This window comes from Aeromonas caviae (assembly GCF_000819785.1).
Classification (GTDB): domain Bacteria; phylum Pseudomonadota; class Gammaproteobacteria; order Enterobacterales; family Aeromonadaceae; genus Aeromonas; species Aeromonas caviae.
On the sequence record NZ_CDBK01000003.1, the window covers coordinates 1 to 57,154 of the forward strand.

Below are 57,154 nucleotides of genomic sequence, written 5' to 3' on the forward strand. Positions count from 1 at the left end.
CGCCCCCGCGCCGGCGCGCGACGCCGCCCCTCGCCCCGCCCTCGTGGCAGGCGCCCATGCCCCCTTCCTGGCCCTGCTGGGCAGCGGCCGTCATCTGCTGGAGGCCGGTTGCGGGGCAGGAGAGGATCTGCGCCTCTTTCGCCAGCAAGGCCTCACCGTGACAGCCTTCGATGCGAGCCGAGCGCAGGCCGCCGCCGCCTCGCGCCTGTGCGGCCAGCCGGTGCGAGTCTGCCGCTTCGAGCAGATGCGAAGCGTCGTTCCCTATGACGGCATCTGGGCCAGCGGCTCCCTCCCCTGTCTGCCCGAACACGAGATAGCCCCGGCGCTCGGTCATCTGGCCACCCTCCTCAAGGCCGGGGGCCCTCTCTACGCCTCCTTCCCCCACGGGATGGGCGAACCGCAGCCACGGTCGGGGGAATATCCCCTGCAGACCCGGCTCGACGAGGCGGGGCTGCGACGCCTGATCGCTCCCCTCCCCTTCACCCTGCACCATGGCTGGGTGGGGGAAGATGAAGTGAACGGCCCCTGGCTGCACGCCTTGCTGGTGCGGCGCTGATCCGCGACCCCCCCCGAGGTCAGTGACACCTCACGGCATTCAGCCCATTAACAATATTTAACCCTGAGTTAACCACCATAAAGCAGACAAGATGCGGTGTTTGTGTTAAAAAGCGGCATTAAAATCAAAATTAAATAACAAATCAGACACCAACACCTGGATTCCCCCATGAAACTCGTTCTCAATCTGGTTGCCGGTATCCTCGCCGGCCTGCTGCTCGGTCTCTATGCCCCCGAATGGGTCGCCCGCGTGCTGTTCACCGCCAAGACGGTGATAGGCCAGCTCATCACCTTCACCATCCCGCTCATCATCCTCTTCTTCATCATGAGCGGCATCGCCAGCCTGCCGAAGAACTCCGGCAAGCTGCTGGGCAAGACGGTGGGGCTCTCCTACTGCTCCACCATACTGGCGGGCCTGTTCGCCTTCACCGTGGCGAGCCACCTGATCCCGCACCTGACCACGGCCGCCGAGCCCACCGCCGAGGCTGCCACCAAGCTCGCTTCCTACATCAATCTCGAGATCCCGCCCCTGTTCGGGGTGATGTCGGCCCTGGCCGCCGCCTTCGTGTTCGGCATCGGCATCAGCGCCACCCAGGCCACCGACCTGCGCCGGGTCGCCGATCAGGGCCGTGACATCATCGACCGCCTGCTGGCACGCGTGATCATTCCCCTGCTCCCCTTCTACATCGCCGGCGTCTTCGTCGAGATGACGGTGGAAGGCACCGTCTTCGCCACCCTCAAGACCTTCGGGGTAGTGCTGGTGATGGCCATCGTCATGCACTGGATCTGGCTCTGCGTCCTGTTCGTCGGCACCGGCCTCGCCCAAGGGCGCTCCCCCGTCATGCTCATCAAGAACATGCTGCCCGCCTACTTCACCGCCCTTGGCACCATGTCCAGCGCCGCCACCATTCCGGTGGCCCTGCAAGCCAGCAAGCGCAACGGCGTGAGCGACGGCATCGCCAACTTCACCGTGCCCCTGTGCGCCACCATCCACCTGTGCGGCTCCACCATCACCCTGGTGACCTGCGCCACGGCGGTGATGTTCCTCTCCGAACACCTGGCCATTCCGGGCTACGGCACCATGGTGCCCTTCATCATGATGCTGGGCGTCATCATGATTGCCGCGCCGGGCGCACCGGGTGGCGGTGTCATGTCCGCGCTCGGCCTGCTCACTTCCATGCTCGGCTTCGGTGAGGCCTCCATCGCCCTGATGATCGCCCTCTACCTGGCCCAGGACAGCTTCGGCACCGCCTGCAACGTCACCGGTGACGGCGTCATCGCCCTGTGGGCCGACCGCTTCGCCCGGGGCGAGCCAGCACTCAGCACCGAGCAGGACGCAGCCTGATAGCGCAGGCAATAAAAAACGGGAGCCATCGGCTCCCGTTTTTTATTGGTGCAAGAGGGCGTCTCAGCCCCGGCGACGGATCACCCCTTCCTGCATGGTGCTCGCCACCAATACCCCATCCCGGGTGAAGAACTGGCCGCGCACCAGACCCCGACCGCCGCTGGCGCTCGGGCTGTCCACCACGTAGAGCAGCCAGTCGTCCAGCCGGAACTCCCGGTGGAACCACATGGAGTGATCGATGGTGGCCACCTGCATGTCCGGCTCCCAGTAGGAGACCCCGTGGGGCTGCAGGGCGGCGAACAGGAAGTGGAAGTCGGAGGCATAGGCCAGCAGGTAGTTGTGGACCCGCTGATCATCCGGCACCGGGCCATTGGCCTTGAACCAGGTGTAGCGAAGGGGCTCGTGAACATCCGGGCGGATGGGGTCCACCAGGGTCACGGGGCGAATTTCGATGGGCTTCTCGCACAGGATCTTGTCCCGCAGGGCCGCCGGGATCATCTGCTCGTAGGGACGCACCAGCTCCAGCTCGCTCTTGAGCTGCTCCGGGGGCGTGATGCCGGCCGGCATCTTCGCCTGGTGCTCGAAGCCCTCGGCCTCCACCTGGAAGGAGGCGTTGAGGTAGAAGATGGGCTTGCCATTCTGGATGGCCTTTACCCGGCGGGTGGAGACGGTCTGGCCGTCGCGGATGTTCTCCACGTCGTAGACGATGGGCTTGTTGGCATCCCCGGGGCGCAGGAAGTAGGAGTGGAAACTGTGGACCTGGCGGTCGCTTGCCACCGTCTGCTTGGCGGCTGACAAGGCCTGCCCCATCACCTGTCCGCCAAACACGGATCGCAACCCGAGATCCTGGCTCTGGCCCCGAAACAGGCCCTCCTCGATCTTTTCGAGCGCCAGCAACGCCAGCAGCTCATCCAGTACCTTGCTCATTGGTTTCTCCTGTCTTTGTGCGCGAAAGGCTAACAAGCCCGTCCCGGCAGGGCAACAGCTCCCTCGGCAGGGTCGAAAAAAAAGAAAGAGAAATTGATGAAAACAAAAATGCATTAGTAAAAGGAATGAAAAGCCCCCTGCGCCGCCCTCTTTGTCGTACCAGGCCGGGAACATGTCCGGAACACAAAAAAGCCCGCACCTTGGGGTGCGGGCTTGTGGCGTGTCCGGGGCGAGCTACCCGTGGCGGCGGCTTACTTGCTGCCGGTGCCGGAATTGCGGGTGGAGGAGGTCGGCTTGCGACGGGCGGTGGTGGCACGGGCGCGCGGCTCCTTGCCCTGCATCTCCTTGTGGCGCTTCACGGCGCGACGGATCTGGGCGGCCTGCTTGTGGCGGGTGCTCTTGCCATCCTGCTGCAGATCGACCTTGGACTCGGTCTCGTTGGGCAGATTGACCAGGCCGCGCAGGTAGTTCACCTCGGGGAGTTTCAGCTCCTGCCAGCCGCCGCGGGGGATGCCGCGATCCAGCTTGACGTCGCCGTAGCGGATACGCATCAGGCGGCTCACCTGCACTTCCTGGGACTCCCACAGGCGGCGCACTTCCCGGTTGCGGCCCTCGGTCAGGGTGACGTTGAACCACTGGTTCAGCCCTTCACCGCCGGCGGGCTTGATCTTGTTGAACTTGGCCATGCCGTCTTCCAGCTGCACGCCCTTGCGCAGGCGCTGCAGCATGGCTTCGGTGATCTCGCCAAAGACCCGCACCGCGTATTCCCGCTCCACTTCGTGGCTCGGGTGCATCAGGCGGTTCGCCAGCTCACCGTCGGTGGTGAACAGCAAGAGACCGGAGGTGTTGACGTCGAGACGACCCACCGCAATCCAGCGGGCACCATCCATCTTGGGCAGACGATCAAACACGGTGGGACGTCCTTCCGGATCGTGGCGGGTGCACATCTCCCCTTCGGGCTTGTGGTAGGCCAACACGCGGCAGATCACTTCCTCTGCGGCGCGGGTCTTGACCTGGTGGCCATCCACCCGGATCACGGCGTTCACTTCGACGCGATCCCCCAGCGTGGCGACCTTGCCATCCACGCTGACCCGACCTGCGGTGATCAGGGCCTCCATCTCACGACGGGAGCCTTGACCCGCGCGGGCCAATACTTTTTGCAGTTTTTCACTCATCGGGTTTACCTGATTGTTGATCGCTGCCCGCCGACATCGCGGACAACCTTGGCTCTTGTGGGAAGGCCCCGTTGGCCTCCCCACCATGTTCATGCTCAGCACGGCCTGCCAGAGGCTGACCGTCACCGCCCTCGCCCGGCATGAGCGACAAGGGGGCCTGCAGCTCGGGATCCAGCTCGGGGAGCTGCTCCAGACTCTGCAGGTTGAAATAGTCCAGAAATTCACGGGTGGTGGCGAGCAGCTCGGGGCGACCCGCCACCTCCTTGTGGCCGATGCTGCGCACCCAGCCACGCTCCTTGAGGGTGTTGACGATCTGGCTCGACACCGCCACCCCGCGGATGGCTTCTATCTCCGCCCGGGTGATGGGCTGACGATAGGCAATCAGCGTCAGCGTCTCCATCACGGCGCGGGAATAACGGGGAGCCCGCTCGCTCCACAGGCGCGACAGCTCCTCGGCGTACTCCTGGCGGGCCTGGAAACGCCAGCCGGAGGCCACCTCTTTGAGCTCGACCCCCCGCTCGCTGTAATCCTGTCTGAGCTCTGCCAGCAGCAGCTGGACATAGCGGCCGGTGACCGGGTAGTCCGAGAGCACGCTGCCCTTGATTTCGCTCACCGTGAGGGGACGCCCCGCCACGAAGATCGCCGCCTCGATCAGGGTCTTCAATCGTTCAGCAGGCAGCGCCACGGTGGACCTCCCGGGTCCGCGCCCCTGGCGCCGCCCCTCGCTCAGTGTAGATGCTCATGCTCCTCCCCCTTCCCCTGACTCGCCAGGGCAAAATGGATGGGGCCCAGGGGCTCCGCCTGCAAGATCCAGATCAATTGCTCCTTGCACAGCTCCAGCAGGGCCAGGAAGGTCACCAGCACCCCCATGCGCCCCTCCTCGGCCCGCAGCACCTGCTCCAGGCGCAGGGTCTGGCCCAGGGAGAGCATGGCGAGGATCTCCGCCATCCGTACCCGGGTCGGGATCTGCTCGCGGCGGATCTGGTGATGTTCAAAATGAGTCGCGCGTTTTACCACACTTTGCATGTAAAGGGCGAGTTCAACCAGAGAAACATCGGGCGCCAATGGCTTCAAGGCACCAAAATCCGGCGCCATGGCGGCGGCGACGAAGATCTCCCGCTCCACCCTCGGCAGGGCATTGACCCGCTCCGCCCCCAGCTTGTAGCGCTCGTACTCCTGCAGGCGACGAATGAGGGTGACGCGAGGGTCTTCTCCCTCCTCCTCGTCTTCCAGCTCCGGGGCCTTGGGCAGCAGCAGGCGGGACTTTATCTCCGCGAGCCAGGCCGCCATCAGCAGGTATTCCGCCGCCAGCTCGAGGTTGAGCCCCTGCATCAGATCCACGTACTCCATGTACTGGGCGGTGATCTGCAGGATGGGCAGGTTGAGGATGTCGAGCTGCTGGCGCCGGATGAGGTAGAGCAAGAGATCCAGCGGCCCCTCGAAGGTGTCGAGAAACACCTCCAGCGCATCGGGGGGGATGAACAAGTCCTGGGGCAGCTCATGGTAGGGCTGCCCCAGCACGGTGGCGATGGGCGGGGGAAGGGAAGCCTCCCCCGTCGTGCCCGCGGGGGTTGTCAGCGCGGGCACGGGGTCGGCAAGATCACTCAAACGGCGTCGGATCCCCGGCACCGCGGCGACGCAGCACGGGCTCGTCGTCGGAGAAGTCCACCACAGTGGTGGGCTGCTCGCCCAGATACCCGCCGTTGACCACCAGATCCAGCTGCTTGCCGAGCTTGTCGGCAATCTCCTCGGGGTCGAACTCCGCCATCTCGGAGCCCGGCAGGATCAGAGTGGTGGAGAGCAGCGGCTCACCGAGGGCCTCGAGCAAGGCCAGCGCGATGTTGTTGGCCGGGACCCGGATGCCGATGGTCTTCTTCTTCTCGTTCATGAGGCGACGCGGCACCTCCTTGGTGGCCTTGAAGATGAAGGTGTAGGGTCCGGGGGTGTTGTTCTTGACCAGCCGGAAGGCGGTGTTGTCCACCTTGGCATAGGTGGAGATCTCCGAGAGATCCCGGCACACCAGGGTGAAGTCGTGGTTTGGCTCGATGCGACGGATGCGGCAGATGCGCTCCAGGGCATCCTTGTTGCCCATCTGGCAGCCCAGGGCGTAGCCGGAGTCGGTGGGATAGACGATGACGCCGCCGTTTTGCAGGATCTGCACCGCCTGGCTGATGAGGCGAACCTGGGGATTGTCGGGATGTACGTAAAAATGCTGACTCATATGCTCTTCTCGCGATAGGGGGCACGCTCGTTGCCCGCTTCATGGTCAAGGGCCCCTTGGCCCATGACACTACCTTAACCTGTTTGACGCAGACTCGCCTGCATCAAAGATGCCGGCCCGGGGCGCTCAGCGGCTGGCCAGCAGACCCGCATGCTCCTCGGGGGTGAGCCCGAAATGACCGGGGTGACCCAGCCACAGCGGCATCCCCTCCTTGGGGAGCCAGAGGTGGCGGCCAAGCTCGGTCCAGTTGGAGGGGAAGTGAAAATCGGACCCCACCGAAATATAGAGATCGTGCTCCCTGGCCCACTGGCCGAGATTCGCCCGCTCCTGTGGGCTCTGCTGGGGCAGGGAGACCTCCATGGCATCCCCCCCGACGGCCTTGAAGGCCACCAGCAGCCGTTTGATCCACTTGGCGGTGAGATTGTAGCGGCTCGGGTGAGCCAGCACCGCCAGCCCGCCTGCGGCGTGGATGGCCTCGATAGCCTCTCCCATCCCGGGCCACTCGGCGGGCACATAGCCCTTGTTGCCCCGGCTCAGGTACTTCTTGAACACCTTCTGCATATTGTCGGCCACCCCGCGCGCCACCAGCACCCGGGCAAAGTGGGCCCGGGTCACGGCGGCGTCACCGGCGAGCTGCTTGGCCTCTTCATAGGTGCCCGGGATGAGGCACTTCTCCAGACGACGCCCGATCTCCTCGGCGCGCGCCTCCCGGCGAGCCCGCTGCCCTGCCAGAAAGGCGAGCAACTGGGGATTTTTCTCGTCCACCCCGAGGGCCACGATGTGGATCTCGTGATGCTCCCACCCGGTGGAGATCTCCACCCCGCTCACCAGGCGCAGTGGCAACTGGTCGGCCGAGATGGTCTGGCGCACTTCTTCAAGCCCGTCGAGGGTATCGTGGTCAGTGACCGCTAACACCTCCACCCCTTTTTCGGCGGCGCGGCGCACCAGGTCGGCGGGGCTCAGCACCCCGTCCGAGGCGGTGGTGTGGCAATGAAGATCGAATCTCATCGGCGTGTTTCGCTCTTGTTTGGGACCTGCCTGGAAAAGGCCGGCAAAAAAGCGACTTGACTTGGCCGCGGCTTTATCGTTTTCTGTAGGCACTTCATTGCAAACATCTTTTTACAGGACTCAATCTCATGCAAGCGACTTCCATCCTGACCATCTGGTGGTGGCACACTCCCTGACATGCGGGCGTGTGGTCGTTGCTGTACCTGTAATCTGACAGCAAGTTAAGAACCCAAAGAAAAAGCCCGCTGACCCCAGCGGGCTTTTTTATTATCCGGCAAATGGACCTGTGATGAAACCGACAATTCAGAGAAGCACACTGACATGGCGATGGCGAACTCGCTGACGTGACCCGAACCCGACCCATTTTCAAGAGAGACAGCGCCATGACCATCGGTGACACACAACACATGCAAGGGAAGGCATTATGACAGGCAACAAGACCCGTTTGCCCCTGGGCGAATTCGATACCATCCGGCTCAATGCCCCCTATGTGACAGACCCCCTGGCACTCTATACCCGACTCTGCCAGGACAGACCCAACAACCTGCTGCTCGAATCGGTGGAGATCGACTCCAAGGCCGGTACCCAGAGCCTGCTGCTGGTGGACGCCTGCCTGCGCATCGAGTGCCGCGGCCGCGCCGTGCAGGTGCGCCCCCTCGGCGACAACGGCGCCGCCCTGCAGCGCCTGCTGGAGCAGCGCCTGCCCGCCGTCATCACCCAGACCCGAGTGGCGGACGAGCTGCACCTCGACTTCCCGGCGTCCGATCGGGAGCTTGACGAAGACAGCCGCCTCAAGGGCAGCAGCGTGCTGGACGTGCTGCGCACCCTGCAGCGGGAGCTGCAATGCCAGCAGGGCAAAGAGGCCCTCTTCATGGCGGGCAGCTTCGCCTACGACCTCATCGCCTCCTTTGAAGACTTACCCGAGGTGCCAGAGGGGAGCAACGACTGCCCTGACTACTGCTTCTATGTGGCCGAGACCCTGATCACCATCGACCACATCAAGCAGAGTACCCAGTTGCTGGCCTGCCTGTTCGGCGGCGAAGAGGATGAGCAGCTGGACGCGCGCTACGCCCGCCTGACCGCTCGCCTCGAGTCCTTCAAACAGGCCTGTCAGCAGCCGCTGCCTGCGCCGCAGGGCACGGCGCCGCTGACCGGCGCCCTGGCCGTCGACAAGGGGGACAAGCAGTTCTGTGCCGAGGTCGAGAAGCTCAAGGGCTTCATCCGCCGTGGTGACATCTTCCAGGTGGTGCCGTCCCGCAGCTTCTCCCTCCCCTGCCCGGATCCCGTCGCCGCCTATCGCCGCCTCAAGCAGACCAACCCCAGCCCCTACATGTTCTACGTGCAGGACGAGGGCTTCACCCTGTTTGGCGCCTCCCCCGAGAGCGCGGTCAAGTTCTGCGCCAACAGCCGCCAAGTGGAGATGTACCCCATCGCCGGCACCCGCCGCCGCGGCCTCAACCCGGACGGTAGCATCAACCTGGATCTGGACGGCCGCATCGAGCTGGAGCTGCGCCAGGACGAGAAAGAGGTGGCCGAGCACCTGATGCTGGTGGATCTGGGTCGCAACGACATCGCCCGCATCTCCGCCCCCGGCACCCGCTACGTCAAGGATCTGCTGAAAGTGGATCGCTACAGCCACGTCATGCACCTGGTCTCCCGGGTGGTGGGCACCCTTCGCGCCGACCTTGACGCCCTGCACGCCTATCAGGCCTGCATGAACATGGGCACCCTGACCGGTGCCCCCAAGCTGCGCGCCAGCGAGCTTATCCGCATGGTGGAAGGCAAGCGCCGCGGCAGCTACGGCGGCGCCGTGGGTTACCTCAACGGTGCTGGTGAGATGGACACCTGCATCGTCATCCGCTCCGCCTTCGTGAAAGAGGGGGTCGCCCATGTCCAGGCCGGCGCCGGGGTGGTCTATGACTCCAAACCCCAGGCCGAGGCGGACGAGACCCGCGCCAAGGCGGCGGCCGTGCTGGCCGCCATCGCTGCCAGCCATGGCACCTCCCTGCAGGCCCTCAGCGCCCAGCAGGAACAACACAAGGACGTGAGCCATGACTAACATCTTCCTGTTCGACAACGTCGATTCGTTCACTTACAACGCTTTGACCGACCAGTTCCGCACTTCGAAGGAGCAGTCCCATGACTAACATCTTCCTGCTCGACAACTTCGACTCGTTTACCTACAACCTCGTCGACCAGTTCCGCACCCTGGGCTACCCGGTGCGCATCTACCGCAACAGCCTGCCGGCGAGCCGCATCATGCAGGAGATCGACGCCTGCGAAGGGGACGCCGTGCTGGTGCTCTCCCCGGGGCCGGGCGCCCCCCATGAGGCGGGCTGCCTCATCGATCTCATCAAGCTGGCCCGGGGCCGGGTGCCCATCCTTGGCATCTGCCTCGGTCATCAGGCCCTGTGCGAAGCCTACGGCGGCACCGTCGGGGCGGCGGGGGAAATCGTCCACGGCAAGCGCTCCCTCATCGAGCACAACGGCCATGGTGCCTTCGCGGGGCTGCCGAGCCCCTTGCCGGTGGCCCGCTACCACTCCCTGGTGGCCACCTATGTGCCACAAGAGTTGCAGGTGATTGCCCACTATCAGGGCATGCCCATGGCCATCGAGCAGCGTGACGAGCGGGTGCTGGGCTTCCAGTTCCACCCGGAATCCATCATGACCAGCGAAGGGGCCCGCCTGCTCACCCAGGCCCTCGCCCATGTCACCCGTCCAGAAAGCCACGTGCGGTAAGGAAGAGACCATGCATCAACATCTCAACACCCTCTATCAGGGTCAGTCTCTCACCCGCGACGCCGCCCGCGACGCCTTCGGCCAGGTGGTTCGTGGTGAAGTGGATCCCATCGTGCTCGCGAGCCTTTTGACCGCCCTCAAGATCAAGGGGGAGACCCCGGAGGAGATCGCCGGCGCCGCCGAGGCGCTCTTGGCCGAAGCCCGGGACTTCCCGCGCCCGGACTATGCCTTCTGCGACATCGTCGGCACCGGAGGGGACGGCCTCAACACCATCAACGTCTCCACCACCTCGGCCCTGGTGGCCGCCGCCTGCGGCCTGAAAGTGGCCAAGCACGGCAACCGCTCGGTCTCGAGCAAGTCGGGGTCGAGCGATCTGCTCGATAAAATGGGGATCAAGCTCGACATGAGCCCGGCCCAGGCCCGCCGCTGCCTGGACGAGCTCGGGGTCTGCTTCCTGTTCGCCCCCCAGTACCACGCCGGGGTGCGCCACGCCATGCCGGTGCGCCAGGCCCTCAAGACCCGCACCCTGTTCAACGTGCTGGGGCCGCTCATCAACCCCGCGCGCCCCAGCTTCCAGCTGATGGGGGTCTATGCCCCCGAGCTGGTGCGCCCCATCGCCGAAACCCTGCTGGCACTCGGCCTGAAAACCGGTATGGTGGTGCACGGCGCCGGTCTCGACGAGATTGCCATCCACGGCCCGACCCAGGTGGCGGAGATCCGCGACGGCGAAATTCGCGAGTACTTGCTCACCCCGGCGGACTTTGGCCTCGACACCTACCCGGTCAGCGCCATCCAGGGCGGTGAGCCCGAGGAGAACCGCGCCATCACCGCCGCCATCCTGGAAGGGCGCGGCAGCCCGGCCCACAACGCCGCCATCGCCGCCAACGTGGCGCCGCTCCTGGTGATGGCGGGCGAGGCCCCGGACTTTAGGCAGGCCGCCGCCCGGGTGCTGGCGGTGCTGGCAAGCGGCCAGGCCGCCCTCCTCGCCCGGGATCTCGCCACCCTGAGCCATCAGGAGGCATGATGTCAGCCACCACCACAGCGTGCCCCAGGGGCACTCACCCAGAACGCCCGACGGGCAACAGCCAGCTTCGCAAGGATAACGAGATGTCAGATGTCATTGCTCCCCACGCCTTTCTGAACATGGCCTCCATCAGCCAGACCATTCTCGGCAAGATCGTGGCGGCCAAGCAGGAGTGGGTCGCCGCCCGCAAGGAGAGCCAGCCCCTGGCGAGCTTCCAGGACGCGCTGACCCCGAGCGATCGGGACTTCGAGGGGGATCTGCGCCAAGGCTCCACCCGCTTCATTCTGGAGTGCAAGAAGGCCTCCCCCTCCAAGGGCTTGATCCGCAACGACTTCAGCCCGGAGGCCATCGCCGACATCTATGGCCACTACGCCACCGCCATCTCGGTGCTGACGGACGAGAAGTTCTTCCAGGGGGATTTCGCCTTCCTGCCCCGGGTACGGGGCCGCGTCCAGCAGCCGGTGCTCTGCAAGGACTTCATGATTGACCCCTATCAGGTCTATCTGGCCCGCCACTATCAGGCGGACGCCATCCTCCTGATGCTCTCCGTGCTCACCGACGAGGGGTATCGCGCCCTGTTCAACGTGGCGAAAGAGTTGGGCCTCGGGGTGCTCACCGAGGTGAGCAACGAGGAGGAGCTGACCCGCGCCATCGACCTCGGTGCCCCGGTGATTGGCATCAACAACCGGGATCTGCGGGATTTGAGCGTCGATCTTGCCCGCACCCGGCAACTGGCGGCCAGGATCCCGGGGGATCGGGTGGTGATCAGCGAATCCGGCATCAACCACCGCGCCCAGGTGGCGGCCCTGCGCCACCACGCCAAGGGCTTCCTGGTGGGCTCTTCCCTCATGGCGGAGCCGGATCTGGAAGCCGCGGTGCGCAAGCTCGTGCTCGGCCAGAACAAGGTGTGCGGCCTGACCCGTCCCGAGGACGCCACCGCCGCCCATCAGGCGGGGGCCGTGTTCGGCGGCCTCATTTTTGTGGCGAAAAGCCCGCGCTACGTGGACATTCCCGCCGCCCGCGCCGTGATGGCGGGTGCGCCGCTCTCCTACGTCGGGGTGTTTCGCAATGCCCAGCCCGCCACCATCGCCAAGACGGTGGATGCGCTGGGGCTCGCCGCCGTGCAACTGCACGGGGACGAAGACGCCGCCTATATCGAGACCCTGCGCCCCCTGCTGCCGGCAGGCTGCCAGATCTGGAAAGCGGTTGGAGTCACAAGTGGCGAGCCCCTGCCCGCCCTCGACTACCCGGCGGATCGCCTGCTGCTTGATACCAAAGTTGGCAGCCAGAGCGGCGGCACCGGTCAGGCGTTCGACTGGACTCTGCTGGCCGGGCTCGACAAGAGCAAACTGATGCTGGCAGGGGGGCTCAACCCCGACAACGCCCTCGAGGCCGCGCAAGTGGGCTGTGTGGGCCTTGATTTCAACTCCGGGGTGGAGAGTGCCCCGGGCAGGAAGGATGCCCACAAGCTGACGGCCGCCTTTGGCGCCCTGCGCCAACTGTGAGCGCCCCCGTGACTCATTCAACGAATTAATGAACTGCGTTTGCCCATAAGCACAAGGAATAATGTATGACCCTGCTCAACCCGTTGTTTGGTGAATTTCGTCGATGACATGTATGTGCCCCAGCCATACGCCTCAGCCCGACAAGGCTCATACCTGATCTCAATTGCAGAATGTAAAGGAAGATAACCATGACCCTGCTCAATCCGTTTTTCGGTGAATTTGGCGGTATGTATGTGCCCCAGATCCTCATCCCCGCCCTGCTCCAGCTGGAGAAGGCTTTTGTCGATGCCAAGGATGATCCGGCTTTCGTCGCCGAGTTTCAGGCGCTCCTGACCGAGTACGCCGGTCGCCCGACGCCGCTCACCCTCACCCGCAATTTGACCAAGGGCACCAAGACCCGCCTCTACCTCAAGCGTGAGGACCTGCTGCACGGCGGCGCCCACAAGACCAACCAGGTGCTGGGTCAGGCCCTGCTTGCCAAGCGCATGGGCAAGCACGAGATCATCGCCGAGACCGGCGCCGGTCAGCACGGTGTGGCAACGGCGCTGGCCTGCGCCCTGCTCGGCCTCAAGTGCCGGGTCTACATGGGGGCCAAGGATTGCGAGCGCCAGAAGCCGAACGTGTTTCGCATGAAGCTGATGGGCGCCACCGTGATCCCGGTGCACTCCGGCTCCAGCACCCTCAAAGATGCCTGCAACGAGGCGCTGCGGGACTGGGCTGCCAACTATGAAACCGCCCACTACCTGCTCGGCACCGCCGCCGGCCCCCACCCCTTCCCCACTATCGTGCGGGAGTTCCAGAAGATGATCGGGGAAGAGGCCAAGGCCCAGTGCTTCGAAAAAGAAGAGCGCCTGCCCGATGCGGTGATCGCCTGCGTCGGCGGCGGTTCCAATGCCATCGGCATGTTTGCCGACTTTATCGATGAGCCTTCCGTGCGCCTTATCGGGGTCGAACCCGGTGGTCACGGCATCGAGAGCGGCGAGCACGGCGCGCCGCTGGGTCACGGCAGCAAGGGGGTCTTCTTTGGCATGCACTCCTTCCTGATGCAGGACAACCAGGGCCAGATCCAGGAATCCTACTCCGTCTCGGCGGGGCTGGACTTCCCCTCTGTCGGCCCCCAGCACGCCCACCTGGCCGCCATCGGCCGCGCCGAGTACCCCTCGGTGACCGACAAGGAGGCGCTGGACGCCTTCCAGGAACTGGCCAAATCCGAAGGCATCATCCCGGCGCTGGAGTCCTCCCACGCCCTGGCCCACGCCCTCAAGATGGCCCGCAGTGAACCGGAAAAAGAGCAGGTGCTCATCGTCAACCTCTCCGGCCGTGGCGACAAAGACATCTTCACCGTTGCCGACATCTTTGAAAAAGAAGGAACCTTGTCATGAACCGTTACGCACAACTCTTTTCCCGTCTGGACAAGGCCAATCAGGGCGCCTTCGTGCCCTTCGTGATGCTGGGTGACCCCACCCCCGAATTGTCCCTGGCCATCGTCGATGCCCTGGTCGAAGGGGGCGCCGACGCCCTCGAACTCGGCATTCCCTTCTCCGATCCGGTGGCGGACGGCCCCACCATTCAGGGCGCCGCCCTGCGCGCCTTTGCCAGCCACACCACCCCGGACGACTGCTTCGGCCTGCTCGCCCGCATCCGCGCCAAGTACCCACAGCTGCCCATTGGCCTCCTGGTCTACGCAAACCTGGTCTATGTGCGCCACATCGACGGCTTCTACGAGAAGTGCCAGCAGGCAGGGGTGGACTCCGTGCTGGTGGCGGACGTGCCGGTGCAGATGTGCGAACCCTACAAGGCGGCCGCCGACAAGTTCGGCATCGACAGCATCTTTATCGCCCCGCCCAACGGCGATGCCGAGACGCTCAAGGCCGTTGCCGAGCTCGGCTCCGGTTACACCTATCTGGTGAGCCGCGCTGGCGTCACCGGTGCCGAGACCAAGGCCGGCATGCCGGTGGAGGGCCTCATCAACTCCCTGCGCGAGTTCAACGCCCCCCCCGCCCTGCTCGGCTTTGGCATCAGCGAACCGGCTCAGGTACGTGAAGCGATCAAGGCTGGCGCCGCCGGTGCCATCTCCGGATCCGCCGTGGTGAAGATCATCGAGACCCACCACCAGAACCCGGAGCATATGCTCACCCGTCTGAAGGAGTTTGTGGAAGGGATGAAGGCCGCGACCAATCGCTAAGGTTGGGTATGGGGTCAACTATCTGTGACCCTGCTCTGCCAGTTCACATAACCACGCCATAACCATGAGAAAGGGAGCCTGACCGGCTCCCTTTCTTTTTATCTCGCTCTCGCTCGCACCCGCTTGCAGCTCCCAACTGTTTGCCCCCTCTCCCTCCGGGAGAGGGCTGGGGTGAGGGGGAATTGTGCATTTCCAGCCAAGCAAATCTCTCACCTCAAATGCCACTAATGACTAATTTGTTGATCAAACACAGATTCCCGCCAAAACACGCTTCTCAACGCTCTACCCTCCCCCTTAAGATACCCGAATGACAATCAACCTCTCGGAAAAACACCATGACAGCGATTGTTGCTATCTCGCAAGGTAAAGGCAGCGGACTGGGGGCTGAAACTCAGGGGCGCTAGCTTTACCGGGACCAAATAACATCGTTCGGTATTGTTGATAATATCCAACTTATTGACTGTGTTTTTCTATCGTAAACGAGGCACATTATTTTTAGTAAAAACAGGTAATTGCCAGAACCAAAATGTGGATGTCCCTTTCTTATTTCATCTAGCATATCTTCAGTAAAAAATCGTTTAGTGGATTTATATTTTTGGCCTAGAAATCAACTTTATTCTATCCAAAATAAATTAGAGGTGGATTTATGAGCGTGCACTCTATCACATCCAATGGATTTAATGATTTCATTAAGGAAACCTTAACGAGCTGGCATATTAAAGCTCTTACTGACATTCAAAAACGTGCAGTGGAATCGGGCGTGCTACTTGGGGAGAGTCTTATTGTTAGCGCCCCAACATCTTCAGGAAAAACTCTCGTCGGTGAACTTGCAGCACTGGCTGGAATTCAGAATGGCAAACGAATTATTTATCTCGTATCCCATAAAGCCCTAGCTGATCAAAAATATCTAGATTTTTGCCAACGCTTTGGTGATAACGCACCAAGACCATTGACTTCAATTGGATTAAGTACTGGTGATCGTGAAGAGGGATATGTAGATGCGCAATTCATTGTTGCGACTTACGAGAAAGCTTTAGGTTTGCTCTTGGCAGGACAACTTCGACCAAGAGAGGCTGTAATTATCGCAGATGAACTTCAGATTCTACGTGAGGAAGGTAGAGGCCCTGAAATTGAAACTTTGTGTTCAGCCCTTCGGCAACGAGGTATTGGCCAATTCATTGCCCTTACAGCAACTGTAGAAAATGCAGAAGATCTAGCGGGATGGATGAAATGCAAGTTGGTTTCGAGCAACCACCGTGATATACCACTTCATCAAGAAATCTGGTTCAACGGTCAATCTTATAGAACTACGTTTGGGCAAGAACAAGGCCAACTAGTTGATATCGGTGGTAATGCCCCTTCTAATGTGGAAGACGTAGTATCAAAATTATTAGAACTTGAACGCGGACCAGTATTAGTTTTCACTGAGTCGAGACGTGAAGCAACACAGCTTGCCGAATCATTCTCAAGACGTCGTCCCAAGCAGAGTCGTGGAATTGCACTCTCTAATCAACTTGAACTTTTCTCAGAACCAACAGAATCATCAAATAGCCTTCGGGAACATGCGGAACGACATGTAACCTTTCACACTGCGGATCTTTCTCCTCAAGAGCGGCAAGTAATCGAATGCGGTATTCGTGAAGGTGACATTGATGTGTGCTTTGCGACAACAACTCTCGCTGCGGGAGTCAATTTTCCATTCCGCTCCATTGTATTCTGGAAGCTGACATACCAATGGGGGGATAGAGCGGGCAGTCGAATCGCCAGATGGGATTATAGAAACATGTCTGGACGAGCAGGTCGCTTGGGTATGCACTCCGAAGGTTTTTCTATCATTATCCCTAGAAATCCAGTTGAGCTGGAACACGCGAATCAACTTGTCCTTCCTCAAAATGATCAACTTGAATCTCGCTACTTTTCTGTAGGACTGAGAAAAACGGTGTTAGCAATTATCTCGGCAGGTCTTGCCTCTAATCATGAGTCTGTTATGGGTTTTTTCAAAAATACTCTTTACTGGTATCAAACCCTTGAGACCAACCCTGTCAAACTTCAAGCCCTCGAAGCTAGGACTCATGAATCTATTGAGTGGTTGTTGAGTTACAACTTGATTATTACTGAAGGGAACGAGCTTTCAGTAACGCCATTCGGGGCAGTCACAGCATCAACAGGCTTACTGCCATCTACAGCAGTACAATTTGCACAACTTCTCACCAGTAATAGTGAAACATTAGAAAATAGATTTGAAGAAATAATCCCTGGAGTCATTCATGCAGTTGTAATGAGTGATGAATTTAGTGGCGAGCGACCAACAAGATACTTAACATTTCAGCCAGTAGAGTACGAGTCGGTTTCTTTTCTTCGGGGACAAAACCTGCTAATGCCATTAAATTCAATCAATGTTCAATCTGCTCAATGTTCACATGCAGTCTTTCTATTTTCACAAGGAGAGCAAGAAAGAAAAATCGCATTCAGAACAAAAGTATCTTCAGGACAGATACATCGTCTGTCAAACGACATTGCATGGGTATTGGATGGATTACAAAAATTATCTTGTGTGCCCCAATTTAACTGTTCACAAAATGTAGCAAATAATCTTGGTATGTTATCCCGCATGGTAAGGTGGGGAGCGCCTGCTGAAGCTTTAGACGTACTTCGTGTTGCTCAAAAATATCAAGTTCCTGGGGTCGGGCGGCAGAGAGCTATGGCTTTGGTATCACAAGGGATTACAACATTAAAAGACGTACTGATGAGTAGCATAGATAAATTAGCATCTATCCTTCGTAATCCAATGCGAGCCGAAGCACTTGTTGAAGCTGTTGAATCGGTATCTGGTGTTTCAGAAGATAGGCTAACTAATGCTCATACGCGAATTGCTCAAACAGCAGGCATCGACAATCTAATAAATAATTGCAATATTAAATTCGATACAGAATATGAAACTGCTATTATAGAATTATTACGAGAGGAGGTTTCTTGGATAGTTACCGAGGTAGATGATGGCAAGCGTCAAAATGTACCAGACTTGATGCTAGAGTTGGGTGATAAAACAATCCTCATAGAATGTAAAACCACTCATAAAAAGAATCCTTTAATAGGAAAGGAAGAGGCTTGGGCTATTCTTCAAAAAGCTGCTGACTTTGATCCAAACTACAAGCGCGTAACATTAGGAAAGCCACATTTCGATGAGACCTGCAAAAAGAAAGTAGCCGGTGCACATGATATTACCTTAATAGAACACACAGTTTTTATTGAGGCCTTCTTGCGGGTTGTATTGGGTTCTATATCTGCAGAGGATTTTGTTGAATGGTTAGGACAGCCCGGTTTGAGCGACTTAAATCGCCTCGGTGGCAAACCAACCTACCAAGAATAAGAGCATCTCGTCTACTGTATTTCACTAAATCAGCACCAACTTACAGGCTGTGTAAGTTGGTGCATAACACTGTTAAGCCAAACATTTTTCAAATAACGATATACCACCACTACCTTCCCCTTCCCCATACCCGCCACCCCATCAATACCAGCATCAATACAACCACCGGCAGCCAGACCCAGTAGAGCTCGGAGAGGATCACCGCCTCACCTCGGGCGGTGAGATAGGCCTCCAGCTTGAAGGGGGCAACCCGGATCACCTGCCAGGGGGCAAAGAAACGCTCGTCACGCCACGGCCAGAGCCAGCCCACCCCCTTGCCGCCGGTGGTGAGGGAATCGAGCAGGCTGTGGGAGAGCAGAGAGACCAGCAGAAACGACCAGACGGTGGCGGCGCTGGCCCGAAATTGGCGGTGAAACAGCATGGCCAATGTGGGCAGGGCAAAGGCGAACAGTAGTGAGTGGGTAAAGCCGCGATGGCCAAAGACATGGCCGTAGGCAACCCCCAGTTTAAAGGCGAGCACATCGGCATCGGGCAGCATGGCGATGGCAATCCCTGCCAGCAGCAGGCGTGGCGGGATAATCCGGCAACCAAGCCCTAGTCCAAGGCAGAGAGGGACGGCGGCGTGAGTGACGATAGTGGGCATAGAATAAAGCTCCAACTGAAAACGTGAGCCTACCTTATCCCCGCTCGGTGAAGTGAAGGTGAAGTTGCGTGCCACCAGCCTTGAGCCCATGACGGGCATTGCCTACAATGACCCACTTTTTATCACACTCAGGTAAATAAAATGAGCGACAACAAACCGGCCCTGCCCGACCGTCTGGCGGCCAACCCGCGCAGCCCGCACCATGTGGCGGAGTGCTTCGAGCACGAGATCGGCATTCGCGTGAACGGCAAGGAGCGCACCAATGTCGAGGAGTACTGCATCAGCGAAGGTTGGGTGAAGATCCCCTCCCCCAAGGCCAAGGATCGCTACGGCAACCCCATGCTGATCACCGTCAAGGGCACCGTCGAGGCTTTCTACGCCTAAGCGGCCCTGACCGCGTGCCCCGCCGGGCCCGCCGCCATGCTGTTCAGAACACCGGCCTTGCGCCGGTGTTCTGCTGTTGAGGGCGGCCCAGGGTGACAGGCGCCTCTCTTTCATTGCTCTCTGTTGCCTTCCTGTTTCTTCCTTTCCCTCCCTTTCTTTCGCCTTTTCCTTTTCATCTGGGCCCTGATCCGGCTGGCGAGCCGCCTTTTGCATCCAGGCAGGGCGACGCTCTTGCCATCCCTGCCGGTTTACCCAGGCCATCGCCACTCACCCTCGGGAGCGCGACTTGCCGCCCTGCCAGCGTTGCAGCGCAGCCCCCGCCAGCACCAGCAGGATGCCGAGCAGATCGCTCGCGGCCAGCCGTCCGGCCAGGGCATCGAGCAGGGCGCCCCCCGCCAGCTGGCCCGTGACGATGAGCAGGGCGCAGGCCAGGGCGCCGACCCGGCCGATGGCCCAGCTGCTGATGGCGACGAAGAGCGCTCCCAGCACGCCGCCGAGCAGCAGCCAGGGATCGAGCCCGGCGAGCCGCTCCCAGGGTGCCCCTTTGAGGATGAGCAGGGCGCCGAGCAGCCCGAAGCCGAGCAGGTGGTTGGCCAGCGACGCCGTCATGGCGCCCCGAGCGCTGGCGAGACGGCCATTGAGGGTGCGCGACAGGCTCACCGCCACGCCGTTCAGCAGTCCCAGCAGGATCAAGAGGGTCATGGTGTCTCTCCTAATGCAGCACGATAAGCAGGGCGCCGGCCATCACCAGCAAGGCGGCGAGCGCGTCCTTTCCCGAGGGGCGGCGGCGGGTCAGCCCGAGCCAGCCGAGGCCATCGCACAGGGCCCCAAACAGCAGCTGGCCGAGCAGCAGCAGGGCCAGGGTGCCCGCCATGCCGAGGGGCGAGTTGAGGCACAGGGCCGCCAGCACCACGGTGAGCGCCCCCGGCAGACCACCGAGCCAGGCCCAGGGCGGGGCCGCCTCCGGCGTCGGGGGCCTTGGGGAGAGCCACCACAAGAGCCCGGCCACCAGGGTGCCGACCCCGTGGGCCAGCCAACTCGCGAGCCAGGGGTCGGTGGCGCGGGACAGGGCGCCGTTCTGGGCGATCATCAGCGCCAGCAGCAGGCCGGCGGCGAAGGCGGCCAGGGCACCCAGGGTCTGGCCAAATGTCTGGCCGAGGGCGGGGCGGCCGGGGCCGCGGTCAACAAGCGGGGGGATCATGGGGTTGCTCCTTGGTTGAACTGACGAGCAGGGTAAATTGTTTTTGATTTGGGGATAATCTACCCTAACGGAACAACATTGTTTCCATATCGAGAACAACATGAACCAGGAAGCCTTCGCCCTGCTCCCGGCCTTCGTCGCCGTGGTGGAGTCGGGCACCTTCTCCGGCGCCGCCCGTCAGCTCGGCCTCAGCAAGTCGGTGCTGAGCAAGAAGGTGAGCCAGCTCGAGCAGGCCCTCGGCTGCCAGCTCCTCTATCGCACCACCCGCTCCCTCACCCTCACCGAGGCGGGGGAGCGCTACTTCGAGACGGTGCGCCATGCAGTGCGCCTGGCCAGCGACGGGGAAGATGCCATCGGCGCCCTGCAATCGGCCCCCCGCGGCCTGCTGCGGGTGACGGTGCCCATGGTCTATGGCCGGCGCCACATCGCCCCCCTTGTCCCCGAGTTTCTCGCCCTCCACCCCGAGGTGCAGTTGCAGCTGGAGATGAGCGACGCCCGGCAGGATCTGGTGGCCGAGGGGTTCGACGTGGCGGTGCGCATCGGCGAGCTGGAGGATTCGAGCCTGGTCGCCCGCCGCCTCGCCCCCTGTCTCAGCACCCTGTGCGCCGCCCCCGCCTACCTGGCGCAGGCCGGCACGCCCCGCACCCCGGCGGATCTCGAGCGCCACAACTGCCTCTTCTACTCCCTGTTTCGCGGCGGCACCCAGTGGCGGCTGCACGGGCCCGAAGGAGAGGTGGCCATCACCCCGCGGGGCAATTTCGAGGTCAACAACAGCGATGCCATCCACACCGCGCTGCTGGCGGGGCTTGGCATCGGCAACATGCCGGACTTCATCGTGGCGCGGGATCTCGCCATCGGGCGGCTGGTGCCCGTCCTGCCAGACCATGCCCTGCCCGAGCACGGCATCTGGTGCGTCTATCCCAAGCGCCGCCACCTGCCCGCCAAGGTGGAGGCCTGGCTGGCCTTCCTGCAGGAACGTCTGGGGCTGCGCTGAGGGGGGCATCGGGATAACCGGAACGGTTCACGTTTTTTTCATCGGGAAGGGAGTAGAGTAGGCAGCAAACCAAGCATCTGTTTTTATTGGAAAAGCATTCAGGGGACGAGCCACGACATCGCGCCCCGCACCCCACAGGGAGCCCCATGATGAAGAAAACCGCGATTGCCCTGACCCTCACCAGCCTGCTGACGCTGCCGCTCGTTGTCTCATCCGATGCCTGGGCCGCCCCGGTGCGCTCCCTGCAAAAGGAGCAGAATTACGAGCAGTTCATCAGCAAGCGCCAGGTGGTGGATCAGCTGCTGGCAGACGCCGCCCGCATCTTCCACTCCCCCGCCCGGGTCTCCGATGCGGGCTTCACCGCCAAGATGCCGAGCAACATGGAGCAGGTGACCACTCTGCTGCTGGAGGCCCACCAGCTCGAGCCCTATCGCACCGATCTGCTCATCTCGGCGGCCAACGCCCAGATCTACAACGGCAACGTGGACAGGGCCATCGCCCTGTTCGAGCAGGCCCTCACCGCCGCCCCGGACGATCTGGACATCAACACCTATCTGGCCACCTGGCAGCGCTTCAAGGGCAACCAGGCCAAATCCGATGGCTACCTCAAGCGGGTCGGCGAGCTCAATGCCGGTCGCGCCGCCGACTTGCAGCGACTGTTCGCCACCGTGGACAGGGTGGTCGCCACCCCCCTCAAGGAGCGTCAGGGACGGGGCGAGAAGAAGGGGCGCCGCGCCATCGTCACCCTGGGCTATGCCCTCAATCCCGACGGCTCCATGCACGACATCCTGCTGGGACGCCTCGAGACCACCCGCGCCCTGGCCCAGGCCGATCCGGCGGCCCTCGTCATCCTCACCGGCGGCGTGCCCCAGAACCGCCAGACCGAGGGCAAGCTGATGGCGGACTGGCTGGCGAAAAAGGGCATCGACCGCTCCCGCATCATCGAGGAGAACTACGCCACCAGCACGGTGGAGAACGCCCTCTACAGCGGCTATGCCCTCGCCCGCCACGAGATTGAGTTCGCCACCCTGGTGAGCTCGGCGAGCCATGTGCGCCGGGGCCAGACCCTGCTGGAAATCGCCTGCTGGCAGAGCGGCCCGGCGAACATCCGCATCGATAGCGTCGCCTACCCGGACAAGCCCCTCTCGGCCCTGGCCAAGGCAAGCCCGGAGGAGCTGCTTGGCATCTACCGGGACGCCCTGCGCACCTATGGCCTGTGGAGCTACCGCTCGGCCCCGCTGGTGGAGCGCTGATCCCCCGGCCCCGCCACCCTGGCGGGGCCTTTTCCTCTCTTCTCCCTGTCAGTCACTGCCCTCCCTGTTGGCCAGCCCCTGCACGCACCTGCTGGCCCCTGGTGGCCGGCCCTTGGCCCCTTGCGCCAGCCACCCGATAGATGGCGGGTGAGCAAGCTATCCACTTTCTGGCATATCTCAATCAGATCATTGATTTACCGTTCTTTTTCTAAGAACCAAACGGCATGAGAACACCCTTCTCGTTCCTTCGCCCCCGGGGATGTTCAGATAAAGATGTGGCTTCCAACACCCCCAACAAGGAAGTGCATCATGACAGCAAAAGGCATCTCTCTGTGGCTCGCGGCCTCCATGCTGCTCGGCCAGTCCGCCCAGGCCCTCGACGTCACCGTGGCCTACCAGACCTCCGCCGAACCCGCCAAGGTGGCCCAGGCCGACAACAGCTTCGCCAGGGAGAGCGGCGCCACCGTGGATTGGCGCAAGTTTGACAGCGGCGCCAGCGTGGTACGGGCGCTCGCCTCCGGCGACGTGCAGATAGGCAACATCGGCTCCAGCCCCCTGGCGGTGGCGGCGAGCCAGAATCTACCCATCGAGGTGTTCCTGCTCGCCTCCAAGCTCGGGGAGTCCGAGGCCCTGGTGGTGAAGCAGGGGCTCGCAAAACCCGAGGATCTCGCGGGCAAGCGCATCGCCGTGCCCTATACCTCCACCACTCACTACAGCCTGCTGGCGGCCCTCAAGCACTGGAACGTCGACCCCGCGACGCTGCAGATCGTCAACCTGCAACCACCGGCCATCATCGCCGCCTGGCAGCGGGGCGACATCGACGGCGCCTATGTCTGGGCCCCCGCCCTCAACCAGCTCACCAAGGAGGGCAAGGTGCTGACCGACTCCGCCCAGGTGGGTGACTGGGGGGCGCCGACCCTGGACGTCTGGGTGGTGCGCAAGGACTTTGCCAAGGCCCACCCCGAAGTGGTGCAGGCCTTCGTGAACAGCACCCTGGCCGCCCAGCGCGACTACCTGGCCAACCCCGACGGCTGGCTCACCAAGCCGGACAACCTCGCCAAGCTGGCCAAGCTGAGCGGCGTTCCCGAGGCGGACGTTCCCGCGCTGGTGAAGGGCAACACCTACCTCGATGCGAAGGCCCAGAGCGCCGAGCTCGGGCGCCTCGTCAACCAGACCATCATCGACACCGCCCGCTTCCTCGAGAGCCAGGGCAAGGTCGCGAACGCCGCCTCGGACTACCGCCAGTTCGTGACCGATCGCTTCGTGAAAGCCGTGGCCCAGTAAATCCAAGGAGACGACCATGCTGCAGCTCTCTCATGTGTCCGCCGAGTACGCCGGCAGGCGGGTGCTCGACAACATCAACCTCTCCCTGTCCGAGGGGGAGCTGATGGTGGTGCTGGGGCCCTCGGGCTCGGGCAAGACGACCCTCCTCAACCTGGTGGCGGGCTTCGAGCCTTGCCACCACGGCCAGATAAGCCTTGAGGGCAAGCCGGTCACCGGCCCCGGCGCCGAGCGCGGCGTGGTGTTCCAGAGCGAGGGGCTGCTGCCCTGGCGCAACGTGCGAGACAACGTGGCCCTCGGCCTGCAGCTGGCGGGCGTGCCCAGTGCCGAACGCACCGAACAGGCCCAGGCACTGCTGCGTCAGGTGGGGCTGGAGGGGGCCGGCGATCGCGCCATCTGGCAGCTCTCCGGCGGCCAACGCCAGCGGGTCGGCATCGCCCGGGCCTTGGCCACCCAGCCCCGCCTGCTCCTGCTGGACGAGCCCTTCGGCGCCCTGGACGCCTTCACCCGGGAGCAGATGCAGACTCTGCTGCTGCGCCTGTGGCACGAGCACCGGCGTCAGGTGCTGCTCATCACCCACGATATCGAGGAGGCCATCTTCATGGCCACCGATCTGGTGCTGCTCTCCCCCTCCCCCGGGCGGGTGACGGAGCGGCTGACCCTGGATTTCGGTCGCCGCTTCGCCGCCGGGGAGCCCTGCCGCAGCATCAAGTCCGATCCGGCCTTCATCGAGCGCCGTGAATACGTGCTGGAACGGGTGTTCGCAGAGCGGGAGGCCTTCGCATGACCCTCGCCCTCACCCGGCAACGGGATCTCACCCACGCACGGGCAGCGGGCTGGCCCCTGTCCCGCCGCCTGACCCTGAGCCTCGCCACCCTGCTCGTGCTGCTGGCCCTGTGGTGGCTGGTGGCCCACTTCGGCTGGGTCGATCCCCTGTTCCTGCCGCCCCCACAGCGGGTGCTGGCACAGCTCATCACCATCGCAGGCCCTATGGGCTTTATGGATGCCACCCTGTGGCAACACCTGGGGGCCAGCCTGGGGCGCATCCTGGTGGCGCTCGCTGCCGCGGCGTTCTTTGGCATCACGGTGGGCATCGCCATGGGGCTCTCCCCCACGGTGCGCGGCGTGCTGGATCCCCTCATCGAGCTCTACCGCCCGGTGCCGCCGCTCGCCTACCTGCCACTCATGGTGATCTGGTTTGGCATCGGTGAAACATCGAAGGTACTGCTCATCTATCTGGCCATCTTCGCGCCCGTGGCCCTGGCGACCCTGGCGGGGGTGCAGAGCGCCAACGCGGTGCGAGTGCGGGCGGCCCAGGCGCTGGGCGCATCCCAGTCCCAGGTGCTCTGGCACGTGATCCTGCCCGGCGCCCTGCCGGACATCCTGACCGGGCTGCGTATCGGGCTCGGGGTGGGCTGGTCCACCCTGGTGGCGGCCGAGCTTATCGCCGCCACCCGGGGGGTGGGCTTCATGGTGCAATCCGCCGGCGAGTTTCTCGCCACCGACGTGGTGCTGGCGGGCATCCTGGTGATCGCCCTGATCGCCTTCGTACTGGAACTGGGCCTGCGCGCATTGCAACGCAAACTGACCCCCTGGCATGGAGAAGGACAATGAGCCACAGGCTGACCGCGATCCTTCGCCCTCCTTTCCTATTGGCATCGGGCCTTCACGCCCCCAGACATGGAGCAAGACCATGACCGACAAGTTGACCATTACCCCCCTCGGCCCCCACATCGGCGCCGTCATCGCCGGCGTCAATCTGGCAGAGCCCCTGAGCCAGGGGCAGTTCGAGCAGCTCCATCGCGCCCTGCTCAAATACCAGGTGCTGTTCTTTCGCAACCAGCCCATCACCCCGCGAGCCCAGCGGGCGCTGGCGAACCGCTTCGGGGATCTGCACATCCACCCCGTCTACCCCCACACGGAGGAGGCCGAGGAGATCATCGTGCTCGATACCCACGACGACAATCCGCCGGACAACGACAACTGGCACACCGATGTGACCTTTATCGAGACGCCCCCGGCACTGGCCATTCTGGCCGCCAAGCAGTTGCCCCCCACCGGGGGGGACACCCTCTGGGCCAGCGGCATCGCGGCGCTGGCGGCCCTCTCGCCGCCCCTGCAAACCCTGCTGGCAGGGCTGGAAGCCGAGCATGACTTCACCAAGTCCTTCCCGGCCCATCGCCATGATGACTGCGAGGAGGCGCGCCAGCGCTGGCAGGCGGCCGTGGCCCGTCACCCGCCCCTGCGCCACCCGGTGATCCGCACCCATCCGGTGAGCGGCCGTCAGGCCCTGTTCGTCAACGAGGGGTTCACCACCCGGCTGCCCGGGCTGCCCCCCAAAGAGAGCGAGGCCCTGCTCGGCTTTCTGTTCGAGCACATCACCCGCCCCGAGTTTCAGGTGCGCTGGCGCTGGCAGGAGAACGACATCGCCATCTGGGACAACAGGGTGACCCAGCACTATGCCAATGCCGACTACCTGCCGGCACGCCGGGTGATGCACAGGGCCACCATTCTCGGGGACAAGCCCTTCTGGCGCCCGGGCTGAACGTCCCCCATGGAGAGCGACCATGAGATAACGCCCAGCAAAAAGCCCGCCGGCTGGCGGGCTTTTTCATCATCTGACGGGCCTGGGTGTTGCTATCGGCCCTTGCGCTCCGGCCACCAGGGTGAAGCCCCGATGGCCGGTCTCAGCCCTTGAGCTCCAGCACGGTGGTGAAGCCTCCGAAGATCATGCGGGCGCCATCAAACGGCATGGTCTGGTGCAGGGGATTGGCGGGGTCCATCCTGGGGTCCTGCATCATCTTGCCCATGGCGTCGTCCCGCACCGCCTTGCTCGGCCACTCCACCCAGGAGAAGACCACGGTTTCATCCTCCCTGGCCGCCACCGCCCGGTAAAAGTCGGTCTGCTTGCCGTGAGGCACGTCGTCCCCCCAGCACTCCAGCACCCGGGTGGCGCCGTATTCGAGGAAGATGGGGTCAAACTGCCCCGCATGATCGATCAGGGCCTGCTTGTTGGCCGTCGGCACGGCGAGCACGAATCCGTCCACGTATGACATCAGAGGTTCCTCCTGTGAGTGAGGATCTCAGCATAGCAGCCGCCCATCAGCCCGCGCTCTGCGCCGCCCCGCGCAGCCAGCCATCACAAAGAGACCAACCGCTCCAGATCGCTGCGGGTCAGGCGCTTGCTGTCCACCTTCACGTAGAGGGAGTGCTCCTCGCGCACCAGCAGCACGTCGCTTACCCCCTCGCAGGCGCGGATCCGCTGCTCCAGGGCCGGGGTGGCCTCGACCCCTTCCGGCAACACGATGCGCAGGCTGCTCACATAGAGGGGCTCGGCCATGGTGAGGCTCACCCCGAGCCAGGCAAGGGCCAGGGCGGCACAACCGCCAAACACCAGGGGGCCGCCCCCCAGGCTGTAGAGCAGGCCGCCGAGACTGCCGCCGATGGCAACCCCGAGGAACTGACTGGTGGAGTAGACCCCCATGGCGGTGCCCTTGTAGCCCGGCGGGGACTCCTTGCTGATGAGGGACGGCAGCAGCGCCTCCATCACGTTGAAGCCGATGAAGAAGAGCTGCAACCCGGCGAGCAGACCCCACAGCTGCTGGCCGCTCTGCCAGAGCACCAGCTCGGCGGCCAGCATCACCACCACGCACCCGATGAAGACCCGCTTCATCTGACGGTGCTTCTCGGCATAGATGATGAAGGGCACCACGCTCACGAAGGCGATCAGCATGGTGGCCAGATAGGCCTGCCACTGGCTGTCACGGGGCAGCCCGGCACGCTCCAGCAGGGGCGGCAGGGCCACGAAGCTCGACATCAGCAGGGTGTGAACGCAGAGGATGCCGAGGTTGAGCTTGAGCAGGCGAGGGTTGGTGAGCACGGTACGAAAGCTGCCTCTCACCATGGCGGACTCGCGATTTTGCAGGTGGGCCGCCGGGGTCGGCACCACCCAGAGCACCATGGCGATGGCGGCCAGGGCCAGCAGGGCGATGAGCCAGAAGAGGCCGGACAAGCCCAGGGCATGGGTGATGAGGGGGCCGGTCACCATGGCGATGGCGAAGGTGATGCCAAAGCTCACCCCGATGAAGGCCATGGCCTTGGTGCGGTTCTGCTCCCGGGTGAGATCCGACAGGAGCGCCATGACGGCGGCGGAGATGGCGCCGCTCCCTTGCAGGGCGCGCCCGACGATGACCCCCCAGATGGCGTCGCTCAGGGCGGCGATGACGCTGCCAAGAGCAAACATCAGCAGGCCGCCGACGATGAGGGGCTTGCGCCCCACCTTGTCGGAGAGCAGGCCGAAGGGGATCTGGAACAGGGCCTGGGTCATGCCGTAGATGCCGATGGCAAGCCCGATGAGCGCCTCGGAGGCGCCCGCCAGGGACATGCCGTAGGTGGTCAGCACCGGCAGCACCATAAACATGCCGAGCATGCGCAGCGAGAAGACGGAGCCGAGCGCCCAGGTCGCGCGTCGCTCGCCCCTCGTCATGGTGAAATCATTCATGAGGGCCTCGATGAGTCAAAAAGAAGAGAGAAAGAAAGGGGTGACAGGCGCCCGGCCGCCCCGAAAAATCGGCGATGCCCCTCGCAGGGCGGCGCCCATAATAGCAGAGCCGGGAAGATTCCCGGCTCTGGATTTCATGCATTTCAGGGGTGCAGTTCACACTATCAGGGCAGCATGCTCACCAGCATCGGCGCTGCGTCCGGCTGGAAGCCCACCGACATCATCACGCTCAGGCAGGTGAAGATGATGACGACGATGGAGAACATGTCAGCTCCAGCGTCAGGGCAGCATGCTCACCAATACAGGCGCTGCGTCCGGCTGGAAGTCCACCGACATCATCACGCTCAGGCAAGTAATGGTGACGATGGAGAACATGAACAGCTTGCGCGCCCAGAGGGAGTCGTCCACCGCCGCCTTGTAGCCCGACAGCGCCATCCCCAGCCACCAGACGCTCACCGCGGTGGCCACCACCAGATACTTGTACCCGGCGTAGCCGCCGAGGAACAGCATCAGGGTCGGCACCATGAACGCCAGGATGTAGAGGGTGATGTGGAGCTTGGCCACCGGGATCCCCTTCACCACCGGCAGCACCGGGATGTTGGCGGCCTGGTAGTCCTTGAAGCGGAAGATGGCGATCGCATAGGAGTGCGGCATCTGCCACAGGCTGAAGATCGCCAGCAGGATCAGGGCCCCCGAGTCGAACTGCCCGCTCACCGCGCAGTAGCCGATGACCGGCGGCGCGGCGCCGGAGAGGCTGCCGACCAGGGTGCCATAGACCGAGTGGCGCTTCATGTAGAGGCTGTAGACCCCCACATAAACCAGGAAGCCCAGCACCGCCAGCAAGGCGGCCAACGGATTGGCCGCAAAGTAGAGCAGTGCAATGCCCGCAACGCCCAGCGCCGTCGCATACCAGAGGGAGACACCGGGGGCGATGAGCCCCCGCACCAGGGCGCGGTTCTTGGTGCGCTCCATGATGCAGTCGATGTCCCGGTCGATGTAGTTGTTGAACACGCAACCGGAGGCCACCACCAGTGACACCCCCACCATGGTCAGGATGAACAGGGGCACATCCAGGCTCCCCTTCGAGGCCAGCAGGAATCCCCCGATAACCGAGATGAGGTTGCCGAAGATGATGCCCGGCTTGGTCACTTGCAGGTATTGCTTCATCATCATCAACCCGCTCAGTGAACCATCATGTTGATGTTGAGGTTGTACATGATCCACAGGGAACCCACGACCACGATGGCGATGATGAGCACGGTAAAGACCAGTGCCACCAGGTTCCAGCGCTCCTCGGAGGAGGTGTTCATGTGCAGGAAGTAGACCAGGTGTACGAAGATCTGCACCACCGCCATGGCCACCACGGTGCCGAGCACCACGGCGTGGGAGGCGGAGCCGTCCATCACCATCCAGAACGGCACGGCGGTCAGGATGAGTGACAGCACGAAGCCGATCATGTAGGACTTGACGCTGCCGTGGCTGGCGCCGTGATTGTCAACGGAATGACTCATTTACATGACCCCCATCAGATAGACCACGGTGAAGACGCAGATCCATACCACGTCGAGGAAGTGCCAGAACAGGCTCAGGCACATCAGGCGAGTGCGGTTGCGCTCGGTCAGCCCCTTCTTGGTGATCGACACCATCATCACGATGATCCAGACCAGGCCGCTGGTCACGTGGATACCGTGGGTCCCCACCAGGGTGAAGAAGGCAGAGAGGAAGCCGCTGCGATCCGGGCCCGCCTCGTGCACGATCAGGTGATGGAACTCGTAGATTTCCATCGCGATGAAGCCGGCACCCAGCAGGAAGGTGACGAACAGCCAGGTGTTGACCGCCGCGACCTTGTTCTTGTTCATGGCCAGCATGCCGAACCCGAAGGTGATGGAGCTCAGCAGCAGCAGCATGGTTTCGGCGAACACGAACGGCAGTTCGAAGATGTCCTTGCCGGTGGGGCCGCCGGCAGTGCCGTTGACCAGGACCGCATAGGTCGCGAACAGGGTCGCGAACAGGATGCAGTCACTCATCAGGTAGATCCAGAAACCGAATACCTTGGTGGCACCGGCATCGTGGTGCCCATCCTCATGGGCACCGTGAGAGTGATGTAGTACGTCAGTCGCCATGGAATTAAGCCACCTTGTTGATGTTGTCGAAATGCTGACCTTCGATGCGCTCGATCTCGTCAACCTGTACGTAGTAGTCCACATCGTCGTTGAAGCTGTGGATGATCCAGGTGGCGATCATGCCGATGAAGCCGGCGATGGCCATCCACCAGATGTGCCAGATCATGGCAAAGCCGAACACCACGCTGAAGGCGGCGATGATGACACCGGCACCGGAGTTCTTCGGCATGTGGATGGGGGCATACTGGGCAGGCTTCTTGTAAGCGCTGCCGTCAGCCTTGGCTTCCCAGAAGGCGTCCAGACCGGTGACCTTCGGCTCGATGGCGAAGTTGTAGAACGGCGGCGGAGAGGACGTCGCCCACTCCAGGGTACGGCCACCCCAGGGATCGCCGGTCAGGTCGCGGTTCTTCTCGCGGTCGCGGATGCTGACCACGATCTGGATGACCTGGCACAGCACGCCCAGGGCAATCAGACCGGCGCCGCAGGCGGCGACCACCAGCCAGCCGTGGAACTCGGGATCGATGTTCTGGCTGACACGACGGGTCATGCCCATGAAGCCCAGCACGTAGAGCGGCATGAAGGCCACGAAGAAGCCGGTGATCCAGCACCAGAAGGCACGCTTGCCCCAGACGTCATCCAGCTTGAAGCCGAACGCTTTCGGGAACCAGTAGGTGATACCGGCGAAGCAGCCGAACACCACGCCGCCGATGATGACGTTGTGGAAGTGGGCGATGAGGAACAGGCTGTTGTGCAGCACGAAGTTGGCGGCCGGCACGGAGAGCAGTACCCCGGTCATGCCACCCACGGTGAAGGTGATGATGAAGCCGACGGTCCACAGCATGGGGGAGGTGAACTCGATGCGACCGCGGTACATGGTGAACAGCCAGTTGAAGATCTTCACCCCGGTCGGGATGGAGATGATCATGGTGGTGATGCCGAAGAAGGCATTCACGTTGGCGCCGGACCCCATGGTGAAGAAGTGGTGCAGCCAGACGATGAACGACAGCACGGTGATCGCCACGGTAGCCCACACCAGGGAGGTGTAACCGAACAGCTTCTTCTTGCAGAAGGTCGCCACCACTTCGGAGAAGATCCCGAACACCGGCAGCACCAGGATGTACACCTCGGGGTGACCCCAGGCCCAGATCAGGTTGATGTACATCATCATGTTGCCACCCATGTCATTGGTAAAGAAATGGGTACCCAGGTAGCGGTCTGCGGTGAGCAGGGCGATGGTGACGGTCAGGATCGGGAAGGAGGCGATGATCAGGATGTTGGCACACAGGGCGGTCCAGGTGAAGACCGGCAGGCGCATCATGGTCATGCCAGGGGCACGCATGCGGATGATGGTGGCGAAGAAGTTCACGCCGGTCAGCAGGGTCCCCAGACCCGAAATCTGCAGACTCCATATCCAGTAATCGACCCCGACCCCGGGACTGAACTCCAGCCCCGACAAGGGCGGATAGGCCAGCCAGCCGGTCTGGGCGAATTCACCGACCCCGAGGGAGACGTTGATCAGCACCACGGCCGCGGCGGTGAACCAGAAGCTCAGGTTGTTCAGGAAGGGGAAGGCCACGTCACGGGCACCGATTTGCAGCGGCACCACGATGTTCATCAGACCGATCACCAGCGGCATGGCCACGAAGAAGATCATGATGACGCCGTGGGCGGTGAAAATCTGGTCGTAGTGATGGGCATTCAGGTAGCCTTCGCCACCCCCGGAGGCGATGACCTGCTGGCCACGCATCAGCACGGCGTCGGCAAAGCCACGCAGCAGCATGACCATGCCCAGAATGAGATACATGATACCGAGGCGTTTGTGGTCGACCGAGGTCAGCCACTCTTTCCACAGATATTGCCACTTGCCGTAGTAAGTGATGAGACCGGCGATGGCCAGGCCCCCCAGAATGATACCGGCTATCGTGACCATGATGATGGGTTCATGGTACGGAATAGCCTCGAGTGTCAATTTTCCAAACATCGATTATTCCTCGGATCCTGCTTTCACACTCTTGTCGGCCGACATGGCCATGTGTCCGGCATGGGCGTCATGGTTCATGGCCTGGTTCTCCATGGCGTCCTCTTGCGAGGCCTCATGGTTCATCCCTTCGTGGTCCATGGCACCCGCTTTCGGGGCGGCGTCATGGTTCATGGCCTCGTGGTTCATGCCCTCGTGATCCGCGGAGCCCGCAGCCGGGGTGGCGTGACCACCATGGGACATGCCGCCCATGAACTTGTTGATGATGTTGACGAACAGCTTGGGATCGGCGCTGGCGAAGTACTCCACCGGGTGGTTTTCGCTCTTCTTGGCCAGGGCATTGAACTCATCCATGGTGCTCAGGGCCTTGGAAGAGGCCTTCACCTTGGCTACCCAGGCGTCGAAACCTGCTTGGTCCTGGGTCGCGATGGCCTTGAACTTCATGCCGGAGAAACCGGCACCGCTGTAACCGCCGGAGATGCCCTTGTACTCACCCGCTTCGTTGGCAATCAGGTGCAGCTTGGTCTGCATGCCGGCCATGGCGTAGATCTGGCCGCCCAGTTGCGGGATGAAGAAGGAGTTCATCACGGTGTCGGAGGTCACCCGGAAGTTGACCGGGGTGTTGACCGGGAAGGCCAGCTCGTTGACCGACGCAATGCCCAGCTCCGGATAGACGAACAACCACTTCCAGTCCAGGGAAATGACATCCACCTGAACCGGTTTGACGTCCGATTCCAGCGGCTTGTAGGGGTCGAGGGAGTGGGAAGTTTTCCAGGTGATCACCGCCAGGATGACGATGATGATGACGGGTACAGTCCAGACGACTGCCTCAATCTTGTTGGAGTGGGCCCAGTCCGGCGCATAGGTGGCACTGGTGTTGGACGCCCGGTATTTGTAGGCGAACGCCACCGCCATGACAATCACGGGCACCACCACGATCAGCATCAAGCCGAGTGCGGTGAGTATCAGTGACTTCTGCTCCATACCGACCTGCCCCTTGGGGCTCATCAGTGCCATGTCGCAGCCACTCAGCAAGCTGGCGGTCGCGAGCAGCAGCAAAGCGCCCAAGCCCCTCTTCACATCAAAGAGTCTCATGCAATGTCCTCATCTTTTGAAGGCTTATTGGTATAAAAAAATGCAGCATTTTATTGCATCAGACCGGCATGTGAACAACATGAAAAATTAATCCCAAAAATGTTCAAAAGGTGATGGAAAGCGGTATCAGATGTTAATCCCTTGACAATGACCAATTTATTCAAGTTACACCGCGGCAATTCATCTTCCGTTAATCTCTCGCGCCACCAAAAGTGACCACCAATTAACCAAAAAGATCCATCTGGTCTGTTTTTAACCCGCCATTGCGATCAAAAAAGAGCCATACAGCCCCTTTTCGACTCACAGGTCATTTTTCCACACCTTGATCTGGATGGGTGTTTTTCGGGGAAGATTAAAAAAATAATTAATCAAACGAATGTATGATTAACTTCCCGCCCCCCGACAACGGTCGCAACCCCTGACGCCAGAAGGCACACTTCGTAACAAAACGGGCCCTTGTGCGGGCCCGTTGACAATCGTTTTCTCTCCCTCCCTCGGAGTCGGAGTCAGGAGTCAGGAGTCAGGAGTCAGGAGTGATTGTGTTCCATCCGGGTCGCCACGGCGATCCGGTTCCAGGCGTTGATGGTGACCACCTGCACCAGACACTGGGCCAGCAGGGTTTCCCCCAGTTGGGCCAGCGCCGCCTCATAGGTCTGCGCCGTGAGCCCCTTGTCGGCGATCAGGGTCACCTCGTCGGTCAGGGCCAGCACCGCCCGCTCCCGGGCGTCGAACAGCGGCGACTCCTGCCAGGCGGCCAGCGCCAGCAGACGCTGGGCGCTCTCCCCGTGCTTCATCGCCACGTCGGCATGCATCTCGATGCAGTAGGCGCAGCCGTTGATCATGGAGGCGCGCAACTTGATGAGCTCCTTGAGCGACAGGGGAATGTCGGTGCCCCCGAGGTAGGACTCGAGGCCCATCATGGCCGAGACGGCGGCGGGCACCTGGTTGGCGAGCTGGATACGGTGTGACATGGCAAGACTCCTGTGATGGACCCCGGATGGGGCGGTGAGCTGATTGTTCACTTTTTCATTGTTGATTAGAATATCGTCATAACCTGCAACAGTTTTGCGTTTATCGCAAAGGTGAATCCATGCTGGATCGCATCCGCATCCTGGCCCAGGTGGTGGAATCGGGCAGTTTCTCCCGTGCCGCCCGCGCCCTCAACCAGGCCCCCTCCTCCGTGACCCGTGCCATCGACGCCCTGGAGCAGCAGCTCGGGATCCCGCTCTTCAAGCGCAGCACCCGCCAACTGGTGCTGACCGAGCAGGGCGCCTATTTTCTCGCCCGCTCCCTGCCCCTGCTGGAGGAGGCGGATCAGTTGGTGCAATCCCTGCAACCCCTCTCGGTGGCGCCAGAGGGGCCGCTGCGGGTCTCGGTGTTCGAGAGCTTCGGCGCGTCCTGGCTCTCTCCCCGCCTGCCCGACTTCCTCGCCCGCTACCCCGGGGTGCGCCTGGAGGTTGCGCTGGACAACCGCATGGTGGATCTCGATGCCGAGAACGTGGACGTGGCGGTGCGCATCGGCAAGCCCGCCGACAGCAGCCTGCACACTCGTCATCTGCTCACCAACCGCTCGCTGCTGGTCGCCTCCCCCACCTATCTGGCCCGCCATGGCGAACCCGCCCATCCCGCCGAGCTGGCCCACCACAACTGCCTCATTCGCGGCCATGGGCGCCAACGCCAGCACTGGTACTTCCAGCAAGGCACGGAGCGCGAGAAGGTGGCGGTGCAGGGCAACCTTGCCTCGGTCGGGGGCACGCCCCTGCTCTGCGCCGCCCTCGCGGGGTGCGGCGTGTTGCTGCTGTCGAGCTGGATGGTGCAGCAAAGCATCGACGAGGGCACCCTGCTGCCGCTGCTGCCAGAGTGGCTCGCCTCCCCCTACGAGGATCGCCAGGACGAGATCCACGCGGTGTTTCGTGGCGGCCGCTTCCTCAAACCCCAGACCCGCGCCTTCATCGACTTTCTGGTCGAGGCGATCAGGCCCCTGCAAGGGCCGCGCTGACCGCAACAGGGCCTCCTGGCGAAACGCTGAAAACGCAGACGCCGGGCACAGGGCCCGGCGTCTGGAAATGAGGGTCGCCACGGCGACCGCTCAGCGTGATTTTCGCCCGTCAGGGCTCGGGGAGAGCCCCCGGTAATCCCCGTAGGGGAAGATGTTGCGCAGGCGCTGGGCCACGGGCTCGGGGATGGAGCGGGAGAAGACCAGCCTCACCCCGTTGCCGTCCCGCAGGCCCAGGATGCGCCCGCGCACCGGCTCATGGTGCAGGATCTGGGTCGCCTGGGTCACAAAGCGCGGCGACACCGAGCCCCGCTTCACCACCACCTTGCCCGGCGCGAGCCGGACCTCGAACAGGGCACCGCGCCCCAGCGTCATCAACCACCCGATCAGGGCTATCGCCACCAACAGAGACAACCAGGCCATTGCGTCTTCCTCCCGTCAACCCGATGTTCGCCAGTATAACCGGGGACGCCTCATCATGACCCGGCCGCCATCACGCTTTCACTCACTGCCGGGCCTTATCGGCGCCCCTTGCCCCAGGCCACCAGGGTATCCCGATAGAGGGCGAGCAGGGCCTGATCCCGCACCGCGACCCCGACCTGCTGGGCCGGGCAGTGGGCCCACTCGTCATGGGGATGGCGGGTGTCGTCAAACTTTTGCAGGGTATGGCCGATGGCGGGCCCCTCGGTGATGACCCGCACCGGCCCCTTGCGCAGGGTGAACAGCGCAGGATCGATCACATAGGCGATGGCGGAGGGATCGTGCACATGGCACCCCGCCATGCCGATGCGCTCGGAATAGAAGCGCAGGTAGAAGCGGCTGACATCCCACAGGAAGCGGCCCGGCTCTCCCGCATCGTCCCGCAGGGCATCCAGATAGTCGGCGGTGAAGATACTCTGCTGGGTGACGTCAAGCCCGATGATCACCAGGGGCCAGGGGGCGGTGAAGACCCGGTCCGCCGCATCGGGATCGTCGTGGATATTGGCCTCGGCATAGGGGGTCACGTTGCCGCGATGGCCGTTGATGCCAAAGGCGCCGCCCATCACGACCACTTCTTTCACCAGGGCGGCTACCTCGGGGGCCGCCTCGAGCGCCAGTGCCAGGTTGGTGAGGGGCCCGATGGTCACTAGCGTGATCTCGCCGGGGTGGGCCTTCACCGTCTCGACGATGTATTGCCAGGCCGGGCGGGGATCCGGAATGAGGGTCACCTCCCCCGCCTGGACGTCGCCAAAGCCGCTCGGGCCGTGCACCACCGTCGTCGGCCCCACGGGCTCGCGCAGCAGCGGCGCGGCGGCGCCCCGGGCCACGTCCGCCTTCATGCCATATTTTTGTTTGAGCCAGAGGGCGTTGCGGGTGCCGTTTTCGATGGTGGCATTGCCAAACACCGTGGTGATGGCGAGCAATTCGATGGCAGGGTGCGCCTCGGCAAACAGAATGGCCATGGCATCGTCGATGCCGGGATCGGTATCCAGAATGATCTTGTGGGTCATGGGTCCTCCGTGAAACGAGCAGCCAGTGTAGCGGGCCGTCGCCGCTTTGACAGCACCGGGATCACAACCTCGGGGTTTCCTTTGCATCAGGCATGCTGGCGGGAGCACTCGCCCTTGGGGTCAGGACAGGGGTCACTCGGAAGGGGCGACCACCGCCTCCTCTCCCCTGGCGGTGCGTTTCAGTTGCCCCATGAATTGCTTGAAATGGGGGAGAAACCCCTTGAACAACTCCTCTTTGCGATGTTGCATCATGACTTCGCCAAACAGCTTCAACCCGACGATAAACGCCTGATGTTCCTGCTCCGACATGGCCAGCTTCCCCTTGCTGAGCGCCAGGATGGCAAAGATGTCGTCGTGATTCTGGCAGTCGAACTGCAACGGGGGCACCTCGCGGTCCAGCGCCTGGACCTGTACACGATAAGTGTGTGGCATCTTTCATCTCCTCTCGGGCTGGGCTTTTGCCCATATGGTTGATAAAATCAATTAAACCCTTTTAAGTTGACTTTATCAACCATGAAGTTATCAAACCGCCTCTTCCGGATCCTCGATCAGTACAAAATCGCCATGACGCAGCATTTTCGGGCACAGCAGATCGCCCTTAGCCCCCTCCATTACAAGGTGCTGCAACTGATCCATGCGCTGGATCCCGCCACGCCGCAGCTCATTGCGCAGCGGTCGGGCCGCGACAAGGCGCAGGTGACGCGCCTGCTGCAGGAGATGGAGAAACAGGGGCTCATCGAGAAGCAGCCCCATCCCACTGACAGACGCAGCATCTGTCTGGCCTTGACCCCGCTGGCCTGCGAGCGGGTCAGCCAGGGGGAGCAGCAGGCCGCACGGCTCGACGAACGGCTGTGTTCCCTGCTGACGCCGGCGGAGATAGCGCAGTTGCAGCAACTGCTGGACAAGATAGAAAAAGGGCTTGAGTCGACCGATTAGGGTCAGCGTCAGGGGGTCCGCTGCCTGATTTGTGGCCAACCAGCGCGGCCTGCGCTGGCGGCGCCTTGTGAGCCACTCCCGGAGATGGTATCACTGGCCCCACTCTCCCCTTCCCGCCGAGGCGCCATCGTGATCACCCTGATTAAAGAGTCCGACCAGTTGAAAATGCCCTGGAAGAACAGGCAGGGCACCACGGCCCAGATCCTGATCTCCCCCCCTGGTTCGACCCTGGACAAGCTCGACTTTGACTACCGGCTGAGCTCGGCCCCCATCAAGGAAGCGGGGAGTTTCTCCCGCTTTCCCGGCTACCAGCGCATCCTGCTTCCCGTCAGCGGTGCCGGTTTCGTGCTCAACGGCCACCCCTACGCCACCTTCGAGGCGGCCCACTTCAGCGGGGATGAGGAGACCCGCTGCGAGCTGCTGAAAAAAGAGGTGACGGATCTCGGGCTCATCTACCACCCGGCGCGCATCAGCGCCAACGTGCGGGTGCTGAACCTGCCCTTCCCCCTGACCCTCACCCTGGAGGCGGACAAGTGCTACCTCTGCTACCTGCTGGAGGGCCAGCTCACCGTGCAGGGGCAACAGGTCGCACCGGGCGAGACCCTGGTGGTGCAGGGGGAGGAGAGCATCCGCTTCGAGTGCGGGAAGAAGACCACCCTCGCCTTCTTTACCCTGCAGCCCAAGCAAGCCGCCGTTTAACGCCGGGGGGCACGGCCCCCGCTGTCGAGGCAGGCCTGCATGGTGTCATAGGGGGTATAGTGCCTGGTGCGGCTGTAGTAGGTGCCGCCCTTGGGGTGACAGATGCCGCTCCGGCTCTTCTTCACCGGGGGCTCGGCGGCCAGCGCGATGGCACACAGCAGCATCAGGCAACAGCCAAGCATCCATTTCACTGCGTTCATGCTCTCTTTTCCGAAGGGGCGTAGGCAGGCCACTGGCCCATTTGCGGCCTATTGTACGCCGCTCATCTCCTTGCCACCCCAGACCAGATCATGAAAGTACCGCGACGCAGCGCAAGCGAAGACAAAAAAGCCGGGACCCTCCCGGCTTTTGCTTGTGCTGGCGGCGACACGACCCTTGGCACTACCCCACCTTGAAGCTGCCCTTCATCAGGGCGAAGTGGCCCGGGAAGGAGCAGAAGAAGGTGAGATCCTTGCCCGCCAGGCCGTCGGTCTTGAAGGTGACGCTGGTGCTCTCGCCGCCCCCCACCAACTTGGTGTGGGCCAGGATCCTGGGGTCATCCTTGGGCAGGTAGTCGTGATCGACCCCGGCGCTCATGCCGGCGGTGGCGATGGCCTGATAGTCGGCGGTGTTGGCCAGCACCCAGTTGTGGCCCATGTTGGCCACCGGCAGCTTGCCCGTGTGATTGAGGGTCACCGTCACCTCCTTGCAGGTGGCCGGCACGCTCATCGCCGTCTGGTTGTACTGCATGGCGTCATTGCCTTCGATCACCAGTGCGCACTCGTCGGCCAGGACCGGGGTGGCGAGGGAGCCAAGAAGCAGCAGGGTTAACACCTTTTTCATCATTTTCTCCTTTGATTGACGAAGGATGACAGCACAGGCATCTCGCCCCCGTGGGCGCGACCCGCAAAGATGCTGTCAGGATCGATCTTCATTGTATTCAAATGTCGCCGAAGGACGATGGCTTTTGGGCCAGCCTGAGGGCCCGGTCACTTCTTTTCTCCCGACCCCGGGCCCAAAGCGGGTTGCTCACATCCCCGTCTGGCTTAATTATTTGCGGCCTTCCCGCCCACGGCCACTCGCCAACACCGCAGCCGTTGGCTAAGCTGCTCCCCCGTCGATGACTCCCGCGAGAATGAGAGATGAAGTACCCCTTTGCGTCTGCGCTGACGCGCACCCTGCTGCTCTCCCTGATCCTGCTGCTTGGCGCCTGCCAGCCGGCCCCGACCCAGACCCGCATCCAGGGCAATACCATGGGCACCTATTATGCGGTGACCCTGAGCGACCCCTTCCCCGGCGGACAGGGGGCACTGCATCAGGAGGTGGAGGCACTGCTGGCACGCCTGAACAAGGAGATCTCCACCTATGATCCGGGCTCCCTCATCTCCCGCTTCAATCAGGGAACGGGGCAGCCCCCCCAGGTCATCCCGGCCACCATGGCGAAGATTGTGCAACAGGGCATTGACGCCGGGCACCTCACCCGGAGGGTTCTCGATGTCACCGTGGGTCCCCTGGTCAACCTCTGGGGCTTCGGGCCGGACAAGCGCCCGGTCAGGCGGCCCGGCGCAGAGCAGATCGCCAAGGCGCGGGAGCGAGTCGGCATCGACAAGCTCACCCTGACCCCCGAGGGGGATCACTTCCTGCTCGGCAAGGCCATCCCAGACCTCTATCTGGATCTCTCCACCCTGGGCGAGGGGGCTGCCTCCGACGAGATAGCCGGGCTGCTGGAGCAAAAAGGGGTCCACAACTACCTCATCGAAGTGGCGGGGGCGGTGCGCAGCAAGGGGCACAACGACAAGGGCAATCCCTGGCGGGTGGCCATCGTCGAGCCCTCGGACAGACCGGGCGCCATCGAGGATGTGGTGACCCCGAACGGCATGGCGGTGAGCACCGCCGGCAGCTATCGCAACTATTACGAGCTCGACGGCAAGCGCTACTCCCACATCATCGATCCTGCCACCGGCGAGCCCGTGACCCACAAGCTGGTCTCCGCCACCGTCATCACCCCCACGGCCCTGGAGGCCGATGCCCTCGACACCGCCCTCATGGTGATGGGCCCCGAGCGGGCGATGGCCTTTGCCAGGGAGCACAAGCTGGCGGTCTATCTCATCGAGAAGACCGCCACGGGCTTTGCCGCCAGCCACACCCCCGAGTTTGCTCCCTATCTGGTGCGCAAGCAGCCCTGAATGACGAGGCCCCGCAGTGCGGGGCCTCGTTCACTGACCGCCTATTCGATGGGGATGCGGTGGGGCGCGGGGCTGGCCGCCTGCTTGGGCAGGCGCAGGGTGAGGATGCCGTTGTCAAAGCGGGCGCTCACCTGCTCTGGCGACACCTCCACCGGCAGCTCGACGCTGCGCGACACGCTGCCATAGTAGCGCTCGCTGCGCAGGGCCCGTTCATCCTTGTTCTGGCTGTCAAACTGGCGGATCTCCGCCTTCAGGGTCACCAGCTTGCCGTGCACGTCCACGTGGATGTCCTCCTTCGCCACCCCGGGCAATTCCGCCTGCAGCAGGTAGTCATCCCCGCTCTCCCGCAGATCCAGCTTGATCTGGCTGGGCAACGGGTCCCCGTGCAGGGGGCGGATGTAGAAGCCGGAGGCCATGTCGTGGAACAGATCATCAAACAGGCTGGTGCGACTTGGTAGCAAACTCATCTGATCCCTCCTTGTGAGCGGGCAAGGGAGCAGACGGGCACCCTGCCCTCTGCCGCCTCCCGCATGCTGACGCTCTTCAAGTCTAAAAACCGGGACAGCGCCTGCCAGTGCCAACTCGCCTTCCCTTGACCAGGATCAAAGGCAAGACACCCTTTTTTTCACCCAAGGTCTGCGGGAAAAACCGGGGGGCCTCCCCATGTGCAATTGCCTGCCTGCGGACTTTGGTGGCACACTTCTCCCACCAGCCCGTAGCGCCTTGATGCCAGACAGATGCAGACACCGGACTCCGTACCCGAGAAGAAACCCCAGCCCAAGCCCAAGCGCATCCTGCTGGTCAACGAACAGCGTTCCTTCCAGATGATGATGAAGGCGATGCTGATCAACATCGGCATCAACCGCATCACCTACACCAACTCCGCCGACGAGGCGCGCCGCCGCTGCCAGAAAGAGAGCTTCGACATCTATCTGCTCGACTATGAGCTGGGGGCGGGCGAGAACGGCCGCCAGTTGCTGGAAAGCCTGCGGGATCAGCAACTCATTCCGCCCCAGAGCGTGGTGATCATGGTCAGCAGCGACGGCTCCCGCGCCATGGTGCTGAGCGCGCTGGAAGCCGAGCCCGACGAATACCTGATGAAGCCCTTCTCCCAGGAGCAGTTCTCGTTTCGTCTCAAACGCGCCCTCGCCCGGCGCCAGGCGCTGGAGAGCGTCTTCAGCGCCCTCACCCGGGACGATCTGCCCGCCCTGGTGGAGGCCTGTGCCAAACAGGCGGACGCGGTGCCCCGCTTTGCCAACTTCTGCCGCTGCCTGCAGGCCGACACCCAGCTCAAGCTGGGCCAGGCCAAGGAGGCCCGCAGCCTGATGCGCCAGCTGCTGGCGGGGCAGGAGAACAGCTGGGCTCGCCTCACCCTGGGCAAGGCGTGCCATACCCTGGGTCTGCACGAGGAGGCGGTGAGCCACCTGCAAGCCACCCTGAAACACACCCCCCTGATGGTGGAGGCTTACCTCTGGCTCGCGGAATCCCTGCTGGCGCTGGGCAATGACGAGCAGGCCCAGCAGGAGCTGCGCCGGGCGGTGGACATCTCTCCCCAATCGGTGCAGCTCTCCCGCCGTCTGGCGGAGGTGTGCCTGCAACGGCACGACTACGCCCAGGCCAAGGACGTGCTGCTCGCCCTCATCGACTTGTCGCGCAACTCGATCCACCGCACGCCGCATTATCTCGGGGCCTATATCCAGACCCTCACTCTCTACGCCCTCAACAGCAACGACGGCTACCACATCGCCAACCTGCAAAAGCAGGTCAACTCCGCCCTGTCGCGCATCCGCGACTCCCTGATGATGTCGGAGTTCAACTACCCGGTGTTCGAGCAGATCTGCCAGGCCCGGGTGCGCATCGCCCTGGGGGAGCTGCTCAAGGGCAAAAAGATGCTCTATCGCGCCAACCAGAACTGGCTGGACGAACCCGCCACCATGCCTCCGGCCCTCCTTGGCGAGACCATACTCGCCCTCTATCAGCTCGGGGAGTTCGAGTACGCCGAGAGCCTGCAATCCCTGCTGGCGGAGGATGAGGATCGGCTGCTCACCACCTGCATCCAGGTGACCCGGGATGACAAGACGGTGCAGGAGCGGCGCCAGCGCTATCAGCAGCTCAACGATCTGGGCATCAAGGCCTATCAGGCCGGGGAGCTGGAGCAGGCCCTCGGCCACTTTCGCGAGGCCCTGCGCCGGGCGCCCGCCAATACCGGCGCCGCCCTCAACAAGATCCAGGTGCTGCTGCAACTCATGCAGAAGAACCGCAAGAGCCCGGAGTTTGGCGCCGAGTGCAAGGAGACCCTGGAGGTGCTGGAGGGCATCCCCCTCAACCCCGCCCAGCAGGAACGTTTTCGCAAGCTGCGCCAGGAATATCATCAGCACAGCTGATATCCCCCCTCCTCCCCTCACCTATGCTGATACTGACTCAGGGAAGGGAGGGGCAACACCATGGCAATGTGCCGATACCTGGTGGCCGATGGCCGCCACTGCACCGAAGAGGCAGGGGATCATGATCTCTGCCGCTGGCACGACCCCGCTGCGGCCCACAACACCCCTGATACCGCCGAGGCGCTGGAGCGCTATGTGCGCCAGGGAGGCCTGTGTCACGGCCTGCAACTGGCCCGCGCCGAGCTGGCGGATCTCAACCTGGTGAACAGGCAGGGTCCGGAGGGATTCTTGCTGGAGCAGTGCAACCTCTATCGCGCCAATCTGCGAGGTGCCCATCTCTACGGCATTCGCATCAAGGGCGGCAGCCTGATGAAGGCCGATCTGAGCGAAGCGAACCTCCACTGCGCCACCCTCGACGACGTCAACCTGCTCGGCATCCGCTGGAAGAACACCCGCCTCGACAACCTGGAGACGGGCAAGCGGCTGATGCAGGACAGAAAGGGGCGCCGCGAGCGGGACCCGGCGCAGGCCCGCGTCTGGTTCAAGGAGGCGGAGGAGACCTACCGGGATCTGCGCAAGGCCTCCGAGGCCCAGGGCATCTTCACCATGTCCGGTCGCTACATCCAGCAGGAGCTCACCATGCGCCGCCTGCAGATGCCGTTCTGGTCCTACCGCCGCTTCGCCTCCTGGATAGTGGATCTCTTCTGCGGCTACGGCGAGGCCCCCATGCGGGTGGTGCTTTTTTCCCTGCTGCTCATCGTCATCTGCAGCATTTTTTACTTCTTCTGCGGCCTCAACTTCGCGGGCACCCACCTCATCTATCGCCCGGACGCCCCCCTGGAGCAGAACGCCATCTTCCTGATGGAGTGCCTCTACTACAGCGTGGTGACCTTCACGACGCTGGGGTATGGGGACTTCACCCCGGTGGGGTTGTCGCGGATCTTTGCCGCCTTCGAAGCCTTTACCGGCAGCTTCACGCTGGCCCTGTTCGTGGTGGTGTTTGTCAAGAAGATGACCCGCTAGAAACCTGTCCACGATCTTGCTGGGAAGCCGCTTCCAAGGCTCATGTGCTGCTCGCTTGTGTGTCGCCAGGCGCTCCCATGTATACATATGCACTCAGGTTCCTCTGCTGCGCTTTATCTTGCTGACAGCCTCTTGCGACAGATCGTGAACAGATTCCCGAGCCGCTGCGCCAGTCACAGCCCCCGAACTTGCATCCATCGCGGATTCCTAGTCCAATAAGCGACGAACAAAAACGACATGAGCACCCCGAACATGAAGATCATCTCTTTCAATATCAATGGCCTGCGCGCCCGTCTTCATCAGTTGCAAGCCCTTATCGACAAGCATCAGCCGGACGTGATCGGCCTGCAGGAGATCAAGGTGCACGACGAAGCCTTCCCGGTCGCGGATGTGGAGGCCATGGGCTACCACGTGGTCTTCCACGGCCAGAAGGGGCACTACGGGGTCGCCATCATGAGCAAGCAGGCTCCCATCGAGGTGCAAAAGGGCTTCCCCACCGATCCGGAAGATGCCCAGCGCCGCATGATCATGACCAGCTTCAAGCGGGAAGACGGCTCCGTCATCAAGGTGATGAACGGCTACTTCCCCCAGGGGGAGAGCCAGGATCACGAGACCAAGTTCCCGGCCAAGCAGAAGTTCTATGAAGACCTGCAGCACTACCTCGAGACCCACCACACCCCGGACGACCAGATAGCGCTGATCGGGGATATGAACATCTCCCCCACGGATCTCGACATCGGCATCGGCGAGGCGAACCGCAAGCGCTGGCTGCGGGATGGCAAGTGCTCCTTCCTGCCCATCGAGCGTGAATGGATGGAGCGGCTCAAGGGGTTCGGCCTCACCGACACCTTCCGCGCCGCCAACCCCACCGAGTGCGAGCGCTTCTCCTGGTTCGACTACCGCTCCAGGGGCTTTGACGAGAACCGGGGCCTGCGCATCGACCTCATCATGGCCTCCGACGCCCTCAAGGACAAAGTGACCGAGACCGGCATCGACTACGAGCTGCGCGGCATCGACAAACCCTCGGATCACGCCCCCATCTGGACCTGCTTCGCCTGATCCCCACGCCAGGCTAGCCCTCGCCAAAAGAACCTGCCCCCGCCCATGCGGGGGCTTTTTCTGTTCACTGCCCCGCCCTTTCTTAATCCATGTCAATTCCCAGGCAGACGGCGCTTGCCAGGCCTTGACCTTCTCCTTTCGGCAAGGTTTAGATTCGGCCCATCCGTCACAGGGAAACCACCCATGCTCTCATCGAGATTGCCCACCACGTTCATCGCCCGGCTGTTGCTGGGGCTGATGCTCGTCTGCAATCTCACCCTGTGCATCGGCTGGCATGGGGCGGCCACCGCCCTGCCAAGTGACGCATCCGCATCAATCCTGGCTCCGGCGCAGTCCCCTTTGTCTCATGGACGGCACCAGAGCGAGCCGATGCAGCACACCGCCATGCACCAGGCCGACACAGCCTCCCTCTCCTGCCACGGCGGCCCCCTGAGTGAGGCGGCCCCGCCCGGGGAGGAGTGCCAGATGCAGAGCGGCCTCTTCGGCGCCACCAGTGCGCCGCCCCTGCTCGGCCTGCTGCTGTCACTGCTGCTTCCCCTGCTGTTGCTCCCTTCGTGGCGCCTCGCCCCCCTGCTGGACAACTGGTTGCGGGATCCCTTCCTGCGCCTGCGTGGTGCCCACCCTCCCTCCTGGCCGCGCCGACACCTGATGCTGTCGGTGCTGCGCCACTAGAAAGCGCTTCTCTCGCGGCAGCGGCAAGCCTCGGCTTGCCCGTTTTCTGCCGCCTTGCCTGACCCTGCGCCCTGGCCAAACCGGCCCGCTCGCAGGGAGCCGTGCGCGCTGACACAGCTGCGCCCCGTTTGCCGCCTCGTGGTGATGCCCTGCCCGCACGCACCACCACACTGGCGGCCTGACAGAAGAGAAGAGATACCATGTCATCCACCCCCGTTATCCGGTCTGCCTGCGCGCAGCCGTGCCAACCCTCCCTTCGCCTCCCGCGCGCCGGAGGCTTGTCATGAACAAGACGTTGTTGATGTCCGCCCTGCTGCTGACCCTCGGCGCTGGTGGCGGCTACTGGGCCGCCAAACAGACCTCCGATGGCGCCAGCGCCAAAGAGAAGACGCCCCTTTACTGGGTCAACCCCATGGATCCCCGCGACAAGCGCGATGCCCCCGCCAAGGACAACATGGGGATGGACTTCATCCCCGTCTATGAGGAAAAACAGGGCGGCTCACCGGGCACCGTCACCATCAGCCCGGAGATCCAGCAGAATCTTGGGGTGCGGCTCGCCAAGGTGGAGAAGCTGCCCATCCACCAGCAGATCGAGACGGTGGGCTACGTCGGCTATGACGAGGACCGGCTGGAGGCGGTCAACGCCCGCATGGCAGGCTGGATCCGCACCCTCGCCATCAAGAGCGAGGGGCAGCAAGTGAGCAAAGGCCGCCTGATTTACGAGCTCTACGCCCCGGATCTGGTCAACGCCCAGCACGAGTATCTGCTGGCGCTCAACACCGCCAACCCCCTGCTGCTGCGCGCCGCCGAGGGCAAGCTCAAGTCCCTGCAGGTACCGGCGGATCAGATTGCGGCCCTCAAGGGCAGCCGCCAGGTGCAGGAGACGGTGCGCATCTATGCCCCGAGCAGCGGTTATGTCTCCGAGCTGAAGGTGCGCGAGGGCCAGTATGTGGAGCCCGCCGCGGCGCTCTTTAACATCAGTACCCTCAAACAGGTGTGGGTCAGTGCCGAGGTGTTCGAACGCCAGGCGGCCCAGCTGAAGGTGGGCGATCCGGTCACCATGACCCTGGATTACGCTCCCGGCCGCAGCTGGCAGGGCCGGGTCGATTACCTCTACCCGACTCTGGATGCCACCACCCGTACTCTCAAGGTACGGCTGCGCTTTGCCAACCCGGACGAGTTTCTGAAGCCCAATATGTTCGCCAAGGTGACGATTCAGGCGGGCAAGGGAGAGCCGCAATTGGTGGTGCCGAGCGAAGCGGTGATCCGCACCGGCAGCCAGGACAGGCTGGTGCTGGCGCTGGGGGATGGCAGCTTCAAGTCGGTCGCCGTCACCCTGGGCCCCCAGTTTGGCGACAAGGTTGCCATCCGGGAGGGAGTTGAAGCGGGGGACAGTATCGTCAGCTCGGCCCAGTTCCTGCTCGACTCCGAATCGGCCATCGATTCCGACTTCCAGCGCATGACGGCGGTGCACCCCGCCCAGGTGTGGACCCAGGGCGAGGTTGAAAGCATCGATCTGGCCAACCGCACCCTGATGGTCTCCCACCACCCCATCCCCGAGTGGCAGTGGCCCGCCATGGAGATGGAGTTCACCGTGGCGGACGGGGTCGACATCAGCAAGCTCACCGAAGGGCAGACCCTGCATCTGCAAGTGATGCAGGAGGGGGATGAGTACCGCATCACCACCATCCACCAGGAGAAGGCATCCACTACTGACGGCGGCGCCAAACCTGCAACGGATGCGATGGGGAAGATGGAAGGCATGGACCATAGCCAGCACGATATGGGAGCCAAATCATGATCCCGTCGATTATTCGCTGGTCCATCGGCAACCGCTTTCTGGTGCTGCTATTGACCCTCATGCTCACCGCCTGGGGGCTCTGGTCGGTCAAACAGACCCCGGTAGACGCCCTGCCGGATCTCTCCGATGTGCAGGTGATCATCAAGACGGCCTATCCGGGCCAGGCACCCCAGGTGGTGGAGGATCAGGTGACCTACCCCCTCACCACCGCCATGCTGGCGGTGCCGGGGGCCACCACGGTGCGCGGCTACTCCTTCTTCGGCGACTCCTTCGTCTATGTGCTGTTTGACGACAGCACCGACCTCTACTGGGCCCGTGCCCGGGTGCTGGAGTATTTGAGCCAGGTTGCCCCCAACCTGCCCGTCTCCGCCCGTCCCCAGCTCGGCCCCGATGCAACCGGGGTGGGCTGGGTCTATCAGTACGCGCTGGTGGACAGAACCGGCAAACATGATCTCAGCGAACTCACCTCCCTGCAGAACTGGTTCCTCAAGTACGAGCTGCAGACGGTGGACGGGGTCTCCGAGGTCGCCACCGTGGGCGGCATGGTGCGCCAGTATCAGGTGCGGGTCGACCCGGACAAGCTGCGCGCCTACGGCATTCCGCTCTCCCTGATCGAGACCGCCATCAAGCAGGGCAATCAGGAAACCGGCGCCTCCGTCATCGAGATGGCGGAAGCGGAGTACATGGTGCGCTCGAATGGCTATCTGAAAAGCGTCGAGGATCTGAAGCAGATCCCGCTCGGCACCACTGTGCGCGGCGCCCCGCTGCTGCTGGGTGACGTGGCGGATGTAGTCACCGGCCCCCAGAGCCGGCGCGGTCTGGCCGAGCTCAACGGTGAAGGGGAAGTGGTGGGCGGCATCATCGTCATGCGCTATGGCGAGAATGCCCAGCACACCATCGACGGGGTCAAGGCGCGGCTCGCCCAGCTGAAAAGCAGCCTGCCGGAGGGGGTGGAGGTGGTCACCGTCTACGATCGCTCCGACCTTATCCAGCGCGCCATCGACAACCTCTCCGGCAAGCTGGTGGAGGAGTTCGCGGTGGTGGTGCTGGTCTGCCTCGCCTTCCTGTTCCACCTGCGCTCGTCGCTGGTGGTGGTCATCTCCTTGCCCATCGCCATCCTGACCGCCTTTATCGTGATGCACCTGCAGGGGATCAACGCCAACATCATGTCGCTCGGCGGCATCGCCATCGCCATCGGCGCCATGGTGGATGGCGCCATCGTGATGATCGAGAACGTCCACAAACATATGGAGCGCACCGAGCTTAACGAGAAGAACCGCTGGCAAGTGATCGTCGAAGCGAGCATCGAAGTCGGCCCCGCCATCTTCTTCTCCCTGCTGATCATCACCATCAGCTTCCTGCCGGTGTTCGCGCTGGAGGCTCAGGAGGGGCGAATGTTCCACCCCCTCGCCTATACCAAGACCTACGCCATGGCCGCTGCTGCCGCGCTCGCCATCACGCTCGTTCCAGTAATGATGGGGTACTTCATCCGTGGCAAGGTGCTGGCGGAGCAGGCCAACCCGCTCAACCGCTGGCTGAGCCAGGGCTATGTGCCACTGCTGAAAGCCGTACTGGCCCGTCCGAAAACCACCCTGGCCATCGCCGCCGTGGTGACGGTGGCGGGCTTCTGGCCGCTCAAGTACCTGGGCTCCGAGTTCATACCGCCGCTCGATGAGGGGGACATCATGTACATGCCCACCACAGCGGCCAATATCTCGGTGGGCAAGGCGCGGGAGATTTTGCAGCAGACCGACAAGCTCATCCGCACCGTGCCCGAGGTGCAGAACGTGTTCGGCAAGGCGGGGCGCGCCGAATCGGCCACCGATCCCGCCGACCTGGTGATGATGGAGACCAGCATCCAGCTCAAGCCCCGCGACCAGTGGCGCCCCGGCATGACCCCGGAGAAGCTGAAAGAAGAGCTCGACTCCCTCATCCGCTTCCCCGGCCTCACCAACGCCTGGGTGCCCCCCATCAAGACCCGTATCGACATGCTGGCCACCGGCATCAAGACCCCGGTCGGCATCAAGATAGCGGGGCCGGATCTCAAGGTGATCCAGCAGCTCGGCCAGCAGCTGGAGCAGATCATCGGCAAGGTGGAGGGCGCCTCATCGGTCTATGCCGAGCGGGTAGCCGGTGGCCGCTATGTGAAGGTGGACATCGACCGGCTGAAAGCTGCGCGCTATGGCCTCAATATCGCCGACGTGCAGGCGGTGCTCGCCACCGCGGTGGGCGGCATGGAGGTGGGCCAGACCATCGAGGGGCGCGAGCGCTACCCCATCAACCTGCGCTACCCCCAGAGCTATCGCGACTCGGTGGCGAGCCTGGAGCTGCTGCCGGTGGTGACCCCGAGCGGCGCACGCATCGCCCTGGCGGATGTGGCCCGGGTCTATATCAGCGACGAGGCCCCCATGCTGAGGAGCGAGAACGCGCGCCTCAACGGCTGGGTCTACGTGGATATTCGCGGCCGCGATATCGGCTCTTTTGTGGCAGAGGCCAAGGCCGAGGTGGGCAAGCAGCTGGTGCTGCCGGCGGGCTACGCCCTCACCTGGTCCGGGCAATACGAATACATGGAGCGGGCCAAGGCGCGCCTCGCCTACGTGGTGCCGCTCACCATCGCCATTATCGTGCTGCTGCTCTATCTGGCGTTTCGCCGCTTCCAGGAGGTGCTGCTCATTCTCACCACCTTGCCGCTGGCGGTGGTGGGCGGGATCTGGACCCTCTGGCTGCTCGACTTCAACCTCTCGGTGGCGGTCGGGGTGGGCTTTATCGCCCTGGCCGGGGTGGCGGTGGAGACCGGGGTGCTGATGCTGGTCTATCTCAACCACGCCTGGGATGACCTCGTGACCTGTGGCAAGCCGGACCAGGCGGGCCTGCACCGGGCAGTGATCCACGGCGCCGCCCTGCGCCTGCGCCCCAAGATGATGACGGTGGTGACCATCATCGCGGGCCTGTTGCCCATCATGTGGAGCCACGGCACCGGCTCCGAGGTGATGCAGCGCATCGCCGCCCCCATGATTGGCGGCATGGTAAGCGCGCTGGTGCTGACCCTGCTGGTACTGCCTGCCGCCTATTACCTCTGGCGCAGCCGAAGCCTGCCTGCTTATCAACAATCCGAATGACCCGATTTCCCAACCCTTTTCGACTGAACGATTGAAGGAAAACACCATGAACTACAAGACGCTGACCCTGACATTGCTGCTGGGCCTTGCCACCCACACCGGCCTGCAGGCCGAGGAGATAATGAACCATCAGGGCCACGACATGGGCCAGATGAGCCAGATGGAAGGCATGAACGAGATGGGCGAGATGGCGATGACCCAGGGGGTCATCAGCCGCATCGACGCGGCCAACGGCAAGGTCGGCATCAAGCACGAGGCCATCGCGAACCTCAAGATGCCGGCGATGACCATGGTGTTTCGGGTGGCCGATCCGGCACTGCTCAAGGATCTGAAAGTGGGGGATGCGGTGCGCTTTCACGCCGAAAACCCGGCCGGCAAGCTCACCGTGACTGCCATCCAGAAACGGTAACCACTGCCTTGAGCCATAAAAACGGCGGGATTATCCCGCCGTTTTTATTTATGACATCACAAGATGCGGCTCTTCAGCCACGAATATGCGCGATAAAGGCGTCGATCTGTTCGCGGGTGCAGGCGGGGTTCATGAAGACCGCCTTCTCCCCGGCGATATAGGAGTACTTGCCGCGCTCGTCGTATTCCGAGTGTGCCACCGCCTCCACCCAGTTGGTGTAGAGCCCTACTTTGCCGCGTCCCTTGAACAGGCTGCGGTGGTAGTCGGTGTTGCGCTGCAGGCGCGCCTTGTAGGCGGGATCGCTGGAGCGGGCCAGCTCGAAGGCGAACTCGGCCTCGGGGTCCTGTACCCACTCTGGGTTGTAGATCTTGAAGCCGACACTGGGCCCCTGGTTCTCCTGGGCCACCAGCTTGACGTTGCCGAGCTGGCTTAACCGGAAGCGGAAGTAGTTGGCGTTTTGCAGGCAGTGGGCCAGCACGGTGCGATACCCCTCCACCCCCAGGTAGTTGAGGGCCGCATAGGCACCGAACAGGCCGCTCGCCCCACGGGAGCACTCGATGGTGGATTGCAGGTGGGTCTGACCCTGGATGTCCCGCTCGAAGTAGGAGAAGTTCTCCGGATCGTTCTCCATCGCCTTGAGGTCGTCCTGCTCTTTTATCATCACCAGGCTGGAGGTGTAGGGCACATAGCCCCACTTCTGGAAGTCCACGGTGAAGGAGTCGGCGTATCTGAGCTCGGCGAAGCGGCTCACGTTGCGCTCGATCCCCGCCAGGGTGGCGGCGTTGATGGCGAGCGGGTTGGCGGCAAAGTCGTAGTCCAGGAAGAAGATCATCGACCAGCCGATGGCGGCGTCGACGTGGATGTGGGGCCTGACCGCCACCTCGAAGCGCTCGCAGAGGCGATCCCGCAGCTCGACCACGGGTTTGACCCTATCCACCCCGAAGGTGTCTGTGGTGCCCATGGTGAGCATGATGGTGGGCACCACGTGATGAAGGGCGAAGCAGGCGGTCAGGGTGCGCTCGAGGTGGTCGAGATCGATGTCGTTGTTCTCGCCCACCTGGATGCGGATGGTCTTGTTCTCGATGTCCACCCCGAGCAGGGAGAGGTTGGTGATGTTGGAGTAGTGGCCGCCCTGGGAGTTGATGATGCGGTAGTCCTGATAATGACCGAGCCCCTTGTGCTTGGCCTGTGGCAGGCTCTTGCGGATGCCGAGCAGGTAGCCGTAGAGGTTACAAAACGTCCCCCCCTGGGTGAAGATGCCGGTGGCGCGAGCTGGGTCATAACCCGCCAGCAGCGCTATCTGGCGCACCACTTTCTTCTCCAGCTCCTCGGCCACCCCGGCGTATTCGGAGTAGACCAGGTTGGGATTGGCCAGAATGCCCATCTGGGCGCCATAGATGGCGGGATCCGCCGACATGGTGATGACGTTCTCGACGCTGGAGGGGTTCTCCCAGTCTTTTGACAGGGCGCCGGCAAACAGCAGCTCCGCCATGGGCTCCCCCGGCGTGCGCATGGTGGCTGGCACCGGCATGGTTTCGCAGAGATCCGCGAGGCGGGCGCGACCATCGGGCCAGGCATTGAGCCGCGCATCCGGCGCCAGTCCGCGGGCGCGAAACTCGTTGAGGGTGGCAAAGCCGGGCTCGCGAAACACCGGCCAGAGGTCGGGGTTGCGTGAGAAAAAGTGGGCTTTGACGGTGGCAAAACGGCGGGCGAATTCGGGGGAAACGGCGTTGACGCCCTCATCTTTCAGATAGACCAAGTGATTCATTTTTATACCATTGATACTGCTGAGGTGCGGTTTTTATACTCCAGTGACACCTCTATCAACAGAGACAATAACTAATGGTCTGCCCTACTTTTTGTCATGTTGGCGCCCTGATGGGCGCCGCGCCCCCTCTCCCCTCTTTTCCCCTGTTCATCTTGTGATCCTGGTCATGGGCAAGGTCAGCGCAGGGCGGTCAGCAGCCATGCCGAAAACCCTTCCAGCTCGGGGTTGGCCGAAAACGTCGCCCGCCACTGACGCAGCAACGCGTCGATGGCCTCGGGACGATAGGCCACCCCGGGCAGGCGTGCAGCCAGGTCATCCAGGGGCGCAGGGTCCAGGGTGTCACTGAAGATCTGTGCCCGTCCTATCACCCCCTTCTCCACGTCGAAATGAAGCTCGACCCCGCCCCAGGGGAAACGCTCCTCCAGCAGGTGGCTGAAGGCGGGAGCATGGCCGAAGTTCCACTCCCAGCTGCGTTGGCGGGCAAAGGTCTCGGCAAAACCGGGCAGGTCGGGCATCCGCTCGGGGGAGATATGCTCGGGCTGCACCACCTCACCGTGATGGGCAAAGAAGGCGTTGCACAGGGCCTGCACCACCTGCTCATGATCCAGACCAGGCAGCAGCTCGCCAAGGTTCGCCACCCGGCTTCTCACCGAGCTGATGCCCTTGGCCGCCAGCTTCTTGGGGTCGGGATTGAGATAGTGGGCAAGGCGGCCGAGATCGGCATCCAGCAGCAGGGTACCGTGGTGAAAGCCGCGATCATGGGTCTCCCGGTAGGCCGAACCCGACACCTTGCGATCCCCGTCCGGGGTCGCCACCAGCAGGTCGTTGCGCCCGGAGGCAAAAGCGCTCACGCCGAGTCTGGCGAGGGCATCGATGACGATGGTGGTGGAGACGCTCTTGTCATAGCCGGGCTTGCCCGCCATGAAGGTGAAACAGCTGTTGCCAAGGTCGTGGAACACGGCGCCGCCCCCGCTGCTGCGCCGGGCCAGGGTCACCCCGTCCTCTTCCATGCGGCGGGTGTTGCACTCCTTCCACGGGTTCTGGGCACGGCCAATCACCACCGTATTGTCGTTGCGCCACAGGAACAGCACCCGCTGGGCCGGGTCCATCTGGCGAAAAATGCACTCCTCCACCGCGAGGTTGAACAGGGGATCGTGGGAGTCGGAGAGCAGCAGGCGCAAGGAAGACATGACAGGACCTTCTCGGAAAACAGGAAACGGATGACTACCATACCACCCTGAACGGAGGAAGGCGTCCCCCGACCGCCACAGGTCGACACCCGATCGGGGAAAGAGCATCAACTTCTGATACGACAGGAGAAGACAAGAGGGAGTCGCCGAAAACATGCAGTTTGTCATTAACAGGCGAGAAGAGAGGCGGCAGCCACCCCTCTTGGAATGACACCTTATGCCCTTGTCACCGGGCCGGTGACGGGTTGACAAGGTTTCAAAATGAGCCGTGACGCCCATTGACGTGATGAATGACACAAAAATGACTTTTACTGCCTCCCGCGCCCCATCTTATTGGGGCCTGCTCCCCTTGCGAATGGCAGGAAATTGTTTGACTCTAGCCAGAAGAGCACCTCCCGAGAGAACAGCGGTATGACGGAGTCCGATGCATCTCGCCAGCCTGTACGCTGGCTTCTGCCCTTCTGGGTGATGATTGCCACCCTGACCACGGCTCCCCTCAGGGCGGATGAGCGCGTCATCCTGCAACTTCCCTGGCAGCACCAGTTCCAGTTTGCCGGTTACTACGCCGCCATCGCCAAGGGGTTCTACCAGGAGGTCGGCCTGCAAGTCACCCTGCGGGAGGCGGGGCCGGGCACCGACGTCATCAATGAAGTCACCACGGGTCGCGCCCAGTTCGGCATCCGCGGCAGCGATCTGCTGTTGGCTCGGGCAGCTGGCCGCCCAGTGGTGGTGCTCGCCGCCATGTTGCAGCACTCCCCCCTGATGCTCATCACCCTGGAGCGGCCGGATATCCAGACCCCGGGCGATCTGGCCAACAAGCGGCTGATGCTCGAATCCGGCTCCAACGAGCTGCTCACCTACCTGCATCGCTACACCCGCAGCCGGCAGTGGGATACCCTGCCCTACGAGCGGGGGGTACAGGCACTGCTGAGGGGCCAGGCGGACGCCATCAGCGCCTACAGCACAACCGAGCCCTTCACCCTGCAGCAACAGGGCATTCCCTACCGGGTGTTCAGTCCCCGCGACATCGGGTACGACTTCTACGGAGACAACCTCTTCACCTCGGAAAATGAGGTCTTCAACCAGCAGGAACGGGTCCAGCGCTTCTTGCAGGCCAGCCTCAAGGGGTGGCGCTATGCCATGGATCATCCCGAGGAGATGATCAACCTGATCCTGGAGCACTACCCCAGCGGGGCCGGGCGTGAGGCGCTCGCCTTCGAGGCCCGTGAAACCCGGGCCCTGATGCAGCCCGACATCATCGAGCCCGGTTACATGCAGCAGGATCGCTGGCAGCAGATCGCCCGCACCTACCAGGAGGCCGGGATGATCAAGGCGGTGCCCAACCTCACCCCCTTCCTCTACAACAGTACCCAGGCGAGCCTTCGCCAGCAGCGCCAACTGCTCGACAGGAGCGTGGCCATCGCCATGCTGATCTCCTTCTCCCTGCTGGCCCTTCTCGGCGTCTTCCTGCACCTCTATCTGCGTCTGCGGGAAGAGGCCAGTGACCGACAGCGGCTCACCCGGGAACTGGCCCAGCGCGAGCAGCACTACCGTTTCGTGGCGGAGAACAGCGGCGACGTGATCTGGACCATGGACACCGACAGCCTGCGTTTTCGTTACATCAGCCCCGCCATCGCGTCCCTGAGCGGCTATGAGCCCGCCGAACTCTTTGCCCTCTCCCTGCGCCAGCTGCTCCCCGATGAGTCCTGGAAACAGCTTCGCGACGGCATCACCGCCTCCCTCGAGGCCTGGCAACGGGGGGATCATGGGCAGACCCGGTGCGTCATCCACTCCCAACTGCGCCACAAGCAGGGTCATCTGGTGGCCATCGAGACGGTCACTACCTTGCATGGCAGCGCCAGCACAAGACCGGACGCCATTTTGGGGGTGACCCGGGATGTCACCGAACGTTCGGCCCGGGAGGAGATGATGCGCCGCCTCGCCTTCTATGACCCCCTCACCGGCCTGGCCAACCGCCGCCTGCTGCAACAGCGGCTCAAGGAGACCCTGGAGCAGGCTCCCCAGCAGCCCCTGGCCCTGGTCTTCATCGATCTCGACCACTTCAAACCCATCAATGACACCTTCGGCCACGAAACCGGCGACCTGCTGCTCAAGCTGGTGGCCGAGCGCATGGGGGAGTGCGTCAGGGAAGAAGATCTGGTGGCACGCCTTGGGGGGGACGAATTCGTCATCATGCTGCCCGATACGGATGCCTCGGCCCTCGCGGTCGCCGACAAGCTGCACCACTGCCTGCATCACCCCTTCCAGCTTGAGCAGCAGGCGCTGCGCATCTCCGGCAGCATAGGGGTCGCCCTCTATCCGGATCACGGCGCCGATCCCAAGACCCTGATGCACCACGCCGATCAGGCCATGTATCAGGCCAAGCACCATGGCCGGGGCAGGGTCTGCCTGTTTTCCACCGGGCAGGATCCCCTCCCCGGCACCCTGCAATGGCAGCCCGCCCACGCATGCGGCCACCCCCGCATCGATGCGGACCACCGCCAGCTCTACCTGCTGGTCAACCGCTTGCTCGAGCACATGCAGGATCCCGGCATCCATCCCGATGCCTTGCTGGCAGACATGGCGCAGATATTCGAGATGGCGCGCCAGCACTTCCTCCTCGAAGAGCAGGTCCTCGCGCAATATGGCTATGAGGAGCTGGCGGCCCATCGCCAGGAGCACCAGCATCTGCTGAAAAAAGCCGGTCAGCTGATGGCGGCCGCACAGGCGGGCACCCTTGGCAACGACGCCCTGCTCAACTTCATCATCCAGGAGCTGGTCGTGGGCCACATGAGCCAGGCGGATCGCCGTTATTTCCCTCTGATGAAAACCTGCGATGCCCGCGAGGCGGTGTGATGCCAGAAAACAGGGGGCACGTGCCCCCTGTGTTTACCTCTGACTTCGGCGAACGAGCAGGCTGTAGTAGAGCAGCGGGA

General features: G+C 62.8%; 53 protein-coding genes and 1 pseudogene (1 of these 54 cut by a window edge). 28 read left to right on the top strand and 26 right to left on the bottom strand.

Annotated elements, in window-relative coordinates; translation table 11 throughout:
• A partial coding sequence (locus tag BN1120_RS00020; RefSeq protein WP_330217864.1) for a class I SAM-dependent methyltransferase occupies positions 1-556 on the top strand: 556 nt, incomplete at its 5' end.
• 168 nt (positions 557-724) lie between these two features.
• Entirely contained in the window at positions 725-1,900 is a 1,176-nt protein-coding gene (locus BN1120_RS00025; protein ID WP_042014198.1) for a dicarboxylate/amino acid:cation symporter, read from the top strand.
• Positions 1,901-1,963: 63 nt separating this feature from the next.
• On the opposite strand, the gene tesB is transcribed toward BN1120_RS00025, so the two are convergent.
• From tesB to rnm, 6 genes are all read right to left on the bottom strand, one after another.
• Positions 1,964-2,827, bottom strand: a complete 864-nt coding sequence (gene tesB / locus BN1120_RS00030; RefSeq protein WP_039039188.1) for an acyl-CoA thioesterase II — start codon at positions 2,825-2,827, stop codon at positions 1,964-1,966.
• Positions 2,828-3,078: 251 nt separating this feature from the next.
• Complete coding sequence (gene rluB, locus BN1120_RS00035; RefSeq protein WP_039039190.1) at positions 3,079-4,002, bottom strand: 23S rRNA pseudouridine(2605) synthase RluB; 924 nt, start codon at positions 4,000-4,002, stop codon at positions 3,079-3,081.
• Positions 3,995-4,687, bottom strand: a complete 693-nt coding sequence (gene scpB, locus BN1120_RS00040; RefSeq protein WP_042014199.1) for an SMC-Scp complex subunit ScpB — start codon at positions 4,685-4,687, stop codon at positions 3,995-3,997. Before scpB ends, rluB begins: the two co-directional genes overlap by 8 nt.
• Positions 4,688-4,728: 41 nt before the next feature.
• Positions 4,729-5,610, bottom strand: a complete 882-nt coding sequence (locus BN1120_RS00045) for a segregation and condensation protein A (RefSeq protein WP_010673703.1) — start codon at positions 5,608-5,610, stop codon at positions 4,729-4,731.
• Entirely contained in the window at positions 5,603-6,223 is a 621-nt protein-coding gene (locus tag BN1120_RS00050; RefSeq protein WP_010673702.1) for an L-threonylcarbamoyladenylate synthase, read from the bottom strand. Before BN1120_RS00050 ends, BN1120_RS00045 begins: the two co-directional genes overlap by 8 nt.
• Positions 6,224-6,349: 126 nt before the next feature.
• Positions 6,350-7,231 (bottom strand): RNase RNM, encoded by an 882-nt coding sequence (rnm, locus tag BN1120_RS00055; RefSeq protein WP_039039192.1) that lies wholly within the window; start codon positions 7,229-7,231, stop codon positions 6,350-6,352.
• A gap of 424 nt (positions 7,232-7,655) precedes the next feature.
• On the opposite strand from rnm, the gene BN1120_RS00060 reads away from it, so the two are divergent.
• The 7 genes from BN1120_RS00060 to BN1120_RS20480 all read left to right on the top strand — a co-directional run bounded on the left by BN1120_RS00060 (position 7,656) and on the right by BN1120_RS20480 (position 18,054).
• Positions 7,656-9,290 (top strand): anthranilate synthase component 1, encoded by a 1,635-nt coding sequence (locus BN1120_RS00060; protein ID WP_042014200.1) that lies wholly within the window; start codon positions 7,656-7,658, stop codon positions 9,288-9,290.
• A gap of 80 nt (positions 9,291-9,370) precedes the next feature.
• Positions 9,371-9,970 (top strand): aminodeoxychorismate/anthranilate synthase component II, encoded by a 600-nt coding sequence (locus BN1120_RS00065; RefSeq protein ID WP_039039194.1) that lies wholly within the window; start codon positions 9,371-9,373, stop codon positions 9,968-9,970.
• A gap of 10 nt (positions 9,971-9,980) precedes the next feature.
• A complete protein-coding gene (trpD, locus tag BN1120_RS00070) occupies positions 9,981-10,994 on the top strand; it encodes an anthranilate phosphoribosyltransferase (RefSeq protein WP_010673697.1) in 1,014 nt (337 codons plus the stop codon).
• Positions 10,994-12,499 carry a bifunctional indole-3-glycerol-phosphate synthase TrpC/phosphoribosylanthranilate isomerase TrpF gene (gene trpCF, locus BN1120_RS00075; protein WP_042014201.1) on the top strand — a complete coding sequence of 502 codons (1,506 nt, stop codon included), beginning with the start codon at positions 10,994-10,996 and terminating at the stop codon, positions 12,497-12,499. The genes trpD and trpCF overlap by 1 nt, the downstream gene beginning before the upstream one ends.
• A gap of 188 nt (positions 12,500-12,687) precedes the next feature.
• Positions 12,688-13,881 (top strand): tryptophan synthase subunit beta, encoded by a 1,194-nt coding sequence (gene trpB / locus BN1120_RS00080; protein WP_041214833.1) that lies wholly within the window; start codon positions 12,688-12,690, stop codon positions 13,879-13,881.
• Positions 13,878-14,684, top strand: coding sequence for a tryptophan synthase subunit alpha (gene trpA, locus BN1120_RS00085; RefSeq protein ID WP_042014202.1), 807 nt, complete (start codon positions 13,878-13,880; stop codon positions 14,682-14,684). The genes trpB and trpA overlap by 4 nt, the downstream gene beginning before the upstream one ends.
• 646 nt (positions 14,685-15,330) lie before the next feature.
• Entirely contained in the window at positions 15,331-18,054 is a 2,724-nt protein-coding gene (locus tag BN1120_RS20480) for a DEAD/DEAH box helicase (protein ID WP_080767817.1), read from the top strand.
• A gap of 109 nt (positions 18,055-18,163) precedes the next feature.
• On the opposite strand, the gene BN1120_RS00090 is transcribed toward BN1120_RS20480, so the two are convergent.
• On the bottom strand, positions 18,164-18,697 hold the full coding sequence (locus tag BN1120_RS00090) for a metal-dependent hydrolase (RefSeq protein ID WP_042014204.1): 534 nt from the start codon (positions 18,695-18,697) through the stop codon (positions 18,164-18,166).
• Positions 18,698-18,838: 141 nt separating this feature from the next.
• Between BN1120_RS00090 and BN1120_RS00095 the strand changes: the two genes are divergently transcribed.
• The gene (locus BN1120_RS00095) at positions 18,839-19,081 is read left to right on the top strand and encodes a DUF3297 family protein (protein WP_010673692.1); all 243 of its coding nucleotides are present in this window, start codon (positions 18,839-18,841) and stop codon (positions 19,079-19,081) included.
• Between the two features lie 267 nt (positions 19,082-19,348).
• Here the strand turns inward: BN1120_RS00095 and BN1120_RS00100 are convergent, their stop codons facing one another.
• Together BN1120_RS00100 and BN1120_RS00105 are read right to left on the bottom strand one after the other, a co-directional pair.
• Positions 19,349-19,783 (bottom strand): DMT family transporter, encoded by a 435-nt coding sequence (locus tag BN1120_RS00100; RefSeq protein ID WP_042014205.1) that lies wholly within the window; start codon positions 19,781-19,783, stop codon positions 19,349-19,351.
• Positions 19,784-19,793: 10 nt separating this feature from the next.
• Positions 19,794-20,282: a DMT family transporter gene (locus BN1120_RS00105; RefSeq protein WP_080767818.1), complete on the bottom strand. Its 489-nt coding sequence runs from the start codon at positions 20,280-20,282 to the stop codon at positions 19,794-19,796.
• A 100-nt stretch (positions 20,283-20,382) separates the two neighbouring features.
• Between BN1120_RS00105 and BN1120_RS00110 the strand changes: the two genes are divergently transcribed.
• The 6 genes from BN1120_RS00110 to tauD all read left to right on the top strand — a co-directional run bounded on the left by BN1120_RS00110 (position 20,383) and on the right by tauD (position 26,355).
• Entirely contained in the window at positions 20,383-21,276 is an 894-nt protein-coding gene (locus tag BN1120_RS00110; RefSeq protein WP_010673689.1) for a LysR family transcriptional regulator, read from the top strand.
• 149 nt (positions 21,277-21,425) lie between these two features.
• Positions 21,426-22,529 carry an ElyC/SanA/YdcF family protein gene (locus BN1120_RS00115; RefSeq protein WP_010673688.1) on the top strand — a complete coding sequence of 368 codons (1,104 nt, stop codon included), beginning with the start codon at positions 21,426-21,428 and terminating at the stop codon, positions 22,527-22,529.
• A 309-nt stretch (positions 22,530-22,838) separates the two neighbouring features.
• On the top strand, positions 22,839-23,813 hold the full coding sequence (gene tauA / locus BN1120_RS00120; protein WP_042014206.1) for a taurine ABC transporter substrate-binding protein: 975 nt from the start codon (positions 22,839-22,841) through the stop codon (positions 23,811-23,813).
• A 16-nt stretch (positions 23,814-23,829) separates the two neighbouring features.
• Positions 23,830-24,597 carry a taurine ABC transporter ATP-binding subunit gene (gene tauB, locus BN1120_RS00125; protein ID WP_042014207.1) on the top strand — a complete coding sequence of 256 codons (768 nt, stop codon included), beginning with the start codon at positions 23,830-23,832 and terminating at the stop codon, positions 24,595-24,597.
• Positions 24,594-25,424 (top strand): taurine ABC transporter permease TauC, encoded by an 831-nt coding sequence (tauC, locus tag BN1120_RS00130; RefSeq protein ID WP_042014208.1) that lies wholly within the window; start codon positions 24,594-24,596, stop codon positions 25,422-25,424. Before tauB ends, tauC begins: the two co-directional genes overlap by 4 nt.
• A gap of 79 nt (positions 25,425-25,503) precedes the next feature.
• Positions 25,504-26,355 carry a taurine dioxygenase gene (tauD, locus tag BN1120_RS00135; protein WP_042014209.1) on the top strand — a complete coding sequence of 284 codons (852 nt, stop codon included), beginning with the start codon at positions 25,504-25,506 and terminating at the stop codon, positions 26,353-26,355.
• Positions 26,356-26,497: 142 nt separating this feature from the next.
• Here tauD and BN1120_RS00140 read toward each other — a convergent pair whose 3' ends face one another.
• From BN1120_RS00140 to BN1120_RS00175, 8 genes and pseudogenes are all read right to left on the bottom strand, one after another.
• Positions 26,498-26,866 (bottom strand): DUF1428 domain-containing protein, encoded by a 369-nt coding sequence (locus BN1120_RS00140; protein ID WP_010673687.1) that lies wholly within the window; start codon positions 26,864-26,866, stop codon positions 26,498-26,500.
• Between the two features lie 83 nt (positions 26,867-26,949).
• Positions 26,950-28,311 carry an MFS transporter gene (locus BN1120_RS00145; protein WP_042014211.1) on the bottom strand — a complete coding sequence of 454 codons (1,362 nt, stop codon included), beginning with the start codon at positions 28,309-28,311 and terminating at the stop codon, positions 26,950-26,952.
• Positions 28,312-28,590: 279 nt separating this feature from the next.
• Positions 28,591-29,484, bottom strand: a complete 894-nt coding sequence (gene cyoE, locus BN1120_RS00150) for a heme o synthase (RefSeq protein ID WP_010673685.1) — start codon at positions 29,482-29,484, stop codon at positions 28,591-28,593.
• Between the two features lie 8 nt (positions 29,485-29,492).
• Entirely contained in the window at positions 29,493-29,822 is a 330-nt protein-coding gene (locus BN1120_RS00155) for a cytochrome o ubiquinol oxidase subunit IV (RefSeq protein ID WP_010673684.1), read from the bottom strand.
• A pseudogene (locus BN1120_RS00160) lies at positions 29,823-30,470 on the bottom strand (cytochrome o ubiquinol oxidase subunit III); the annotation flags it as partial.
• Positions 30,439-32,415 (bottom strand): cytochrome o ubiquinol oxidase subunit I, encoded by a 1,977-nt coding sequence (gene cyoB, locus BN1120_RS00165; RefSeq protein ID WP_041211612.1) that lies wholly within the window; start codon positions 32,413-32,415, stop codon positions 30,439-30,441. The pseudogene BN1120_RS00160 and the gene cyoB, both read right to left, overlap by 32 nt.
• A gap of 3 nt (positions 32,416-32,418) precedes the next feature.
• Positions 32,419-33,507, bottom strand: a complete 1,089-nt coding sequence (cyoA, locus tag BN1120_RS00170; protein ID WP_080767819.1) for a cytochrome o ubiquinol oxidase subunit II — start codon at positions 33,505-33,507, stop codon at positions 32,419-32,421.
• Between the two features lie 527 nt (positions 33,508-34,034).
• Positions 34,035-34,478, bottom strand: coding sequence for a carboxymuconolactone decarboxylase family protein (locus BN1120_RS00175; protein WP_042014212.1), 444 nt, complete (start codon positions 34,476-34,478; stop codon positions 34,035-34,037).
• A 119-nt stretch (positions 34,479-34,597) separates the two neighbouring features.
• On the opposite strand from BN1120_RS00175, the gene BN1120_RS00180 reads away from it, so the two are divergent.
• Positions 34,598-35,506, top strand: a complete 909-nt coding sequence (locus BN1120_RS00180) for a LysR family transcriptional regulator (RefSeq protein ID WP_042014213.1) — start codon at positions 34,598-34,600, stop codon at positions 35,504-35,506.
• Positions 35,507-35,596: 90 nt separating this feature from the next.
• Here the strand turns inward: BN1120_RS00180 and BN1120_RS00185 are convergent, their stop codons facing one another.
• From BN1120_RS00185 to BN1120_RS00195, 3 genes are all read right to left on the bottom strand, one after another.
• Positions 35,597-35,926 carry a DUF3634 family protein gene (locus tag BN1120_RS00185; protein ID WP_041214822.1) on the bottom strand — a complete coding sequence of 110 codons (330 nt, stop codon included), beginning with the start codon at positions 35,924-35,926 and terminating at the stop codon, positions 35,597-35,599.
• Positions 35,927-36,021: 95 nt separating this feature from the next.
• Complete coding sequence (locus BN1120_RS00190) at positions 36,022-36,993, bottom strand: nucleoside hydrolase (RefSeq protein ID WP_042014214.1); 972 nt, start codon at positions 36,991-36,993, stop codon at positions 36,022-36,024.
• A 132-nt stretch (positions 36,994-37,125) separates the two neighbouring features.
• Positions 37,126-37,425: a DUF3861 domain-containing protein gene (locus BN1120_RS00195; protein WP_042014216.1), complete on the bottom strand. Its 300-nt coding sequence runs from the start codon at positions 37,423-37,425 to the stop codon at positions 37,126-37,128.
• A gap of 81 nt (positions 37,426-37,506) precedes the next feature.
• Here BN1120_RS00195 and BN1120_RS00200 point away from each other — a divergent pair, with 81 nt between their 5' ends.
• Positions 37,507-37,929 (top strand): MarR family winged helix-turn-helix transcriptional regulator, encoded by a 423-nt coding sequence (locus BN1120_RS00200; protein WP_052455386.1) that lies wholly within the window; start codon positions 37,507-37,509, stop codon positions 37,927-37,929.
• A 129-nt stretch (positions 37,930-38,058) separates the two neighbouring features.
• Positions 38,059-38,628, top strand: a complete 570-nt coding sequence (locus BN1120_RS00205) for a HutD family protein (RefSeq protein WP_042014271.1) — start codon at positions 38,059-38,061, stop codon at positions 38,626-38,628.
• Here the strand turns inward: BN1120_RS00205 and BN1120_RS00210 are convergent.
• Positions 38,625-38,828, bottom strand: coding sequence for a hypothetical protein (locus BN1120_RS00210; RefSeq protein WP_039039209.1), 204 nt, complete (start codon positions 38,826-38,828; stop codon positions 38,625-38,627). The two genes, BN1120_RS00205 and BN1120_RS00210, sit on opposite strands and share 4 nt — an antisense overlap.
• Positions 38,829-39,009: 181 nt before the next feature.
• Positions 39,010-39,450, bottom strand: coding sequence for an azurin (gene azu / locus BN1120_RS00215; protein WP_041213229.1), 441 nt, complete (start codon positions 39,448-39,450; stop codon positions 39,010-39,012).
• Between the two features lie 299 nt (positions 39,451-39,749).
• Between azu and BN1120_RS00220 the strand changes: the two genes are divergently transcribed.
• Complete coding sequence (locus BN1120_RS00220; RefSeq protein WP_042014218.1) at positions 39,750-40,793, top strand: FAD:protein FMN transferase; 1,044 nt, start codon at positions 39,750-39,752, stop codon at positions 40,791-40,793.
• 41 nt (positions 40,794-40,834) lie between these two features.
• Here the strand turns inward: BN1120_RS00220 and BN1120_RS00225 are convergent, their stop codons facing one another.
• Positions 40,835-41,260, bottom strand: coding sequence for an Hsp20/alpha crystallin family protein (locus BN1120_RS00225; protein ID WP_039039212.1), 426 nt, complete (start codon positions 41,258-41,260; stop codon positions 40,835-40,837).
• A gap of 270 nt (positions 41,261-41,530) precedes the next feature.
• Here BN1120_RS00225 and BN1120_RS00230 point away from each other — a divergent pair, with 270 nt between their 5' ends.
• The 7 genes from BN1120_RS00230 (at position 41,531) to BN1120_RS00260 (ending at position 51,260) form a co-directional block, all read left to right on the top strand.
• Positions 41,531-43,177 carry a response regulator gene (locus BN1120_RS00230; protein WP_042014219.1) on the top strand — a complete coding sequence of 549 codons (1,647 nt, stop codon included), beginning with the start codon at positions 41,531-41,533 and terminating at the stop codon, positions 43,175-43,177.
• 60 nt (positions 43,178-43,237) lie between these two features.
• The gene (locus BN1120_RS00235) at positions 43,238-44,200 is read left to right on the top strand and encodes an ion channel (RefSeq protein WP_029314056.1); all 963 of its coding nucleotides are present in this window, start codon (positions 43,238-43,240) and stop codon (positions 44,198-44,200) included.
• A gap of 252 nt (positions 44,201-44,452) precedes the next feature.
• Complete coding sequence (gene xthA / locus BN1120_RS00240) at positions 44,453-45,259, top strand: exodeoxyribonuclease III (protein ID WP_042014220.1); 807 nt, start codon at positions 44,453-44,455, stop codon at positions 45,257-45,259.
• A gap of 183 nt (positions 45,260-45,442) precedes the next feature.
• Entirely contained in the window at positions 45,443-45,931 is a 489-nt protein-coding gene (locus BN1120_RS00245; protein ID WP_042014221.1) for a hypothetical protein, read from the top strand.
• Between the two features lie 283 nt (positions 45,932-46,214).
• Positions 46,215-47,732, top strand: coding sequence for an efflux RND transporter periplasmic adaptor subunit (locus BN1120_RS00250; protein ID WP_042014222.1), 1,518 nt, complete (start codon positions 46,215-46,217; stop codon positions 47,730-47,732).
• Positions 47,729-50,851: an efflux RND transporter permease subunit gene (locus BN1120_RS00255; RefSeq protein ID WP_042014224.1), complete on the top strand. Its 3,123-nt coding sequence runs from the start codon at positions 47,729-47,731 to the stop codon at positions 50,849-50,851. Before BN1120_RS00250 ends, BN1120_RS00255 begins: the two co-directional genes overlap by 4 nt.
• 46 nt (positions 50,852-50,897) lie before the next feature.
• Positions 50,898-51,260, top strand: coding sequence for a copper-binding protein (locus BN1120_RS00260; protein WP_042014225.1), 363 nt, complete (start codon positions 50,898-50,900; stop codon positions 51,258-51,260).
• Between the two features lie 73 nt (positions 51,261-51,333).
• Here BN1120_RS00260 and BN1120_RS00265 read toward each other — a convergent pair whose 3' ends face one another.
• Positions 51,334-53,028 carry a pyridoxal phosphate-dependent decarboxylase family protein gene (locus BN1120_RS00265; protein WP_042014226.1) on the bottom strand — a complete coding sequence of 565 codons (1,695 nt, stop codon included), beginning with the start codon at positions 53,026-53,028 and terminating at the stop codon, positions 51,334-51,336.
• 176 nt (positions 53,029-53,204) lie between these two features.
• Positions 53,205-54,218: a lipoate--protein ligase gene (locus BN1120_RS00270; protein WP_042014227.1), complete on the bottom strand. Its 1,014-nt coding sequence runs from the start codon at positions 54,216-54,218 to the stop codon at positions 53,205-53,207.
• A 468-nt stretch (positions 54,219-54,686) separates the two neighbouring features.
• Here BN1120_RS00270 and BN1120_RS00275 point away from each other — a divergent pair, with 468 nt between their 5' ends.
• Positions 54,687-57,074, top strand: a complete 2,388-nt coding sequence (locus BN1120_RS00275; protein ID WP_231959466.1) for a diguanylate cyclase domain-containing protein — start codon at positions 54,687-54,689, stop codon at positions 57,072-57,074.
• A gap of 33 nt (positions 57,075-57,107) precedes the next feature.
• Here the strand turns inward: BN1120_RS00275 and BN1120_RS00280 are convergent, their stop codons facing one another.
• Positions 57,108-57,154: the 3' end of an efflux RND transporter permease subunit gene (locus BN1120_RS00280; RefSeq protein WP_042014231.1), read on the bottom strand. The gene runs 3,136 nt beyond the window's last position; the window shows 47 of its 3,183 coding nt (coding positions 3,137-3,183); its start codon lies off the right edge, out of view; it ends in the stop codon at positions 57,108-57,110.

Coding starts and splice junctions, on each gene's coding strand:
- BN1120_RS00025 (WP_042014198.1), top strand. CDS start 725: ATGAAACTCGTTCTCAATCTGGTTGCCGGTATCCTCGCCGGCCTGCTG.
- tesB (WP_039039188.1), bottom strand. CDS start 2,827: ATGAGCAAGGTACTGGATGAGCTGCTGGCGTTGCTGGCGCTCGAAAAG.
- rluB (WP_039039190.1), bottom strand. CDS start 4,002: ATGAGTGAAAAACTGCAAAAAGTATTGGCCCGCGCGGGTCAAGGCTCC.
- BN1120_RS00050 (WP_010673702.1), bottom strand. CDS start 6,223: ATGAGTCAGCATTTTTACGTACATCCCGACAATCCCCAGGTTCGCCTC.
- rnm (WP_039039192.1), bottom strand. CDS start 7,231: ATGAGATTCGATCTTCATTGCCACACCACCGCCTCGGACGGGGTGCTG.
- BN1120_RS00060 (WP_042014200.1), top strand. CDS start 7,656: ATGACAGGCAACAAGACCCGTTTGCCCCTGGGCGAATTCGATACCATC.
- BN1120_RS00065 (WP_039039194.1), top strand. CDS start 9,371: ATGACTAACATCTTCCTGCTCGACAACTTCGACTCGTTTACCTACAAC.
- trpD (WP_010673697.1), top strand. CDS start 9,981: ATGCATCAACATCTCAACACCCTCTATCAGGGTCAGTCTCTCACCCGC.
- trpCF (WP_042014201.1), top strand. CDS start 10,994: ATGTCAGCCACCACCACAGCGTGCCCCAGGGGCACTCACCCAGAACGC.
- trpB (WP_041214833.1), top strand. CDS start 12,688: ATGACCCTGCTCAATCCGTTTTTCGGTGAATTTGGCGGTATGTATGTG.
- trpA (WP_042014202.1), top strand. CDS start 13,878: ATGAACCGTTACGCACAACTCTTTTCCCGTCTGGACAAGGCCAATCAG.
- BN1120_RS20480 (WP_080767817.1), top strand. CDS start 15,331: ATGAGCGTGCACTCTATCACATCCAATGGATTTAATGATTTCATTAAG.
- BN1120_RS00090 (WP_042014204.1), bottom strand. CDS start 18,697: ATGCCCACTATCGTCACTCACGCCGCCGTCCCTCTCTGCCTTGGACTA.
- BN1120_RS00095 (WP_010673692.1), top strand. CDS start 18,839: ATGAGCGACAACAAACCGGCCCTGCCCGACCGTCTGGCGGCCAACCCG.
- BN1120_RS00100 (WP_042014205.1), bottom strand. CDS start 19,783: ATGACCCTCTTGATCCTGCTGGGACTGCTGAACGGCGTGGCGGTGAGC.
- BN1120_RS00105 (WP_080767818.1), bottom strand. CDS start 20,282: ATGATCCCCCCGCTTGTTGACCGCGGCCCCGGCCGCCCCGCCCTCGGC.
- BN1120_RS00110 (WP_010673689.1), top strand. CDS start 20,383: ATGAACCAGGAAGCCTTCGCCCTGCTCCCGGCCTTCGTCGCCGTGGTG.
- BN1120_RS00115 (WP_010673688.1), top strand. CDS start 21,426: ATGAAGAAAACCGCGATTGCCCTGACCCTCACCAGCCTGCTGACGCTG.
- tauA (WP_042014206.1), top strand. CDS start 22,839: ATGACAGCAAAAGGCATCTCTCTGTGGCTCGCGGCCTCCATGCTGCTC.
- tauB (WP_042014207.1), top strand. CDS start 23,830: ATGCTGCAGCTCTCTCATGTGTCCGCCGAGTACGCCGGCAGGCGGGTG.
- tauC (WP_042014208.1), top strand. CDS start 24,594: ATGACCCTCGCCCTCACCCGGCAACGGGATCTCACCCACGCACGGGCA.
- tauD (WP_042014209.1), top strand. CDS start 25,504: ATGACCGACAAGTTGACCATTACCCCCCTCGGCCCCCACATCGGCGCC.
- BN1120_RS00140 (WP_010673687.1), bottom strand. CDS start 26,866: ATGTCATACGTGGACGGATTCGTGCTCGCCGTGCCGACGGCCAACAAG.
- BN1120_RS00145 (WP_042014211.1), bottom strand. CDS start 28,311: ATGAATGATTTCACCATGACGAGGGGCGAGCGACGCGCGACCTGGGCG.
- cyoE (WP_010673685.1), bottom strand. CDS start 29,484: ATGATGATGAAGCAATACCTGCAAGTGACCAAGCCGGGCATCATCTTC.
- BN1120_RS00155 (WP_010673684.1), bottom strand. CDS start 29,822: ATGAGTCATTCCGTTGACAATCACGGCGCCAGCCACGGCAGCGTCAAG.
- cyoB (WP_041211612.1), bottom strand. CDS start 32,415: ATGTTTGGAAAATTGACACTCGAGGCTATTCCGTACCATGAACCCATC.
- cyoA (WP_080767819.1), bottom strand. CDS start 33,507: ATGAGACTCTTTGATGTGAAGAGGGGCTTGGGCGCTTTGCTGCTGCTC.
- BN1120_RS00175 (WP_042014212.1), bottom strand. CDS start 34,478: ATGTCACACCGTATCCAGCTCGCCAACCAGGTGCCCGCCGCCGTCTCG.
- BN1120_RS00180 (WP_042014213.1), top strand. CDS start 34,598: ATGCTGGATCGCATCCGCATCCTGGCCCAGGTGGTGGAATCGGGCAGT.
- BN1120_RS00185 (WP_041214822.1), bottom strand. CDS start 35,926: ATGGCCTGGTTGTCTCTGTTGGTGGCGATAGCCCTGATCGGGTGGTTG.
- BN1120_RS00190 (WP_042014214.1), bottom strand. CDS start 36,993: ATGACCCACAAGATCATTCTGGATACCGATCCCGGCATCGACGATGCC.
- BN1120_RS00195 (WP_042014216.1), bottom strand. CDS start 37,425: ATGCCACACACTTATCGTGTACAGGTCCAGGCGCTGGACCGCGAGGTG.
- BN1120_RS00200 (WP_052455386.1), top strand. CDS start 37,507: ATGAAGTTATCAAACCGCCTCTTCCGGATCCTCGATCAGTACAAAATC.
- BN1120_RS00210 (WP_039039209.1), bottom strand. CDS start 38,828: ATGAACGCAGTGAAATGGATGCTTGGCTGTTGCCTGATGCTGCTGTGT.
- azu (WP_041213229.1), bottom strand. CDS start 39,450: ATGAAAAAGGTGTTAACCCTGCTGCTTCTTGGCTCCCTCGCCACCCCG.
- BN1120_RS00220 (WP_042014218.1), top strand. CDS start 39,750: ATGAAGTACCCCTTTGCGTCTGCGCTGACGCGCACCCTGCTGCTCTCC.
- BN1120_RS00225 (WP_039039212.1), bottom strand. CDS start 41,260: ATGAGTTTGCTACCAAGTCGCACCAGCCTGTTTGATGATCTGTTCCAC.
- BN1120_RS00230 (WP_042014219.1), top strand. CDS start 41,531: ATGCAGACACCGGACTCCGTACCCGAGAAGAAACCCCAGCCCAAGCCC.
- BN1120_RS00235 (WP_029314056.1), top strand. CDS start 43,238: ATGGCAATGTGCCGATACCTGGTGGCCGATGGCCGCCACTGCACCGAA.
- xthA (WP_042014220.1), top strand. CDS start 44,453: ATGAAGATCATCTCTTTCAATATCAATGGCCTGCGCGCCCGTCTTCAT.
- BN1120_RS00245 (WP_042014221.1), top strand. CDS start 45,443: ATGCTCTCATCGAGATTGCCCACCACGTTCATCGCCCGGCTGTTGCTG.
- BN1120_RS00250 (WP_042014222.1), top strand. CDS start 46,215: ATGAACAAGACGTTGTTGATGTCCGCCCTGCTGCTGACCCTCGGCGCT.
- BN1120_RS00255 (WP_042014224.1), top strand. CDS start 47,729: ATGATCCCGTCGATTATTCGCTGGTCCATCGGCAACCGCTTTCTGGTG.
- BN1120_RS00260 (WP_042014225.1), top strand. CDS start 50,898: ATGAACTACAAGACGCTGACCCTGACATTGCTGCTGGGCCTTGCCACC.
- BN1120_RS00265 (WP_042014226.1), bottom strand. CDS start 53,028: ATGAATCACTTGGTCTATCTGAAAGATGAGGGCGTCAACGCCGTTTCC.
- BN1120_RS00270 (WP_042014227.1), bottom strand. CDS start 54,218: ATGTCTTCCTTGCGCCTGCTGCTCTCCGACTCCCACGATCCCCTGTTC.
- BN1120_RS00275 (WP_231959466.1), top strand. CDS start 54,687: ATGATTGCCACCCTGACCACGGCTCCCCTCAGGGCGGATGAGCGCGTC.